Source organism: Cohnella cholangitidis, from assembly GCF_014107495.1.
Taxonomy (GTDB): domain Bacteria; phylum Bacillota; class Bacilli; order Paenibacillales; family Paenibacillaceae; genus Cohnella; species Cohnella cholangitidis.
On sequence record NZ_CP041969.1, the window covers coordinates 4413944 to 4471024 of the forward strand.

58 protein-coding genes, 2 pseudogenes and 1 other annotated feature (2 of these 61 only partly in view) are annotated in these 57081 nt (G+C 52.6%); of the genes and pseudogenes, 45 read left to right on the forward strand and 15 right to left on the reverse strand.

Features of this window, described 5'->3' with window-relative positions; all coding sequences use genetic code 11:
• Window positions 1–51, reverse strand: partial view of a non-homologous end-joining DNA ligase gene (ligD, locus tag FPL14_RS20320; RefSeq protein ID WP_182299478.1) — the beginning only. The gene continues 837 nt to the left of window position 1, outside the view; 51 of the gene's 888 nt are visible here — the first part of the coding sequence; it begins with the start codon at window positions 49–51; the stop codon falls past the left edge of the window.
• A 17-nt stretch (window positions 52–68) separates the two neighbouring features.
• On the reverse strand, window positions 69–836 hold the full coding sequence (locus FPL14_RS20325; protein WP_182299479.1) for a DODA-type extradiol aromatic ring-opening family dioxygenase: 768 nt from the start codon (window positions 834–836) through the stop codon (window positions 69–71).
• A 138-nt stretch (window positions 837–974) separates the two neighbouring features.
• Between FPL14_RS20325 and FPL14_RS20330 the strand changes: the two genes are divergently transcribed.
• Both FPL14_RS20330 and FPL14_RS20335 read left to right on the forward strand, forming a co-directional pair.
• On the forward strand, window positions 975–1313 hold the full coding sequence (locus FPL14_RS20330) for a catDE operon transcriptional regulator CatR (protein ID WP_182299480.1): 339 nt from the start codon (window positions 975–977) through the stop codon (window positions 1311–1313).
• A gap of 143 nt (window positions 1314–1456) precedes the next feature.
• On the forward strand, window positions 1457–2404 hold the full coding sequence (locus FPL14_RS20335) for an ATP-dependent DNA ligase (RefSeq protein WP_324617824.1): 948 nt from the start codon (window positions 1457–1459) through the stop codon (window positions 2402–2404).
• A gap of 31 nt (window positions 2405–2435) precedes the next feature.
• On the opposite strand, the gene ku is transcribed toward FPL14_RS20335, so the two are convergent.
• Complete coding sequence (gene ku / locus FPL14_RS20340) at window positions 2436–3314, reverse strand: non-homologous end joining protein Ku (protein WP_182299481.1); 879 nt, start codon at window positions 3312–3314, stop codon at window positions 2436–2438.
• 149 nt (window positions 3315–3463) lie between these two features.
• Between ku and FPL14_RS20345 the strand changes: the two genes are divergently transcribed.
• The 3 genes from FPL14_RS20345 (at window position 3464) to FPL14_RS20355 (ending at window position 4518) form a co-directional block, all read left to right on the forward strand.
• Window positions 3464–3640 carry a hypothetical protein gene (locus FPL14_RS20345; RefSeq protein ID WP_182304226.1) on the forward strand — a complete coding sequence of 59 codons (177 nt, stop codon included), beginning with the start codon at window positions 3464–3466 and terminating at the stop codon, window positions 3638–3640.
• Window positions 3637–3825 carry an H-type small acid-soluble spore protein gene (locus FPL14_RS20350; protein ID WP_182299482.1) on the forward strand — a complete coding sequence of 63 codons (189 nt, stop codon included), beginning with the start codon at window positions 3637–3639 and terminating at the stop codon, window positions 3823–3825. The genes FPL14_RS20345 and FPL14_RS20350 overlap by 4 nt, the downstream gene beginning before the upstream one ends.
• 129 nt (window positions 3826–3954) lie before the next feature.
• A complete protein-coding gene (locus FPL14_RS20355; protein WP_182299483.1) occupies window positions 3955–4518 on the forward strand; it encodes an FAD-dependent oxidoreductase in 564 nt (187 codons plus the stop codon).
• A gap of 197 nt (window positions 4519–4715) precedes the next feature.
• Here the strand turns inward: FPL14_RS20355 and FPL14_RS20360 are convergent, their stop codons facing one another.
• A complete protein-coding gene (locus FPL14_RS20360) occupies window positions 4716–5450 on the reverse strand; it encodes a CAP domain-containing protein (protein WP_182299484.1) in 735 nt (244 codons plus the stop codon).
• Between the two features lie 286 nt (window positions 5451–5736).
• Between FPL14_RS20360 and FPL14_RS20365 the strand changes: the two genes are divergently transcribed.
• From FPL14_RS20365 to FPL14_RS20400, 8 genes are all read left to right on the forward strand, one after another.
• On the forward strand, window positions 5737–6999 hold the full coding sequence (locus tag FPL14_RS20365; protein ID WP_182299485.1) for a GyrI-like domain-containing protein: 1263 nt from the start codon (window positions 5737–5739) through the stop codon (window positions 6997–6999).
• A 12-nt stretch (window positions 7000–7011) separates the two neighbouring features.
• Window positions 7012–8028 (forward strand): hypothetical protein, encoded by a 1017-nt coding sequence (locus FPL14_RS20370; protein ID WP_182299486.1) that lies wholly within the window; start codon window positions 7012–7014, stop codon window positions 8026–8028.
• Window positions 7991–9055, forward strand: a complete 1065-nt coding sequence (thiL, locus tag FPL14_RS20375; protein ID WP_182299487.1) for a thiamine-phosphate kinase — start codon at window positions 7991–7993, stop codon at window positions 9053–9055. The genes FPL14_RS20370 and thiL overlap by 38 nt, the downstream gene beginning before the upstream one ends.
• A gap of 8 nt (window positions 9056–9063) precedes the next feature.
• Window positions 9064–9582 carry a tRNA (adenosine(37)-N6)-threonylcarbamoyltransferase complex ATPase subunit type 1 TsaE gene (gene tsaE / locus FPL14_RS20380; RefSeq protein WP_182299488.1) on the forward strand — a complete coding sequence of 173 codons (519 nt, stop codon included), beginning with the start codon at window positions 9064–9066 and terminating at the stop codon, window positions 9580–9582.
• Window positions 9579–10373: a tRNA (adenosine(37)-N6)-threonylcarbamoyltransferase complex dimerization subunit type 1 TsaB gene (tsaB, locus tag FPL14_RS20385; RefSeq protein WP_182299489.1), complete on the forward strand. Its 795-nt coding sequence runs from the start codon at window positions 9579–9581 to the stop codon at window positions 10371–10373. Before tsaE ends, tsaB begins: the two co-directional genes overlap by 4 nt.
• Window position 10374: 1 nt before the next feature.
• On the forward strand, window positions 10375–10872 hold the full coding sequence (rimI, locus tag FPL14_RS20390; protein ID WP_182299490.1) for a ribosomal protein S18-alanine N-acetyltransferase: 498 nt from the start codon (window positions 10375–10377) through the stop codon (window positions 10870–10872).
• Complete coding sequence (gene tsaD / locus FPL14_RS20395; RefSeq protein WP_182299491.1) at window positions 10869–11924, forward strand: tRNA (adenosine(37)-N6)-threonylcarbamoyltransferase complex transferase subunit TsaD; 1056 nt, start codon at window positions 10869–10871, stop codon at window positions 11922–11924. The genes rimI and tsaD overlap by 4 nt, the downstream gene beginning before the upstream one ends.
• Window positions 11925–12009: 85 nt before the next feature.
• Window positions 12010–12268 (forward strand) — a binding site (T-box leader).
• A 466-nt stretch (window positions 12269–12734) separates the two neighbouring features.
• Window positions 12735–14333: a 2-isopropylmalate synthase gene (locus FPL14_RS20400; protein WP_182299492.1), complete on the forward strand. Its 1599-nt coding sequence runs from the start codon at window positions 12735–12737 to the stop codon at window positions 14331–14333.
• 492 nt (window positions 14334–14825) lie between these two features.
• On the opposite strand, the gene FPL14_RS20405 is transcribed toward FPL14_RS20400, so the two are convergent.
• Window positions 14826–16742 (reverse strand): ABC-F family ATP-binding cassette domain-containing protein, encoded by a 1917-nt coding sequence (locus FPL14_RS20405; RefSeq protein WP_182299493.1) that lies wholly within the window; start codon window positions 16740–16742, stop codon window positions 14826–14828.
• Window positions 16743–16853: 111 nt separating this feature from the next.
• Between FPL14_RS20405 and FPL14_RS20410 the strand changes: the two genes are divergently transcribed.
• The 13 genes and pseudogenes from FPL14_RS20410 to FPL14_RS20470 all read left to right on the forward strand — a co-directional run bounded on the left by FPL14_RS20410 (window position 16854) and on the right by FPL14_RS20470 (window position 25768).
• Window positions 16854–17528 (forward strand): 5-formyltetrahydrofolate cyclo-ligase, encoded by a 675-nt coding sequence (locus FPL14_RS20410; protein ID WP_182299494.1) that lies wholly within the window; start codon window positions 16854–16856, stop codon window positions 17526–17528.
• Window positions 17529–17540: 12 nt separating this feature from the next.
• Entirely contained in the window at window positions 17541–18032 is a 492-nt protein-coding gene (moaC, locus tag FPL14_RS20415; protein ID WP_182299495.1) for a cyclic pyranopterin monophosphate synthase MoaC, read from the forward strand.
• A gap of 61 nt (window positions 18033–18093) precedes the next feature.
• Window positions 18094–18588, forward strand: a complete 495-nt coding sequence (locus tag FPL14_RS20420) for a MogA/MoaB family molybdenum cofactor biosynthesis protein (protein WP_182299496.1) — start codon at window positions 18094–18096, stop codon at window positions 18586–18588.
• Window positions 18585–19640 (forward strand): molybdopterin-binding protein, encoded by a 1056-nt coding sequence (locus FPL14_RS20425; protein WP_229263598.1) that lies wholly within the window; start codon window positions 18585–18587, stop codon window positions 19638–19640. Before FPL14_RS20420 ends, FPL14_RS20425 begins: the two co-directional genes overlap by 4 nt.
• A 40-nt stretch (window positions 19641–19680) precedes the next feature.
• On the forward strand, window positions 19681–19911 hold the full coding sequence (gene tatA, locus FPL14_RS20430; protein ID WP_182299497.1) for a twin-arginine translocase TatA/TatE family subunit: 231 nt from the start codon (window positions 19681–19683) through the stop codon (window positions 19909–19911).
• A gap of 113 nt (window positions 19912–20024) precedes the next feature.
• Complete coding sequence (gene tatC / locus FPL14_RS20435) at window positions 20025–20804, forward strand: twin-arginine translocase subunit TatC (protein WP_182299498.1); 780 nt, start codon at window positions 20025–20027, stop codon at window positions 20802–20804.
• A gap of 173 nt (window positions 20805–20977) precedes the next feature.
• Complete coding sequence (locus FPL14_RS20440) at window positions 20978–21211, forward strand: hypothetical protein (RefSeq protein WP_182299499.1); 234 nt, start codon at window positions 20978–20980, stop codon at window positions 21209–21211.
• A complete protein-coding gene (locus FPL14_RS20445) occupies window positions 21153–22247 on the forward strand; it encodes a methyl-accepting chemotaxis protein (RefSeq protein WP_182299500.1) in 1095 nt (364 codons plus the stop codon). The genes FPL14_RS20440 and FPL14_RS20445 overlap by 59 nt, the downstream gene beginning before the upstream one ends.
• 224 nt (window positions 22248–22471) lie before the next feature.
• Window positions 22472–22756: a co-chaperone GroES gene (groES, locus tag FPL14_RS20450; protein WP_182299501.1), complete on the forward strand. Its 285-nt coding sequence runs from the start codon at window positions 22472–22474 to the stop codon at window positions 22754–22756.
• Window positions 22757–22790: 34 nt separating this feature from the next.
• A complete protein-coding gene (groL, locus tag FPL14_RS20455) occupies window positions 22791–24419 on the forward strand; it encodes a chaperonin GroEL (protein ID WP_182299502.1) in 1629 nt (542 codons plus the stop codon).
• A gap of 474 nt (window positions 24420–24893) precedes the next feature.
• Window positions 24894–24956, forward strand: a pseudogene (locus tag FPL14_RS30825) (zinc-ribbon domain-containing protein); the annotation flags it as partial.
• Between the two features lie 6 nt (window positions 24957–24962).
• Window positions 24963–25274, forward strand: coding sequence for a hypothetical protein (locus tag FPL14_RS20465; RefSeq protein ID WP_229263599.1), 312 nt, complete (start codon window positions 24963–24965; stop codon window positions 25272–25274).
• Between the two features lie 50 nt (window positions 25275–25324).
• Window positions 25325–25768: a hypothetical protein gene (locus tag FPL14_RS20470; RefSeq protein WP_182299505.1), complete on the forward strand. Its 444-nt coding sequence runs from the start codon at window positions 25325–25327 to the stop codon at window positions 25766–25768.
• 82 nt (window positions 25769–25850) lie between these two features.
• On the opposite strand, the gene FPL14_RS20475 is transcribed toward FPL14_RS20470, so the two are convergent.
• On the reverse strand, window positions 25851–27584 hold the full coding sequence (locus FPL14_RS20475) for a methyl-accepting chemotaxis protein (protein WP_182299506.1): 1734 nt from the start codon (window positions 27582–27584) through the stop codon (window positions 25851–25853).
• A 173-nt stretch (window positions 27585–27757) separates the two neighbouring features.
• On the reverse strand, window positions 27758–29800 hold the full coding sequence (locus FPL14_RS20480; protein WP_182299507.1) for a beta-galactosidase: 2043 nt from the start codon (window positions 29798–29800) through the stop codon (window positions 27758–27760).
• A 127-nt stretch (window positions 29801–29927) separates the two neighbouring features.
• On the opposite strand from FPL14_RS20480, the gene FPL14_RS20485 reads away from it, so the two are divergent.
• Complete coding sequence (locus FPL14_RS20485) at window positions 29928–30791, forward strand: helix-turn-helix transcriptional regulator (protein ID WP_182299508.1); 864 nt, start codon at window positions 29928–29930, stop codon at window positions 30789–30791.
• 268 nt (window positions 30792–31059) lie between these two features.
• Here the strand turns inward: FPL14_RS20485 and FPL14_RS20490 are convergent, their stop codons facing one another.
• Together FPL14_RS20490 and FPL14_RS20495 are read right to left on the reverse strand one after the other, a co-directional pair.
• A complete protein-coding gene (locus FPL14_RS20490) occupies window positions 31060–34692 on the reverse strand; it encodes a glycosyl hydrolase family 18 protein (protein WP_182299509.1) in 3633 nt (1210 codons plus the stop codon).
• Window positions 34693–35078: 386 nt separating this feature from the next.
• Window positions 35079–36245, reverse strand: coding sequence for a M20 family metallopeptidase (locus FPL14_RS20495; protein WP_182299510.1), 1167 nt, complete (start codon window positions 36243–36245; stop codon window positions 35079–35081).
• A 271-nt stretch (window positions 36246–36516) separates the two neighbouring features.
• Between FPL14_RS20495 and FPL14_RS20500 the strand changes: the two genes are divergently transcribed.
• Window positions 36517–37185, forward strand: coding sequence for a M50 family metallopeptidase (locus tag FPL14_RS20500; RefSeq protein ID WP_182299511.1), 669 nt, complete (start codon window positions 36517–36519; stop codon window positions 37183–37185).
• On the opposite strand, the gene FPL14_RS20505 is transcribed toward FPL14_RS20500, so the two are convergent.
• Together FPL14_RS20505 and FPL14_RS20510 are read right to left on the reverse strand one after the other, a co-directional pair.
• On the reverse strand, window positions 37182–38948 hold the full coding sequence (locus FPL14_RS20505) for a sensor histidine kinase (protein ID WP_182299512.1): 1767 nt from the start codon (window positions 38946–38948) through the stop codon (window positions 37182–37184). The genes FPL14_RS20500 and FPL14_RS20505 overlap by 4 nt on opposite strands.
• Window positions 38938–39660: a response regulator transcription factor gene (locus tag FPL14_RS20510; RefSeq protein WP_182299513.1), complete on the reverse strand. Its 723-nt coding sequence runs from the start codon at window positions 39658–39660 to the stop codon at window positions 38938–38940. The genes FPL14_RS20505 and FPL14_RS20510 overlap by 11 nt, the downstream gene beginning before the upstream one ends.
• Before the next feature lie 194 nt (window positions 39661–39854).
• Between FPL14_RS20510 and FPL14_RS20515 the strand changes: the two genes are divergently transcribed.
• From FPL14_RS20515 to FPL14_RS20540, 7 genes are all read left to right on the forward strand, one after another.
• A complete protein-coding gene (locus FPL14_RS20515; protein WP_229263600.1) occupies window positions 39855–40544 on the forward strand; it encodes a hypothetical protein in 690 nt (229 codons plus the stop codon).
• Window positions 40541–40858 carry a M23 family metallopeptidase gene (locus FPL14_RS30055; protein WP_229263601.1) on the forward strand — a complete coding sequence of 106 codons (318 nt, stop codon included), beginning with the start codon at window positions 40541–40543 and terminating at the stop codon, window positions 40856–40858. Before FPL14_RS20515 ends, FPL14_RS30055 begins: the two co-directional genes overlap by 4 nt.
• A gap of 146 nt (window positions 40859–41004) precedes the next feature.
• Complete coding sequence (locus FPL14_RS20520; protein ID WP_182299514.1) at window positions 41005–42165, forward strand: pyridoxal phosphate-dependent aminotransferase; 1161 nt, start codon at window positions 41005–41007, stop codon at window positions 42163–42165.
• A gap of 70 nt (window positions 42166–42235) precedes the next feature.
• Window positions 42236–43069 carry a VanW family protein gene (locus FPL14_RS20525; protein ID WP_182299515.1) on the forward strand — a complete coding sequence of 278 codons (834 nt, stop codon included), beginning with the start codon at window positions 42236–42238 and terminating at the stop codon, window positions 43067–43069.
• 140 nt (window positions 43070–43209) lie between these two features.
• Window positions 43210–43662 (forward strand): MarR family winged helix-turn-helix transcriptional regulator, encoded by a 453-nt coding sequence (locus FPL14_RS20530; protein ID WP_182299516.1) that lies wholly within the window; start codon window positions 43210–43212, stop codon window positions 43660–43662.
• 13 nt (window positions 43663–43675) lie between these two features.
• Entirely contained in the window at window positions 43676–44884 is a 1209-nt protein-coding gene (locus tag FPL14_RS20535; RefSeq protein WP_182299517.1) for an MFS transporter, read from the forward strand.
• Window positions 44885–45002: 118 nt separating this feature from the next.
• Window positions 45003–45467 carry a 2-thiouracil desulfurase family protein gene (locus FPL14_RS20540; RefSeq protein WP_182299518.1) on the forward strand — a complete coding sequence of 155 codons (465 nt, stop codon included), beginning with the start codon at window positions 45003–45005 and terminating at the stop codon, window positions 45465–45467.
• Between the two features lie 55 nt (window positions 45468–45522).
• Here the strand turns inward: FPL14_RS20540 and FPL14_RS20545 are convergent, their stop codons facing one another.
• Window positions 45523–46062 carry a DUF1697 domain-containing protein gene (locus FPL14_RS20545; protein ID WP_182299519.1) on the reverse strand — a complete coding sequence of 180 codons (540 nt, stop codon included), beginning with the start codon at window positions 46060–46062 and terminating at the stop codon, window positions 45523–45525.
• Between the two features lie 209 nt (window positions 46063–46271).
• Between FPL14_RS20545 and FPL14_RS30590 the strand changes: the two genes are divergently transcribed.
• From FPL14_RS30590 to FPL14_RS20585, 9 genes and pseudogenes are all read left to right on the forward strand, one after another.
• Window positions 46272–47003 carry a LolA family protein gene (locus tag FPL14_RS30590; RefSeq protein WP_324617825.1) on the forward strand — a complete coding sequence of 244 codons (732 nt, stop codon included), beginning with the start codon at window positions 46272–46274 and terminating at the stop codon, window positions 47001–47003.
• A gap of 74 nt (window positions 47004–47077) precedes the next feature.
• Complete coding sequence (locus tag FPL14_RS30595) at window positions 47078–47410, forward strand: hypothetical protein (RefSeq protein WP_324617826.1); 333 nt, start codon at window positions 47078–47080, stop codon at window positions 47408–47410.
• A 150-nt stretch (window positions 47411–47560) separates the two neighbouring features.
• Window positions 47561–48745, forward strand: coding sequence for an alanine racemase (gene alr / locus FPL14_RS20555; RefSeq protein WP_182299520.1), 1185 nt, complete (start codon window positions 47561–47563; stop codon window positions 48743–48745).
• A gap of 187 nt (window positions 48746–48932) precedes the next feature.
• A complete protein-coding gene (locus FPL14_RS20560; RefSeq protein ID WP_182299521.1) occupies window positions 48933–49214 on the forward strand; it encodes a CopG family ribbon-helix-helix protein in 282 nt (93 codons plus the stop codon).
• Between the two features lie 3 nt (window positions 49215–49217).
• Window positions 49218–49568, forward strand: coding sequence for a type II toxin-antitoxin system PemK/MazF family toxin (locus tag FPL14_RS20565; protein ID WP_182299522.1), 351 nt, complete (start codon window positions 49218–49220; stop codon window positions 49566–49568).
• Window positions 49569–49703: 135 nt separating this feature from the next.
• Window positions 49704–50938, forward strand: a pseudogene (locus FPL14_RS20570) (aminopeptidase).
• Between the two features lie 149 nt (window positions 50939–51087).
• A complete protein-coding gene (locus FPL14_RS20575) occupies window positions 51088–53268 on the forward strand; it encodes a Tex family protein (RefSeq protein ID WP_182299523.1) in 2181 nt (726 codons plus the stop codon).
• Window positions 53269–53390: 122 nt separating this feature from the next.
• Window positions 53391–53873, forward strand: a complete 483-nt coding sequence (locus FPL14_RS20580) for an RrF2 family transcriptional regulator (RefSeq protein ID WP_182299524.1) — start codon at window positions 53391–53393, stop codon at window positions 53871–53873.
• Window positions 53874–54131: 258 nt separating this feature from the next.
• A complete protein-coding gene (locus FPL14_RS20585; RefSeq protein WP_182299525.1) occupies window positions 54132–54797 on the forward strand; it encodes a nitroreductase family protein in 666 nt (221 codons plus the stop codon).
• A gap of 66 nt (window positions 54798–54863) precedes the next feature.
• Here the strand turns inward: FPL14_RS20585 and cmpA are convergent, their stop codons facing one another.
• Both cmpA and FPL14_RS20595 read right to left on the reverse strand, forming a co-directional pair.
• On the reverse strand, window positions 54864–55013 hold the full coding sequence (cmpA, locus tag FPL14_RS20590; protein ID WP_182299526.1) for a cortex morphogenetic protein CmpA: 150 nt from the start codon (window positions 55011–55013) through the stop codon (window positions 54864–54866).
• An 89-nt stretch (window positions 55014–55102) separates the two neighbouring features.
• Entirely contained in the window at window positions 55103–55459 is a 357-nt protein-coding gene (locus FPL14_RS20595; protein ID WP_182299527.1) for a hydrolase/acyltransferase, read from the reverse strand.
• A gap of 109 nt (window positions 55460–55568) precedes the next feature.
• Here FPL14_RS20595 and FPL14_RS20600 point away from each other — a divergent pair, with 109 nt between their 5' ends.
• Window positions 55569–56051, forward strand: a complete 483-nt coding sequence (locus tag FPL14_RS20600) for a SprT family protein (RefSeq protein WP_182304086.1) — start codon at window positions 55569–55571, stop codon at window positions 56049–56051.
• 25 nt (window positions 56052–56076) lie between these two features.
• On the opposite strand, the gene FPL14_RS20605 is transcribed toward FPL14_RS20600, so the two are convergent.
• A protein-coding gene (locus FPL14_RS20605; RefSeq protein ID WP_182299528.1) for an MFS transporter crosses the window boundary here: on the reverse strand, window positions 56077–57081 show its 3' portion. 432 nt of this gene lie beyond the right edge of the window; 1005 of the gene's 1437 nt are visible here — the last part of the coding sequence; its start codon lies beyond the right edge, outside the window — the gene reads right to left on this strand; the stop codon is at window positions 56077–56079.

Genomic DNA, 57081 nt, shown 5'->3' on the forward strand with positions numbered 1-57081 from the left:
GATCGGCCATTCGAAATCTCCGAGCCTTACGATCGTACGGGATTGGGCCATTCGCTATCCCCTTGTCGTCAGAATGCAAAGCAAGTGTTGCTGAACGTGCCGAACTCGTAGCCCCGGTACAGGACTTGCGCTTCATCCAAGCTCTTCGCGCCGCCCATGGCGAGATAGAGAGGAACGAAGTGCTCCGCCCTTGGTACCGCGCGGGCAGCGTATGGGGCCAACTGCTCATAGTTGACGAGAGCCTGCACGTCTTGGCGCTGAATGCGATCGATCAGCCAATCGTCGAACTCGACCGCCCAGCTTTCCGGATGCTGTTGGCCGAACTTGATGTAATTGAAGTTGTGGACGGTAGTTCCGCTGCCGATCACGAGAATGTTGTCCTCTCCTAATCCGCGTAATGCTTCGCCGATGTTGAACTGCCGGGAAGCGGGCAAGAAAGGATTAACCGATACGGTAACGACGGGAATGTCGGCATTGGGATACATATGTCTTAAGAACACCCAAGCGCCGTGGTCCAACCCTCTTCTATTGTCTCTATTGGACGGAATCCCATGCGCGCGAAACATTTGCTCCAGCCTCTCGGCTAATTCCGGCGAACCCGAAGCGGGATACTTGATTCGGTACAACTCCTCGGGAAAGCCGTAAAAGTCGTATATCGTCTCCAAAGGGCCGTCGGCGAACGAAACGGTGGTTACCTTTTCCTCCCAATGGGCGCTATAAATAACGATCGCTTTCGGGGTATAACGGGTGCCTAGATCAGCCAAGAAACGGGTATAGTCGGATTGCTGGGTAATCATCATAGGCGAGCCATGATTAATGAATAGCGTGGGTAACATAGGTTGTTTCCCTCCATTTTTATTACTTTTTTTCATATACTTACTTTATGTAACTTAGTGTATAATCATTATTAGGTTTCGTCAAGTACACTCTTGGCGTATAATAATAAAGGACAGAAGCAGAGTGGGGTGATGATCATGGACCAACCGCAAATGTGTCCTCGGTTCGAGAAAGCGATGGAGATCTTAAGCAAACGATGGACGGCTTTGATCGTCTTTCAGTTGCTCTCCGGTCCCCAGCGTTTTGCCAGAATCGAGAGCTCGCTTCCTAACTTGAGCGGCAAAGTGCTGTCGGAGCGGCTCAAGGAGCTTGAGGCAGAAGGAATTATTCAGCGGGATGTCTATCCGGAAACGCCGGTGCGAATTGAGTATAAATTAACGGACAAGGGGTACGCGTTAGCGCCTTTGTTCGACAACATCTCGAGCTGGTCCAGCCAATGGATCCGGCTGTCGGAACAAGCGGACAACGAGGCGTGAACCGAACAGCGGCCTTTTAGCTCGTTCCTGCGCGCCATTAACCGTCTTCGGTTGCCATTGGGCAACATGGAGGCGGTTTTTTAATGGATGCGGATGGGCATAGTTAACGGTAGCCGATATGTTGCAGAGGGAGGGAAGGTCAGTTGGAGCTGAAGCCGCTAATTCCGTTTGAGCCTATTTCGGCCAAAACGATACCTTCGGGAGACGGCTGGATTGCCCAAATGAAATGGGACGGGGTTAGAATGTTGTTCTATTATGACGGGCAAACGTTGAGATTGATCAACCGCAGGCTTAACGACCGAACGCGGCAGTATCCCGAATTCGCCGTGCCTTCCGCCTATTGCACCGCTTCTTCTTTTATTTTGGACGGAGAAATGATCGCTTTCGATGCAAGCAAGCCTTCCTTCCAAGAAGTGATGAAGCGGGACAGTTTGCGCCATGAAGGAAGCATCAAGCGGGCAATCATGGGAACTCCGGTTACCTATATGGTTTTCGACGTGTTGTTCGCAAACGGCGATTGGGTAATCGATTTGCCTTTGCGGCAGAGACAGCAATTGCTAACGGAAATCATTAAGCCGCAAAATCAGGTGCAACCGGTTACGAGCCATGCGGATGCCGGTGCCCTGCTGGAAGTGATGAGAAGTCATGCGATGGAAGGAATCGTGCTTAAGCAATTGGAAAGTACTTACGCCATTAACGGAAAGGACAATAGATGGCGGAAGATCAAGCTCTTCTACGACTTGTATGCGGTCATTGCCGGCGTGATCATTAAGGATAACATCGTCCGGTCTGTCCAATTGGGCTTATACGATGAGGACGGTTCTTTACGCTATATCGGTCATGCCGGCATGGGAAAGCTGACCGTTGGGCAACAGCGCGAACTAACGGCGATGGCATTGGAAGCCGAGGGAGCCGGTATGCCGTTCTCGAACCGACCGGAAAGGAGCAAAGAAACGCAATGGATTGCTCCCTCCTTGGTCGTGAAAGTGCAATACATGGAGTGGACCTCGAACAAGACGATGCGGCATCCGACGATTCAAGCGCTCGTTAAGGATGTTCCGATTACGGAGTGCTCGGTCAAGCAAATTTAAGCAGGAGAAGATTTCAACGAACGAATCAACCTTAAGGAACGGCGCCTTCCGTCTTGCGGCCGCGGGTGCCGCGGGGCTTGGCTTTGCTTCGATCGCCGGCCGTGTCGGTCGCCGCAGGCGCGGCAACCGCGGGAGCCGGCTTGACCGCTTCCAAGCTCGCTTGCAGCGCGGCCATGAGATCGATGACGTTCGTTCTCTCGGCGGCGGGCGCGGTGACGATATCGGGGCCTTCTCCGGAAATTTTGCGCTGGATCGCTTCCTGCAAGCCGATTCGGTAATCGTCCGTATATTTGGCAGGGTCGAACGGGGTTGAGAGTTGTTCGATCAGCATCTTCGCCATCGAAAGCTCGCGTTCGTTAACCGTTGTTTGTTCGGGTAAATTGGGCACTAACTGGAGAGAGCGGATTTCGTCCGGGTAATGCATCGTTTCCATGCAGATGCAGTTGTCTACGGCGCGTATGGCCGCCAAGCTGCTCTTGCTGCGTATCGCGATTTTGGCGATGCCGATCTTGCCGGATTGCCGCATCGCTTCCAGCAATAAATTGTAAGCGCCGGAGCCGGCTTGATCCGGCGAGAGGTAATAAGCCTTCTGGTAATACAGCGGATCGATCTCCGTCAGATCGACGAAATCCAGAATTTGAATCGTCCGCGTATTCTCCGGTTTAATGGCGTCAAGCTCGTCGGAGTCGAATAACACAAAACGGCCCTTCTCGTACTCGTAACCTTTGGATATTTCCTCCCGCTGAACTTCCTTTTCGCAATGCGGACAAGTACGAACGTTGGCGATCGGAGTGCCGCATTCTTTGTGAATGAGCCTCAAGTGAACGTCTTTGTCCTCGGTTGCCGTGAACATTTTGACCGGAACATGGACTAAGCCGAAGCTGATGGCGCCTTTCCAAACGGTATGCATGGGCAGGATCTCCTTTGCGGCTTTGCTTTCTCGTAAGCAGGTAGTTTTTTTGAGTTCTCCTTTTAACGTTCCCACTCCGCATGGAAATCAACCGGGCAGGGAATATTGGAAAAGGTCGTAAAGCCAACTAGCGAAGGGAGATCACGAAATTGGATACGGAAGAGAACTTGCAAGCAAGCCCGGATTCGATCCATGAAGGAAGAGACGTCTACGACATGGACGTAGATCGCATGATCAACGAAGGTTTAGGCGGGGGTCAAGTTACGCTTCAAAACGGATTAATATCGGAAACGACAACGGGCACGATGGAGGAGGACACGCCATGAATGCGCAACGAGCTAAAGAGATTTACGATTCTTCCGAAAATATCGCGGTACAGCTGGATGACGGGCAGTCGGTGTGGATCGAGAAGGTGGACGTCGCTAACGGAGTCGCCACGGTGCAAGTTGGACAAAGTCCGACCAATACGCAGACCGTCGGCGTAGATCGGTTAAAAGAAGCTACCCACTAGCCGCTGTTTCAAGGCGCATGAAGCCGTATTCGGATAACGATCGCGGGGATGAAGCTTACTTTTTGAAAGCGGACTTGGGTCATGCTACAATGAAGTAAGTTCCATTATATCCCTTAAGGAGTGATTGTTATGTACGATATCGCTATCATCGGCGGAGGTCCCGCAGGAGCGAGCGCGGCAATCTTCACGGCGAAAGCAGGCAAGCAAACGCTTGTGATCGACAGCGACCAGAGCGTAACGAAACGCGCGTGGGTGGAAAATCATTATGGAGCGGAAGGGATTACCGGGCCTGATTTGGTTGCGATCGGCAAGAAGCAAGCGACGAAATTCGGAGCGACGTTCGTCACCGCCAAGGCAACGAAGCTAACGGCGGGAGACGGATTCATTACGATCGAAACCGATGGCGAAACGTACGAAGCCGGCCATGTCATTCTTGCGACGGGCATGCTCGTCGATCTAGCCGAAGCTAGCGGCGTTCGCACGAAGCCGGGTACGGAGCCAAGAATCAAGTCGATTATCGAATGTACGCCGGAAGGCAAATCGAGCATCGATAACATTTGGGCCGCGGGAACCGTAGCCGGGGTCAGCATGCACACGATCATTACGGCCGGGGATGGCGCCAAAGTCGCGATTAACGTCATTAGCGAGATCAACGGCGAAAGATATGTCGACCACGATGTTCTGAAGTCTTAAAAAAGGGAGCTCCTACAACCGATTCAATGGTTGCAGGAACTCCCTTTGTTGTGCTATACGGCTGTTGGATCAGTCGGATACTCGGGAAACCAACAGTATAGTGCCGCGAGGCGGTACTAAACCAACAATGCTGGACCCAAAAGCCCAATTCTACCGGATAACGGCGGGATTGGTCTTTTTATTCTGGCTATTCATAATTAGGCAATAAATTCTTGAACCCAGACGCCGTTGTAATAGGCGACGCCGATTGTCGTGAAGTTCGGGCTGAGAATGTTCGCGCGATGACCGGAGCTGTTCATCCACGCGGTCATGACTTCCTGCGGGGAACGCTGTCCTTTGGCGATATTCTCGCCTGCGTAACGAAAGCTGATTCCGTATGTCTTCATCATGTCGAACGGCGAGCCGTAAGTGGGGGAGTTATGGTCGAAGTAACCGTTATTGTACATGTCTTTGGCTTTGTCCAGCGCCATTTTCGTCAGCGTGGCATTAGACATCTTCAACGGGCTTAGACCGGCTTTCGCGCGCTCTTGGTTAACGATCGTTACGACTTGGGCAGCGTAAGCGGAAGTTGCCGTCGTACCTGTTCCCGCTGTACCCGTACCTGCGCCGGATCCCGTACCTGTGCCAGTGCCAGTACCCGTGCTAGGTTTGCTAGGCGTGGTCGAATTACCGTTTCCCGTATTGCCCGTGCCGGTAGTCGTTCCCGGTTTCGTGACGACGGGAGTTTGTCCTTGCATGATTTGTTGCAGGATCGTATTCAGATCGAAGCCGAGGCGGCTTGACAACTGCGATACATTTATGCTCGCATACGTAGTGTTTACCGTCTTGTTCGCTGCGGATGCAGCGCCTACGCCGGTAGGGATGGCCACTGCCAGAGCTAACGTGCCTAATATTAGAGTCTTCTTGAGACTATTCCGATTGTGATTATTCATGCTGATGAGTTCCTCCCTTTGATTGCCTGCGGAGTCGTGTCCGAGGTGGACTTAGGCTTGGAATATCTCAAAGTCTATCAGCACTATTAGGCGAATTCATTTCATAAATAATTCCATGCGGAAATGGAAATCGGGGCTTTTTACTGTCGTTGCGGCGGTTTCCGGCTCTCTATGAGATTTTCATAATCTAATATTTACGACAGAATTCAAGCAGGATTTTCCAGTAAAAAGGCGAATATACATTCGTATATATGCTTGGTAATTATCCGAAGTTAGGAGATGCGCGATGAGTTTCGAAGTTAGAGTGGCATGGAAAGAACCGTTTCAGGCAGTGGGCCAGAAAATTCGTTATTCACCGGACTATCGTAAGTCGGCTCCGGATAATGAGATCAGCAAGCTCTGGGTTCGTTTTAGCGCTCGCGGTGACGAGATTCGCGATTTCAACGGCAGAAGCTACGGAATAAGCCTAATCGATCAGTCCTATGTCCCCGGACAAGCTTTTGATTACATAGCCTCCGCTGGCGTTACGGAAATCGGGGACGTTCCCGAGAACATGGTCGCGCAATCAATTCCCGGGGCGTTGTATTGCGTCATAACGCGGAAAGGTCCGATCCAAGAAATCGGTCTAGCCTATGCCTATTTTGAAGAGACATGGCTTCCGGATTCCGACTACGCTCGCGACTCCGGGGCATTAATCGAATTATACGACGAGCGTTATCGGGGAAACGATAATCCGGAATCGGTCATGGAGTTGTGGTTCCCTATTCGCAGAAAACAACCATTGCCCATCGAGAATCGGGTAGCGAGCTTGTTCGTGCACGTAACCGATCTGCGCAGAGCCGCCGAGTGGTACTGCAAACTGTTGGGGCTGCCTGTTCTGGAGGAGAGGTTAAACGGAGGTCCGGTATACTGGTTCGATTTGCCGGGCACCGGCCTTGTTCTCGACTCGGATGCCGGTAATGAGAGCAATCCGAACTGGCGGCATGAGAAACCGTTGGTCATGCTGCCGGCGTCGGACATCGATCGGGCTCACGCGTATATTCGGGAGAAAACGGAAGTTTTTTCCGAGCCTCACCGGTTCGGATCGATGGCTTATTTTAATTTCAGCGATCCGGAAGGGAATGCCGTAATGGCTTGCTGGACCAAAGACAGTCCGGAATATGAGCTTCCGAAGACGGACAGTCCGGTACTCGCCAGAATAGGCGGCGCATTCGTCAACGTACGGGAGATGGGTGCCTCAGCGGCCTGGTATAATGAACTCCTTGGTTTGCCGCTGGACGAGCAAGCGGCCGAACAGTCGGTTTATTCCGTTCCGGTGACCCGCGGGGCTGCTTTGTTGTTGGATCGTAATCGTTATCTCAAGCAAGAGCCGTTCCGTATCCTATTCATGTTCGATACCGAGAATATTGCCGCGGCGCACGAGTATGCGGCCACTTGCCGGATGGAATTCCACGGCGAACTGGAGACGTACGGGCACGTATCTTTCTTCGTCCTGAAAGATCCCGATGGCAACCTTATCATGGTATGCCAGTCTTCAGGGACGGAATGAGGAGGAAACTGGATGGTTAAATCATTGGACGAACAGGCTTACTTACGGGCACGGGACTTTCTATTAACGAGAGCAAGGAAGCTGGAGGCGGCCTTGTTCCGCTATGAATTCGAGCAAGGGACATGGGATGAAGCGCTCCGTGAACTGATGAAATTTCAAAATGGAGACGGAGGCTTCGGCAATGCTTTGGAGCCGGATCTTCGGAGCAAGGAATCATCCGCGTTGGCCACGACGACCGCTTTGCAAATCTTGCTTGAGACGGGGCGACCGGACGAGGAGGTCATCCATCGAGCTCTGCAGTACTTCATAGCTTCGTATGATGAGAAGCAGCTTGGCTGGGATATTATTCCGCAAGAAGCGGAGCAGGCGCCAAGGGCGATTTGGTGGGAATACGGGGCGTTCAAGGATCACTGGGGCAATCCGAACGCGGAGATCGTCGGATACTTGAATCTTTTCCCCCCGGCGGGCGTTTCGGATCTGGCAAGCCGGCTGAATACGTATGCTTCCCGATATTTGCGGGAGATTTCCGACAGGAAAGAAATGCATGAAATGTTATGCTTCGTCCGTTGGGCGAGTACATTGCCTAAAGATTCATATGATGAAATCAGCGGCAAGCTCGATGAATTTATCGATAACTGCGTCGTCGCGGATCCGAAACAACGCAATGGTTACGGTTGTGCTCCCCTGACGATAGTGAATTCGCCCGATTCCAGATATTACGGAAAATACGAGAACGTCATTTCCGGCGATTTGGATGCTCTGATCGAAGCTCAAGGAGACGACGGGGCTTGGTCGCCGAATTGGGCATGGGGAAGATACGAGCAGGAATGGGAAACGGCGCGGGGAGACTGGCAAGGCGTATTAACGTTAAATGCGCTGCGCACGTTGCGCAATTTCGGGCGACTGGGCAATAAAGTCAAATGGACCCGTACGGCGGAAGCCGCGCGGGTCTTTGCATGTTCCGGCATACCCCGATATAATGAAGGAACAAATGACGAGAAGGGGAAACGCCGTGCTGCCATTGGATGAATTCGGGCTTATTCGGGCCTGGACGGAAGGCCGCCAGTCCATGCAGTTCCTTGCGCAAGCAGGCGTTACGGTAGGGATCGGCGACGATGCGGCCGTCGTTGCCGGCTCATCGGGCGAAGAGTGGCTTTTGGCCATGGATACGATGGTCGAGGAAGTGCATTTTCTGGATACGACCATGAGCGAGGCGGATGTCGGGTATAAGGCTCTCGCGGTCAACGTTAGCGATATCGCGGCGATGGGCGGGATTCCGAAGTTTGCCCTGATATCCGTTAGCATTCCTCCTTCATGGCAACCCGAACGGATGAAGCTTTTTTACGAAGGATTGTATGCCTGCGCTGATCGTTACGGAGTGGCCGTTATCGGGGGAGACACGACTTCTTCGCCGCAACATCTCGTCGTATCCGTAACGGTCGTCGGGACGGTCGAGGCAGGACGGGCCATCCGGCGAGACGGCGCTCAACCGGGGCAATTGGTTTTTCTGACCGGACCGACCGGTTTGTCGGCGGGGGGGCTTCACGGTTTGCTGGATAGATCCTCGAAAGACGGGTCTGGCGAGCATCTTGGCGAGAAGCCTTCCGTTCCGCCAAGGTTAGTGCAAGCCCATCAGAGGCCGATCCCCTCCGTGAAAGCCGGAAGGATTTTGTTGGCGCAGGGTTGGGGAGCATCTCTTAACGATGTTAGCGACGGCGTGGCCAGCGAGGCATGGGAGATCGCCGAAGCTTCAGGCGTGAGGCTTAGTTTAAAGGAAACGCAGTTGCCCTTATCCGGGGAGCTGGCCTCTTACGCGCGCGATCAGGGTTTGGATCCGCTGGAGTTCGTGCTGTACGGCGGGGAGGATTACGTTCTTCTCGGCACGGTCGATCGGCAGCATGAGCTAGCGATGAAGGAACATTTTCGCGCGGAGGGTATACCTTTGTTTTTCATTGGCGAAGTGGAAGAGGGGCAACCGGGCGTTGTCATGGAAACCTCGTTAGGCGCAAGCAGGCCGATAAGCAAACGGGGTTATAATCATTTTCCGAAGGGGTAGCGTATCACATGCAACGGAATGAAACGAGCGGTTCGAAGGGCAACTACGTTCTGGAAGCTGCTACCGAGATCAGCACGGTACAGTTCGCCGAAGCTCTGGCTAAGTTTGCGGGACCGGGCGACGTTATCGCGCTGGACGGAGATTTAGGCGCTGGCAAGACAAGGTTCGCGAAGGCATACGCGGCCGCGATCGGCGTCGAAGGAATCGTGAACAGCCCTACTTATACGATTATTAAAGAATACGAGGGAGCGAAGTTCCCTTTTTACCATATGGACGTTTATCGGTTATCCCTGGAGGAAGCCGACGAGCTTGGATTGGACGAGTATTTTCACGGAAGCGGAGTCACATTGGTCGAATGGGCGTCGTTGATCGAGCCTATTTTACCTCCTGAACGGTTACATCTTTTCATAGAGACGACGGGGCCGGAATCGCGAACGATCGCTTGCCGCCCGGTCGGGCGGAGATATGAACTATGGTGCCGCGAATTAGAGCTGAAACCGATTGAGAAGGAGGAGCCTACGGCATGACAGCACGGGAAAACAAGGTTGAGAACGGCTCGGCGACGATGCTGAGCTTCGACACTTCGACGGGGGCTTTCGCGGCGGCAATCGTAAGGGACGGGAAACGGATAGATTCCATTGTCTCCTTCACCGAACGAAATCATTCGGTAAGAATTTTATCTGAGATCAAGGAGCTCCTGAACCGCAACGGGATACAAGGCAAAGATTTGGATGCTATTGCCGTAGGACAGGGGCCGGGCTCCTATACGGGAGTCCGTATCGCGGTGACGGTGGCCAAAACGTTGGCTTGGACTTGGGACAAGCCGCTGATCGGCGTATCCAGCTTGGAATCATTAGCTTACGGGGCGTGGAATTCGTTGCGCAAGCCGGATGACAACCGGGCCGATGATCGAGCGATTTGGATCGTCCCCCTTATGGACGCAAGACGCGGCCAAGTCTATACTTCCCGTTACGAGGCAACGACAACCGGGGGATGGAGGGCTGTCGATACGGACGGCATTCGGTTGATCGCGGATTGGGCCAAGCGAATCGAGCAAGAAGCCACGCTTGATTCTAATGTTGCAGAAGTTTGGTTCGTGGGGGATATCTCTGCTCATCAAGCCGCGATCGAGCTCGCGGAGCAGTCCGGAGCCCGGCTTAGGACGATGAGCTTCGACATGGACGCGGAAGCAGTCGGACAGCTTGGGGAGTTGCGGTTCCGGTTAGGCGAACGGGATGATATTCATACATTCGTACCTAATTATACGCAATTGGCGGAAGCGGAGGCGAAGCTGCTTGCGGCTTCAAAGGGAGAGTAACATGTTGAACTACCGTTTGATGAATTTGCACGACATCGACGCCATCGTGGAGATCGAGCAAGAAGCTTTTACGGCTCCGTGGTCGGCCGAGGCTTTCCGCAATGAGTTGACGAATAATCTGTTCGCCAAATATATGATCATGGAGTCGGATAACGACATTATCGGTTACGGCGGAATGTGGCTTATTATCGATGAAGCGCATGTGACGAACATCGCCGTGAGGACGCAATTTCAGGGGAAGGGCTACGGACGTTCGCTGTTAACCGAAATGATGAAGACGGCTTATTTTCTCGGTGCCCGCCGCATGACGCTTGAAGTCAGGGTATCCAACGAGAGGGCGCAGTCCCTGTATCGCAAAATGGGTTTTTCGCCTTCCGGAGTCCGGCCTGCCTATTACTCGGACAATATGGAGGACGCGCTCATCATGTGGGCGGATCTCGGGACGGACGACGCGGATAACCCGGAATTCGCCGAAGCTTCGGAGGGGGAACAGGCATGAACGCAAGGAACGACGATTCAGCGGCGTCGCCGAAAGGCGATTACGTGCTGTTGGCGATAGAGACAAGCTGCGACGAAACGTCCGTCGCGGTCGTCCGGAACGGACGGGAAGTCTTGTCGAATATTATTTCGAGTCAGATCGACACGCATAAGCAATTCGGCGGAGTCGTGCCGGAGATCGCATCCCGCAAACACGTGGAGAGTATAACGATCATTCTTGAAGAAGCTCTGCGCGAGGCGGGAGTAAGCTTATCAGATATCGATGCGGTCGCGGTTACGCAAGGGCCGGGGCTGATCGGCGCGCTATTGGTCGGAGTCGTCGCGGCGAAAAGCTTGGCGCTGGCGCTTGACGTGCCTTTGATAGGAACCCATCATATCGCCGGTCATATTTATGCCAATCATCTGGTGGGCGATATTTTATATCCTTCAATCGCTCTGGTCGTGTCCGGCGGCCATACGGAAATCGTTCTTCTCGAAGAAGAAGGGAAGTTTCGCATTATCGGCAGGACAAGGGACGACGCGGTAGGGGAAGCCTACGACAAAGTAGCCAGAGCGCTGCAATTTCCTTATCCAGGCGGTCCTTACGTAGACAAGCTGGCCCAAGAAGCAATGGAGGAGGTCGTTCTTCCCCGTTCTTGGCTGGAGCCGGACAGCTACGACTTCAGCTTCAGCGGCTTAAAGTCCGCGGTACTGTCGGAGATCAACCGCTCGCGGATGAAAGGGGAGTCCCCGGACTTCTCCGCGCTGGCGCGCGGGTTTCAGCAATCGGTAATCGACGTCGTAACCGGCAAGGCGATCAAAGCGGCCAAGGAGTTCGGCGCACGGCAAATGCTGCTGTGCGGGGGAGTCGCGGCCAATCGCGGATTACGCGAGCGGCTTAACTCCCTGTGCGAGGAAGAGGGGCTGCCTCTGATTATCCCGCCTAATAAGCTATGTACGGATAACGCGGCTATGATCGCGGCCGCGGCCGACCTGAAATGGCGGCGCGGACAGTTCTCTACTCTCGATCTCAAAGCGGAACCGATTCTTTCGCTAGAGGATTGGTCGGTTTAACGAAAATTTTTTTGAAGCCATGAGTTGACAGATGAATTTTCGGTGAATATAATAAAAACCAATCCCGATGGGGAACATACTTATACGAAACGCGATGAACAGGAACAGTAGGGCTAACCCGGATTACAGAGAGCTGCGGGACGGTGCAACGCAGTAGATGGGAGTCTGAAACTCGCCTGGGAGCGGATGAGCGGAACATTCGGATTTTGTCGGATGCGTACATTCATACGGCTAACCCCCGTGATCAGGTCCGAGCGGATATTTCCGGCCGAGCATGAACGGCAATAGGAAATATCAACGAGAGTGGTACCGCGGATGGCTAAATTTAGCCCGCCGTCTCTTATATAGAGACGGTGGGCTTTTATATTTCTATACGCAATGAACGGGAGTAGTAGGAATTTCCTCGGGAACAGAGAGCTGTGGGTCGGTGCGACGCAGCCGAAGAGGAACCGAACTCGCCCGGGAGCGGAACGGTGGAGCGGAATACGGCGCAAGTTCGGCCGTCTTCAGGTACATCGGTTCGGTTGGCCCCCGATATAGGGCGCTCGTCATCTTCGATCTACCGAAAGGTCGACGATGGCGCACAAGTGGGAGGAACAAGTTCGTCCGTCGGAAGACGAACTCCTTCAAGCAGAGTGGTACCGCGGCGGCCTATGGGCCCGTCGTCTCTAGCCTTAAGAGACGACGGGCTTTTTGCGTTATCCGGCGGCCGTAAGCAGCGCACTTATCGTTGCCGGATCTAGCTGACCGTCGATCTCTTAGATGGATCCTACATCCCGAGCGGGATGAAATCTAAGGAGGTTAACCCCTATGACAAACACTAATGACAACGCAAACGTAATCGTTACGCCGACATCTGCCAAACGCCGCATTCAAATATTTGACACGACGCTCAGGGATGGAGAGCAAGCTCCGGGCGCTTCCATGAAGCCCGAACAGAAGATCGTCATCGCCCGCCAATTGGCCCGCATGGGAGTCGATATTATCGAGCCCGGTTTCTCGATCTCGAGCCCCGGCGAATTCCAAGCGATCCAGCAAATTTCACGCGAGCTGCAGAACGTGGAAATATGCGGATTCGCCCGGTGCGTCAAGGCGGATATCGATTCCGCCGTCGCCGCTACCCAAGATGCCGCGCGCCGCAGGCTACATCTGTTTATCTCCGCATCGCAGATCCATTTGGACTTCCAACTGCGCAAGACGCAGGATCAAGTCATCGAGATGCTTCGCGGAATGGTCGCCTACGGCAAACAATTCGTCGACCAGATCGAATTTTCTCCGATGGACGCCTCCCGTTCGAGCGAGGAATTCCTTTACCGTGTAGTCGAAGCGGCCATCGAAGAGGGCGCGACGATCATCAATATCCCGGATACGATGGGATACGCGCTGCCTGAAGAATTCGGTCCTTTGTTCACCCGGGTACGCCAGAACGTACGCGGCGGTGACAAAGTCATCTACAGTACCCATTGCCATAACGATCTGGGATTGGCGGTTGCCAACAGCTTGGCGGCTATCCGTCATGGCGTAACGCAAGTCGAAGTCAGCGTGAACGGGGTCGGCGAGCGCGCGGGCAACTGTTCGCTGGAGGAGTTGGTCATGGCGATCGAAACCCGGGGCGACTCGATGGGCGTAGAAACCGGAATCGCGCCCGAACACATTTACGAAACCTCCCGTCTCGTTAGCCGCACGATGCATTTCCCGATCGCGTTCAATAAGCCTATCGTTGGACGCAACGCCTTCCAGCACGAGTCCGGCATTCACCAAGACGGCTTGCTGAAAAACCGCAACACATACGAGATCATGGACCCGGAAGCGATGGGCATCCCTCGCAGCATGATTATTTTGGGCAAGCATTCCGGGCGCCACGCGATCAAGCATCGCGTATCCGAATTCGGCATCAAGCTGGGCGATTCGGAAATGGAAGATCTGTATAATCGGTTCAAAGAGACGGCGGACGAGCAGAAAATCATTACGGACGACGTTCTGATGCAGCTTGTCGGAGAATCCACGGATACGATCGTTCAGCCGTATTCCTTGGTCGATCTGCAAGTGTTGGCAGGATCGAACCGCTCGCGAATCGCGTCCGTGACGATCTTCAGTTCCGAGGACGGCGAGGAACGTACGTACACCGGCGCCGGGGAAGGGCCGCTCGAAGCGGTTATCCAGTGCATTCGCGAGGCGATGCCGGTAGATGCGGTGTTCGAGGATTTGGAGCTTCACTCCTTATCCACGGGGGAGGACGCATCCGGCGAAGCCGTAGTTACGGTCATTAGCGGAGGACAGAGAAACATCGGAACGGCCATTCACAAGGACATTATTCTGGCGGCGGCCAAAGCTTATGTAGCCGCGGTCAACGGAGTCATTATGGCCCGCAAGATGACCGAAGCTCGCCAGGAAGCATCGGGCGAATAAGAGTAGCGCGAACGCCTGGCTCATCTAAGCCGCTGCCAGCGGTCTAAATGGACGACAACCAGAAAAAGCAGGGCTCTAAGCTGCTGCCAGCGGTCTACGCGCCTGCCACCAACGACCCAAACATTTAAAGGCCATTCCTTACACCGTCGGATACGGCTATGGAATGGCTTTTTTTTTTACCAAAAAACGAAGGGATAACGTTGTGGACAAACTTATCCACAATGCATGTGCATAATGTGGACAATAGCAAAAATTCGTTGGTACAACAACGATGTAATAAAGTTGCAATTGGGATGAGTTTTTCACAAGTTACGTGTGGAAAGTGTGGATAATGTGGATAAAATCATAGAAAACGATATCCATCTGCAAAAAGCGACAAAAAAAGCTTGCGTATCAACAGGTTCAGGAGAATGTCATTCTATCCCTTACCCTTTAGTTTGTACGCAAGCTGTGTATAACTGTGTGAATAATAATATTCCAGCTCTTATGGGATTAATCTTCCATTAATGCTTCCCAAGTCTGATAAACTTCATCCAAAGCTTCACGTTTTAAGTCGGCATCGGTCTGCAACTCTCTTAGCTTCATGTAATCCGTCGTCATTTCCGGCGATGCCATTTCTTGTTCGAGCGTGGCAAGCTCGTTCTCTAACCGCGCGATTTCGGCCTCGGCTTGCTCTCGCTTTCTGGCGCGCGCGCGATCCTCTCGTTTGGCTTGCTTATCCGCTTCATAGCTGCTGACGGCGGGTTGCGAAGCGGGGGAGGAAATGTCGTTCTGTGACGACGCCCATTCCTTCATCTCCTCCTTTTTGGCTACCATATCGTCATAATTTCCCAGGAAATGCTCGGCGCCGTCCGAAGCCATTTCGACAATACGATCGGCGATCCGGTTTAGGAAGTACCGGTCATGGGAAACGAAGATAAGCGTGCCATCGTATTCTTCCAAAGCGGCTTCGAGCACTTCTCGGCTCATCAGATCCAAATGGTTCGTAGGCTCATCGAGCAGGAGGACGTTCGCTTTTCGAAGCATAAGCTTCGACAGCGCTACCCGCGCCTTTTCACCGCCGCTTAGCGCGCTTACTTTCTTCCGAACGTCATCGCCGCTGAATAGAAAGTTGCCTAAGACGGTGCGGATTTCCGCTTCCGGGTGCATGGCGAAGGCGCTCCATACTTCCTCTAACACCGTATTTGCCGGGTTAAGCTCCCTTTGCTCCTGATCATAGTAGCCGAGAGAGACGCCGGCACCCCATTCAATGACTCCCGAACGCAAGGGGAGCTTATCGATTAACGCACGGAGCAGGGTCGTTTTGCCGACTCCGTTAGGACCAAGCAGCGCCAGCCGTTCCCCTCTCTTGACTTCGAAGCTGACGTTTCGAAATAGGGGCGCCATCTCTTCCTTAGGCGCGGCGGAACAATTAATGGCTCTTAGAACTTCTTTGCCGCTGCGGCGTTCCGTCGAGAAGGAAAAGCTCGCTTGGCGCAGCGTGTTAGGTTTCTCCAAACGTTCGATTCTCTCGAGAGCGTTGCGCCTGCTCTGAGCGCGACGCGTCGTTGAGGCTCGGGCAAGATTGCGCTGCACGAAATCTTCCATGCGGGAAATTTCTTTGCGTTGTTGCTCATATAACTTGAGCTGTTGAGCGAAAGAAGCGGCTTTCAGATCCATGAACCGGCTGTAGTTGCCCGTATAACGGGTTGCCGCATGCCGCTCGATCTCGACGATGGCCGTTACGGTGGCATCGAGGAAGTAACGGTCATGGGATACGATCACCATAGCCCCGGCGTACGATCTTAGATACTGCTCCAACCAAGTGAGCGTTTCGATGTCCAGATGGTTGGTAGGCTCATCTAGCAACAGCAGTTCGGGTTGAACGAGCAACAGCCGGGCAAGCGCGAGCCTTGTACGCTGGCCTCCGCTTAAAGAGGACACTTCGGTATCCGGCGCGAAGTTTCCAAAGCCCATTCCGTGGAGAATGCTGCGGATGCGGTTTTTCATCTCGAATCCGCCGTTCTCGCGGAACTTTTCGCTTAAGTCGGCGTATTGGGCAAGTAGCGCTTCGTATTTCGCCGCGTTCTCCAGCTCTTGGGGATCCGAGACCCGCGCTTCTAGCTCCTGTAACATTTTCTCTTGTTCGAGCAGAGGCCCGAAAGCCGAATTCATTTCTTCGATAATCGTTCGATGGCCTTGCAATCCGCCGTTCTGGGCGAGATAGCCGATTTTCAGCTCTCTTGGCTTGGACACCGAGCCGGTATCGGCGGTCAATTCCCCGGCCAAGATGCGAAGGAACGTAGATTTGCCCGCGCCGTTGACGCCGACGAGGCCGATGCGGTCGCGTTCGTTAATCTGCAGCGAAACTCCGTCTAGCACGGGAGTAACGCCGTAATGTTTGGTTATGCTGGATGCTTGTAATAACAAGAGGAATCCCTCCGACGAGTTCTTTTCGACGATACCCTCCAAGTTTACCGTAAATGCGCAAGGAATGTCCAAACCGTTATTCTTTGGCGAAAAAAGCCATTCAGTGATAAAATGAAAATAGATTTTCATGGAGTCAAGAAGGTAGGCTTGCCGGTCATGGTTGAAGATCAAGGGATTGCCGAGAAGAAGGTTCAGTGGCGGCGTCGAATGACGTCCGTACGAGACGGATTATCGGCCGAGGAGAGGGACATGCGTTCCGTGAAGCTATGCGGCATAGCCGAGAACGAGGTGCTTAGCCCGATTAGGAAGCGGCTGGGACGACCGTTGGCTCTATGCGCATATGCTCCTTTCCGTTCGGAAGCTTCCCCGCTGCCCATGCTCCATGCCTGTTGGGAACAAGGGGATCAGATCTTTGCTCCTAGAATAGCGCACGGCGGAGAAGGAATGGAGTTGCGCAAGGTCGAAGCATTGACTGACTGGATTCCCGGTAAATGGGGAGTTCCGGAGCCGGATCCCGAAAGAACTTTTCTAATAGAAGGAACGCATCCTCTGGACGTCGTGCTCGTGCCGGGCATTGCTTATCACATAGAAGGCGGGAGATTAGGATACGGGGGCGGCTATTACGATCGCCTATACGCGGAAAGACGACGTACATACCGCGGGGAGACGTTATGGATCGGGTTTGCATTCGGCGAACAGGTCGTATCGGAACCTTTGCCGATCGAGCCGCATGATCTGCGATTACAGGGGCTGGCCACGGATGAACGGATGATTTGGTTTAGATAGGGGGATTAGATAATGAGTAGCAATGACGATCAATTGACGCATTTCAACGAACAAGGCCGAGCCAGGATGGTCGATGTCTCCGAGAAAGCCGTGACCGCGCGGGTAGCCGTAGCCGAAGGAAGCGTAACGATGGCTCCCGAGACGTTGCGCCGGATTCGGGACCGGTCGATTGCCAAAGGAGACGTGCTGGCCGTCGCGCAAATCGCGGGCATTCAAGCGGCGAAAAAAACTTCGGATTGGATTCCGATGTGCCATCCGCTGCCCCTGACGGGAGTCAATATTCAGTTTGCCGACAATGGCGACAATAAGCTGACGATAACGGCGGAAGTAAAGACAACCGGCAAAACGGGCGTGGAGATGGAAGCTTTGACGGCTGTTTCCGCGGCTGCTTTGACCGTTTACGATATGTGCAAGGCGCTTCAGAAGGATATGGTCATCGGTCCGATACAACTGTTGAGCAAATCCGGCGGCAAGAGCGGGGATTACGCTTTGGCGGCCGAATAAGGCGTTACAACGATTCAACGATTAAGATGAAGTCGTACTCATGGGTGCGGGGGGATGAAGAATGCGCTGGAAGGTCGCCTTATTGACGGCTAGTGATAAAGGTTCGCGCGGAGAACGCGAGGATACGAGTGCTCAAGTCATTCGGGAACTAATTGAAGAGGAATTATTCGGCGATATTATCGATTATCGGATCGTGCCGGATGATAAGGACGAATTGCGCGCGGCTCTGATCGAGATGTCGGATTATTATCAAGCGGATCTCGTGCTGACGACGGGCGGAACGGGACTGGCGTTCCGGGACGTTACCCCGGAAGCGACGCTTATGGTCGCGGAACGCATCGTCCCGGGAATTCCGGAAGCGATGCGCGCAGCCGTTACCCAGCGATCCCGGCACGGGGTTCTGTTTCGCGGAATTTGCGCGATACGCGGAAGAACTTTGATCTTGAATTTGCCCGGAGATCCGAAGGGCGTTCATGAGCATCTCATGGCCGTAATGGATTTGCTTCCGGAAGCTTTGGATCAAGTGAAAGGTTTGCGGGGAGGGCAAGAACAATGATGGCCGGGTCCGAATTACCCGCGTCTAACCGGTCGACGACTATCAGCTCCTCTACATTAAGGGAAGTGAAAGTCGAAGACGCGGTCGGAATGGTACTTGCCCACGACCTGACGCAAATCGTCCCCGGGGAATTCAAAGGCAGGCTGTTTCGCAAGGGGCATGTCGTTGTTGGCGAGGATATCCCCAAGTTAAAGGATATCGGCAAGGAACACCTTTACGTGATCGAGCTGGCGGAAGGCGATCTTCATGAAGATGACGCCGCGCTGCGGATGGCGGTAGCTTTGGGCGGGGATAACACGGTAATCGGAGAGCCGCACGAAGGCAAAGTGTCGGTTAAGTCGGAAATTACGGGGCTCGCAAATATCTCGCGGGAAGTGGTAGATGGAATCAACCGTCTCGGAGAAATCGCTCTGGCAACCGTCCTTCATCAGCGCGTCGTTCGTCCCGGGGACGGGGTGGCCGCGACGAGGGCCATTCCGCTCATCGTCTCCGAGCAGAAGGTGAAAGAAGTCGAAAGATTGGCTTCCGAATACCGGAATAAGCATGGGATCGCGCCGATCAGCGTCCGTCCGCTTCGTTCCATGAAGGCGGGGCTGCTGACGACCGGAACCGAAGTGTTTACCGGCAGAATCGCCGACAAATTCGGTCCCGCGGTCAAGGCGAAGCTCGAAAGCTTAGGCTCGGTAGTAGCCGAGCAAAGGTTCGCTCCCGATGATCGACATACAATTGTCAATGAAATTCACTATTTCCTGAAACAAGGGTATGATATGATACTCGTAACAGGTGGAATGTCGGTAGACCCCGATGATCGTACGCCGGGAGCTATCGCGGAAGCGGGCACGGATATCGTAAGCTACGGAACGCCGATGTTGCCGGGCTCGATGCTGTTGTTCGGCTATTTGCGCGGAGTGCCGATTTTCGGTTTGCCGGGCTGCGTTATGCACGACCCTTACACCTCTTTTGACGTTTTGTTGCCGAGAGTTCTGGCTGGAGATACGGTCGTGAAGGAAGACATCGTGGAAATGGGATACGGCGGGCTTCACCGCTGCTGATGGTCCCGCATTCCGCATAAACTGGAACGGAGGTTCGGATATGGGTGGAATAGGCGCTTCAGGAATCATATTGCTTGTGTTGATCGCATTGCTGTTGTTTGGTCCTAACAAGCTGCCGGAATTGGGCAAGGCATTCGGCCGCACGCTGCGCGAGTTCAAGAAAGGCGCTAACGATCTGATGGATGATTCTAAGGATCGTCAGGCTAATCGCGTAGAAGTGTCTTCGGAAGAGATTCAGCAACCGAAAACAGAACGGCGTCTCCCGGAGTAATCGGGATTCTCAATGAAGGTTAGGGGCTGTCCCTCGACGCAAAATCGATTTTGCGAAGGGGACAGCTTTGTTGTTTTACTACGCTGCGAGTATTTGTTTGAGAGGTGAAGGTAATGAAGGAAAGTCCGGCCCCGTTGCGGGACGATGAGTGGATGCCTCTGACCGAGCACTTGGGCGAGCTGCGCAAGAGGATCATCTATAGCTTGATCGTCTTCGTGCTTGGATTGGTCGTCGGGTTATTCTGTTCCCAACCCGTGTTCGATTATTTGGTGGAAGCGGCTCCGGTAGATAATCTGGACCTTCACGCCTTTTCGCCATGGGATGCCATTGGCTTATATATGAAGTTCGCGATACTGATCTCCTTTATCGTCGCGATTCCGTTCGCCATGTTCCAGCTCTGGTCCTTCGTCCGGCCGGCGCTTGGCCCGAAGGAACAACGAGCTACGCTGCAATTCGTTCCGTGGGCGTTGATCATGTTTTTGATAGGTCTGGCCTTTTCGTATTTTGTCGTCTTTCCGATGGCCTTCCTGTTCACGGAGAAAATCACGAGCAACTTAGGGTTGGAGGAAACCTACGGAGTTACTCAGTATTTTTCGTTTTTATTTAATATCCTGCTGCCTATTTCGTTGCTGTTCGAGCTTCCGTTGGTCATTTTATTTTTGAGCCGGATCGGAATTCTGACCCCCGACCTCTTGAGGAAAATGCGCAAGATCGCCTGGTTTATCCTTATTCTCATCGGCGTTATGGTTACCCCTCCGGACGTCGTTTCGGATTTGCTGGTAGCGGTGCCGTTAATCCTGCTCTACGAATTAAGCGTGTTGTTATCCCGAATCGCGTACGGTAAACGAATGAAGGCGCGTGAGCAAAAAGAATTAGAGCTTACGGAGGAATAATCGCGGTAACCAGTCTTCTCGTCCCGGGTCCCAAGTCGGTAATCCTCTTTCCAAATAAAAGCAGAAAGTGTCAAATTTCGTTGCGATTTCGATATTCCAAACGACAAAATTATGATACACTGATTTCAGGAAAGGGCTTACAACGGCCGTTAGAATCCGGGAGGGACAAAGGCATGCGCGATATGACTTTAGGTCGAAAAATTACGATTGGTTACGTGGGCATGATTGTTTTATTGGTAGTAGCGTTTGTGCTTTTGTTAACGGGTATGGATCTTGCGAACCAGAAAGCTTTGTTAATCGAGGTTATCATTATTTTCTTGATCTTGGCCGGCGCGCGGATTCGGATTAATGTGGCTAGCTCGCAATCTCACCGAATCGATCGGCGGCGTAACGTCCACGCTGCGTAATATTGCCTCTTCCGGCGGCGATTTAACGAGACGAATACATATTAGATCCACTGACGAGATGGGCGACCTTGCGAGTGCCGCCAATCAAATGCTCGACGGCTTGCAGAAAATGATGAAAGAGCTTCGCGACAGCACGGCCGAGCTTGCCGCGTCGGCGATCCTGCTTAAGCAGGGCGCGGACGAGAACGCCCGCGTCAGCAGCGAAGTATCCAAAGCGGTAGAGAAGGTTGCGGCGGGCTCCGAGACTCAAGTCGCGCAGTCGCAGGAAATATCGGCTACGATGCAAGAGACGCTCGACGGATTGAACCAAGTAGCATCTACGACGACTGGAGTATCGGATGCCGCGCAATCGACGGTTAGCCGCGCGGAGGCCGGCTCCGAATTGCTGCAATCGAATTCCGTAGAGATCGCGCAAGTCGGAAAGGCGTTCCGCTCTTTGCAGGAAGTCGTAAGAGGACTGAATCATAAATCGGAACAAGTAAGGGAAGTTATCGGTTATATTTCCGAAGTCGCGAACCAAACGAACCTGCTCGCGCTTAACGCAGCGATCGAAGCTGCTCGCGCTGGCGAGCATGGTCGCGGGTTCGCGGTCGTTGCCGGCGAAATCCGCAAGCTGGCGGACCAGACGCAGCAATCCGCGGTACAGATCGGCGACACGATCGGAACGATGTCAAGCGACATCGGACAAGTCGCCGCGATGTTCGAACAGAGCGCCGGACAAGTATTCTCGGCTGTCGAAGGCATGGAGAACGCGGAAGAAACTTTCCGCGATATCGTAGGCAAAGTCGGACAGCTGAGCGCCAACATCGTGGACGTGGCTGCTTCCGTGGAGCAGATGTCCGCAGGCAGCGCATCCGTTGTCCAATCGATCCAGGATATTGCGCGCATCACGGAAGAAACGGCTTCTTTCACGGAGCAGGTTTCGGCTATGACGGAACAGCAATTGTCCTCGACGGAAGAGATGGCGCGCACGGCCGAGAACTTAAGTTCGATGGCCACCCGTTTGAAAGGGTTGGTCGGGAATTTCAAAACGTGATTGAGCTTATCTCGAAGGGGAATGCTGGAAATAGGGTTGTTCGGTGCGAATCCGCTGCAAACGCGGATTCGCATTTTTTTGTGCAGGATTTAACGCAAAAGGACTTGAAAACCATCACCAAAAACCGTATCATAGAAAATGGTTATTAGCACTTAACACAATTGAGTGCTAACAGGGAATGGCTTCAAATTAAAAACGCACAATTTAAGAAGGAGGCTATTTACATGATTAAACCTTTGGGAGACCGCGTTCTCATAGAAGCGAACGCAAAAGAAGAAAAAACGATTAGTGGTATCGTATTGCCGGATACCGCCAAAGAAAAGCCGCAAGAAGGTACGATTATCGCGGTTGGTAGCGGAGCTTTGACTAAAGACGGTGAACGGATCGCGCTGGAAGTGAAAGCGGGCGACCGTGTGTTGTTCTCTAAATATGCAGGAACCGAAATCAAATACGAAGGCAAAGAGTATTTGATCATGAAGGAAAGCGATATCCACGCGATCGTAGGCTAATTGGATCAATAGAACCTAAGGAGGGTACTTAACGATGGCTAAAGAAATTAAATTCAGCGAAGACGCTCGTCGCGCGATGCTTCGCGGCGTAGATGCATTGGCAAACGTAGTTAAAGTAACGCTTGGACCGAAGGGCCGTAACGTAGTTCTGGAGAAAAAATTCGGTTCCCCGCTTATCACGAACGATGGCGTAACGATCGCTAAAGAAATCGAACTGGAAGACGCATTCGAGAACATGGGCGCGCAGCTCGTTAAAGAAGTCGCTACCAAAACGAATGATATCGCCGGCGACGGTACGACTACGGCAACCGTTCTTGCTCAAGCGATGATTCGCGAAGGCCTTAAGAACGTAACGGCAGGCGCTAACCCTATGGTCATCCGCAAAGGGATCGACAAAGCGGTTAGAGCTGCGGTTGAACAACTTAAAACGCACGCGAAGCCGGTCGAAGGCCGTAGCGACATCGCTCAAGTAGCGGCTATCTCCGCTGCGGACGACGAAGTAGGCCAATTGATCGCGGACGCTATGGATAAAGTCGGCAAAGACGGCGTTATCACGGTCGAAGAGTCCAAAGGCTTCAATACCGATCTTGAAGTCGTTGAAGGGATGCAATTCGACCGCGGATACATCACTCCTTACATGATCACGGATACGGATAAAATGGAAGCGAACTTGGAAAATCCATTGATTCTGATCACGGACAAAAAAATCTCGAACATTCAAGAGATCTTGCCTGTTCTCGAGAAAGTCGTACAATCCGGCAAGCAATTGCTGATCATCGCGGAAGACATCGAAGGCGAAGCATTGTCTACGCTTGTCGTTAACCGTCTGCGCGGTACGTTCACTTGCGTCGGCGTTAAAGCTCCTGGCTTTGGCGATCGTCGTAAAGCGATGCTGCAAGATATCGCGGCTCTTACCGGCGGTCAAGTGATCACGGAAGAGCTTGGCCTTGAGCTGAAATCGACTACGATCCAACAATTGGGTACTGCGCGTCAAGTGCGCGTAAACAAAGAAAACACGATCATCGTTGACGGCGCTGGAGACAAAGCCGACATCGATGCACGCGTAAACCAAATCAAAGCGCAAATCGAAGACACGACTTCCGATTTCGATCGCGAGAAATTGCAAGAGCGTCTGGCTAAATTGGCTGGCGGCGTTGCGGTTATCAAAGTCGGCGCGGCTACGGAAACGGAATTGAAAGAGCGCAAACTTCGCATCGAAGATGCTCTGAACGCGACTCGCGCGGCTGTCGAAGAAGGTATCGTATCCGGTGGCGGTACGGCCCTCGTTAACGTATACGCTGCCGTTGCTGCGGTTACTGCAGAAGGCGACGAGAAAACGGGCGTAAACATCATCCTTCGCGCTCTGGAAGAGCCGATCCGCACGATCGCGGCTAACGCCGGCCAAGAAGGATCCGTTATCGTTGAGCGTCTGAAAAAAGAAGCCGTAGGCACGGGCTACAACGCTGCTTCCGGCGAATGGGTTAACATGTTCGAAGCAGGTATTATCGACCCTGTTAAAGTAACTCGTTCCGCACTGCAGAACGCAGCGTCCGTAGCGGCTGTCTTCTTGACAACCGAAGCGGTTATCGCCGACAAGCCTGAGAAAGACAAAGGTCCTGCGGGCGGCATGCCTGACATGGGCGGCATGGGCGGCATGATGTAATCGGATAGCCCTCAATGCTGATATAGCAATGAAAACGGGACCCTCGAGGTCCCGTTTTTTCTATTGCTTAATATTTCGAACGAAAAGATAAACGACTAATCCAAGGATAGGAATCAGCAGAATATTCAGGCTTACAACAAGCGCATATCCAGTGCTTTTTCCGTTACTAATACAATCCCCGTAAGCCCATACACAAGTGGTGAGATGAACGGCGATTAACACGATCGCAAGAACGATAAGTAGAACGAACCAAAGCGGAATGAAATCCGGCATCAAGGCTAAAACCTCATCTTTGATTTGATTACTCTATCTATCGGACTTCGCGAACATTTATTTTATATAAATCCAATATTGTAAATCATTCGGGAGGGAAATCTTTCCACGTGTCGAAAATAGTAGAAGCGTCTGTTTTTGTAGTTCTAAGGTAGCGCATATCTAGGAAGCACTCATAAGAGTAGGAAGAGGAGAGGTTACATGTATTGCACGCAATGCGGAAACAAAGTAGAAGACCATATTAAGTTTTGCCCCCAATGCGGGAATTCTATGGATTCTTCTTCAGCGGCTCCCAAACCCGCGGCGTTTAGTCCTCCGCCATATGGCGAACAGCAGGTTACGCCTAAGGGGCAGCGCAATCCCAAAAGCGGAACGGTCTATGTCGCGCTAGGCTGGGTGTTTTTCGGATTGTCCTTTCTGTTTATCCCGATTTTGTTCGGGGGCGGGAGCTTTATCATGGGATTCATGGTACATAAGGTTCGCAATCAAACCCATGGCGTAATCTTAATGGTTATGGCCGTCGTAGGCGCTTTGCTGGGTTCTTTAATCGGATTTATCGTGGGTAGCATGGCATACGAATAGTAGACCCTAGGAACAGCTAGAATCAATCAGAAAAAGGGGAACGACCGACAATGAGAAAAATCATCATCCTCTGTTTAGCCTTACTCGTAGCTCTCCCGACGGTATCGAATGCGGTACCGCAAGTCGTCGGCGGAAGCAAGGAAGAGAATCAAAAGCTGGAGGAGTATTTCAAAAATCCCGGATCCTCAAGCGTTAAAGACGTCGACGATTCGGCAGCCCTAGAGAAAGCTTGGTATAAGGGCGCCAAGGCAGAAGTTAAAAAAGCCAGAGCGGCAGCGCTAGCCGCTTATAAGAAAAATATGGCGGAAGCGGATAAAGAGCTTCAAAAGATTATCAAGAAGAGCTACCAAATCCAGGTCAAAGCATACGATGCTACCGATTATGCTTTGGATAAGGTGCATAACGATATCCTAAAGAAACGCTACAAATACGACGTGCAGATCATTTCGAAGAAAATCCTTCAATATACGAAAGAGTATATGAAGAAGAAATAATAATCGGGGATACTCCTTCTCCGCAAATAAAGCCTTTCCGGATCTCTTCTCCGGAAAGGCTTTAATATTAGGCAATGGAAGGTTAAAGCTTAAAGAAGCGGACGGATTCGTTCAAGTTTTTAACGATGCCTTGCAGTTGCTCGGAAGCATGGGCGATGTTCTCCACGAGGGCAAGTTGCTCTTCCGTGGCGGCTGCGACGTTCTGCGCCTTGCCGGCGATTTCCCGAGCGGAGGAAGAGGATTGCTCCATGCTGGCGGACACTTCCTCGGAGCTGGCGGACATTTGCTCGGTGATCGCGGAAGTATCGTGAATCTGTTCCGCGACATGCTTGATCGACTCCACGATGGCTCCGAAGCCGCTGGCGACATCGTCCATGATGGCGGTTCCTTGTTCGCATTGGACGACCGTCGTTTTCATGTAATCGGATGCTTGTTCAATCTCTTGCCGAGTATCGGCGATAAGATCATTGATGCTCTGAGCGGATTCAAGAGAGCTCGCGGCGAGCTTGCGGATTTCTTGGGCGACGACGGCAAATCCCCTGCCATGCTCTCCCGCCCTCGCGGCTTCGATAGAAGCGTTAAGCGAGAGGATGCCCGTCTGATTGGCGAAGCTGGTAATATTCTCCGTAATCGCTCCGATTTTGGCCGATTTATCGTTCAGCGTATCGACGCTGCGATTGAGTTCCAGGATCGTTGCCATCATCTGTTCCATTTGCTGCTTTAATCTGTTCAGAAGCTCGCCGCCTTGGTCGGCTTGTTGATTCGTATGATGAGAGTGATCCGAGATGCTGTTCGTGCTTTCGGCGATCCTTTGTACGCCTACGGACATTTCTTCGATCGCTTTGCTGGCTTCGTCGGCGATGGTCGATTGCACTTCCACGAGAGAAGTTACCTCTTGAATGTTCTCCGCAACATGGCTCGCCGCGGAAGAGGACTCTTGCGCGCTATGGGACAGTTCCTCGGAGGCAACGGCTACCTCGTTCGTATTGGAAGCGATGCTGCAGATCAGTTCCCGCATTTTGCCGATCATTCCGTCTACCGACAGCAAAATTTGTCCCAGCTCGTCTTTATCGTATTTACGCTGAGGAGCGAATTGCAGATCGCCCAACGATACTTGCTTTGTTTTCAATTGGACCAATGAAACCGTACGGGTTAATTTTCGGATCAAGACAACGCCGAACAGGATCAAGAGAATCCATTCCACGATAAGAGTCGTATAAGTAATCGCATTCGTTTCTTTTTTGTTATCCGTAATGGCTTTCATTTCGTTCATGGCATAAGCTTCAAGGATTTCACCGAACTCGTTAATGTTCCCGCGGGCTTGTTCGAACTCGAGCTGAAGCTTCGTTTCACCCTCGATGGAGTATGACTTTTCCTTAACATGACTATGAGCCAGCTGGGCCCATTCATTAAAGAGACGATCAACTTCCTTCATGCTCTCTTCGATGGATTTGCCGCTCGTCTCATGCGTCAAGCCGGCTAGCTTCCGATCGGTAACAATCTGCAAAGCCTGATCAATCCGGTCGTTCGCTTGTTTGATGTTTTCATCTAACTCGGTGAGAGTTGTATCGATATTCTCGGGAGAGAGATAAGGTGAGGTTAATTTCTGATAGGCGCTATAAGCCTGATACATATCCCGATCCGCATTCAGGACAAGGGTAGTGGACCGGTTGCTTGTTTCATACAGCACTTCGGTCAGTTTGTCGATGTTGGAAGAGTTGAGATTTAGAAGATACACTGCGGTCATTGCAAATAAAACTAGTGGAGCGAAAAGCAAAATAAGAAGCCTGGTTCTGACGGAAACGTTGTTCAACATGACGTACTCTCCCTCTGACTGATGATTATCGCATATCTTATACTATTATCGGTTAAAGGAACGACAAATGTAGTACCGTTTGTCGGTTTTACTAAGACGTTGAGACGAAAAAAAGCGGCTGAATCAAAGGGGGATGCCCCTAGATCAGCCGCTATAGGAAAAAAAAGGTAACATTACCGTTTAATGAGGAGAACTTCGTAAGGAGCGAGCTCGACTCGGCCATTCCGTTCCTCGCCGGACAGCAGTTCCGATACGGGCTCCAAAAAATTCAGCCAGACGGGCTCGTGGCTGTAATTAAGCAGGAACACGATATTGCCGCGAATGGCGAGCTCCACTTGCTTAGGCAATTCCACCCAACCGTCCGCAGGAGAGTTAACTACGATGCGATCGAGAATGCCGTGGACGATCGCTTCGGTGAAGGCTGATCCCAAATACCACGCGGAGCCTTCTCCGTGCCGATTGCGGGTCAACGCTACGCCGCCGGAGTAGTAGGCGGAAGTATAGGTGGCCATGACGTCGACCGAAGCGGATTCCACGCTTAATACCTCGTTAAACAAAGCCGTAGGAGTCTCGTCTGTCTCTCCGTCGTTCCATTGCACGGATGCTGCCGGGTAATTCGGATTGCACAAGGTAAAGTCCTCCACCGTTACTCCGCACCAATCGGCCGCGAGCCCGGGGAACGGGATCATGCGGCATTGGCCGCGCCGGTCTTTGTAACCGGTCCGTGCTCCCATGATCAACGTGCCCCCGCCCCTGACGTAGGCATCCAGCAATGCGGCGCGTTCCTCCGTAAGAATGGCAGCATGGGCATATACGATTACCGAATACTGACGCAATTGCTCCAATGTCGTATTCTCCCGCATGTACGCGATATCAACCGGTAGGTGACGCTCCTGCAGCGCCTTATGCCAGGTTTCCCGGCTTTGCCGGCGAAGAGGTTTGACCCAGACATCGAACTCGGCATCCCAGCTATTATCGTAATCCTCTAACCATGCGATGCGTGCGATAAATTTCCGGCCCGTGATCAATGCCCCAATACGGTTTAATTCTTCTCCGATTTGCCCGACTTCCCGTACCCTTCTATTCGGACGATTATGGTAATCGTTAATGCCATGCCAGTAAATTTCCGTTCCCATCGTCGCGGTTCTCCAGCGGAAGAAGAGCACCATATCGGCGCCGTGCGCGATGGATTGGTAAGTCCATAACCGAGCTTGACCCGGTCTTGGAGCCGGCATCTCCATCCGGTTTACCCAACCTCCGGGACCGGATTGCTGCTCCATTACGCAGAACGTGGAGGAGATCGAGCGGGTCTCGCTTAGAGCAAGGCTCCATCTGCGGTCGCGCAAGGAGGTATTGTTCTCCGGATTCTCCAACGAGCTGAATTGCGGATAAGAGTCGTAGGAGAAGAAATCAAGCAACTCGTCGTTCATGGCATGATTGTCGAGATGACCGAACAGGCCGTTCGTCGTGACCCACTGGTTCGGAGCGCATTCGCGAAGAATATCGGCTTGCAGCCGAGCGAAGGCAATCGTATTGTCCGATACGAATCTCTTTTCGTCGAGCAGCTGGTGCGGGTTAGGCGAATTCGACGGCGTAGGACGAGTGAGGAAGACTTGTTCCCAATCGGTGTACGTCTGGCTCCAGAATACCGTTCCCCAAGCTTCGTTCAGCTTGTCCAACGTGCCGTATTTGTTGCGGGCCCACTGACGGAAAGCGATATGGTCGGCTTCGGAATGGTACTCGTTCGTCTCGCAGTTCAGTTCATTGTCGATCTGCCAACCGACAACGGCGGGATGTCCCGAATAATGCCGTGCCATCTTCCTTACGATTCTCTCGCAGTAGAAGCGATAGATCGGACTGCTGTAGTTATAATGGCGCCGCTGCCCGTGCCGGTAGACAATCCCGTCCTGCCTGGCGTTCAACACTTCGGGATACCGGTGAGTTAACCATGCCGGCGGCGTAGCCGTGGGAGTTCCCATAATGACTTGCAAACCGTGACGGTGGGCGGCATCCAGAGCGCGGTCGAAAAGCTCGAACGCGAAAATGCCGTCTTCCGGCTCGAAAATCGTCCAAGCGAACTCCGCGACCCTAATGATGCTTAACCCTAGCTCCTTCATGCGGCGGAAATCGTCTTCCCATAAAGACTCATCCCAATGCTCAGGATAATAACATACGCCCAGTTGCAACGAATCCGAGCTTAACCATTTGACTGGCATAACCAACGCTCCCTTGTAGTTAGTAGCACTATCATGTGATTAATATTAATTGTAGTCCTTTTCAATACGGCGTTATATAACATGATATTATTATGAATAGTAATATCCTATGAAATGTGGTGATGAAATGAAGCTGCATCATTACTTGCCTAAACCGGGATTCGAGCGGTATGTCGTCTTTCCCGAGTCGTGCGGACGTTACGTCCAAGAACCCGAGCATAAGGAGCTGCGCCCAAAAGGGATGTTCGGTTATTACAATCTCCATTTGCTGTTCGATGGCAGAGGGAGGGTTACCCATAATGGACAAACGACTGATATTCAAGTCGGACAAGGTTTTTTATTCGCTCCCGGAGAGCAGCAACAATACGAGACTAACCGCGCAGAGCCGTGGGACGTCTATTGGATTCATTTTTACGGAGCGGGCGCTGACGCTTTATTGGAAGGGCGAGGCACGGGAGAGCCGTGGCTGTTTACTTTCGGACGGCAGGAACGAATCCGTTCTTTGTTGGATACGCTGCTGGGGTTGTCGACTTCATACGAGAGCGGCGACGAGACGAAGGTAAGCGCTATGCTGTATGAACTGCTCATCGAGCTTCTTCGAAGCTCGGAAGGATTGTCGGCCGCGCCCGGGCTCGATTATCAGGACCGAATCCGCAAGACGGCCGATCTTATGTCCGCAAGTTGCGGGGAACATTGGGATTTGGAGCGGATGGCGAGAAGCGCGGGTTACAGCCAGACGTACTTTTGTCGGCTTTTCCAACGGGTCATGGGCAGATCGCCGGCCTCTTTCCTGCAGGAGACGAGAATCGCCAGAGCGAAGAAGCTGCTCGTTCTTGGAGGCTTAACGGTGAAGCAGATCGCCGAGCAGACGGGATTCAGCCAGAGCAGCTACTTTATTCGCCGTTTCCGGGATCGCGAGGGAATGACGCCGGAACAGTACCGTTTGTTCTATACGAGGGCGGTTTTGCCGAGGGAGAAAAGCAAACTGTGATAGCAAATCGGGAATAGTTCCGTGATAGCGGCACGCGGTGCCGTTATTCGATGGCAGAGCGGAGAAGGTTCTGCAATAGCGGCACGCCGTGCCGTTATTCGAGGACAGGTCGGAGAAGGTTCTACAATAGCGGCACGCCGTGCCGTTATTCGAGGACAGGTCGGAGAAGGTTCTACAATAGCGGCACGCCGTGCCGTTATGTCGGTTAGAAGGGGCAAAAGGGATGGAGAAGGGCGATCAACAACCCACGACTCCATCCCGTTTGCGTCTAGTTAGACAAATTCAAAGCCCGAAGCATCCTCATAGCCGTCACGGTAGCTTGCTCTTTGGTCACCTTCGATAACGGATCAAGCTTTGTCGGACTGACGCCGTTCATGATTTTGCTCGATACCATTATCGCCATGGATTCCTTAGCGAAAGCGGAAATTTGCGCGCCGTCGGCATAGGACGCTAAGACGCTAAGATCAGACTTGTTCGCGTATCCGGCATACGCCATCGCTTTTGCGAGCACGGCAGCCATCTCTTGGCGCGTAATGAATCCGGTCGGATCGAAAGCGTCGGCGGACTTTCCTTTAATGAATCCTAACTTCCAAGCCGCTATGATTTCATCCGCGAACTTCGTCTCGTCGTTCACGTCCTTGAACGGCGAGCTTTGCGCGACGGGGAGGATGCCCAGAGCTTTCACGATGATCGAGACGAATTCGGCGCGCGTAATATTATGCTTCGCTCCGAACTCCGCCTTGCTCGCGCCGGAGACGATGAACTTGGATGCCGCCGATTCGATATCTTGTTTGGCCCATGGCGAGTTCGCATCCGGGAAACTCGGATTCGATTCGACGATCGCGTAGATGCTGTTCCCGGTTCGTTTTAACTCCGCTTTAACCGTTCCATCGGAACCCTTCGTAAAGATCGTAGGAACAGAATAAATCGCTTTATTCCCGGGAACATAGACCACGCCGGTCGCCCGTTCCGTATGAATGGCCGTCTGGTTTATCTTAAAGATCCGGCTAACATAGGTGGAGCCGAAGCTTTCGATTACGATTGCTTTGCCGTCGGAAGCAAGGGTCGCGACGATGAATTCCAACGGATCGACTAACACCGTAATCCCGTTTGCCCGTGCTGCGGATTTGAAATCATCCGTTACTTGCCGATCCGGAGCTTGCATCGTAATCCTAACGCTTACGATGTTGTCGGCAAGCTTCAGAGCTTTTACCAGAATACGGTATTCCACTTGATTCACGATTAAGGACAGGGAGGCCTGCTCCCCTTTAGCTACAATAGCTTGGATCACCTCTTTGGCGATGAGCGTCTCCGTCTTCGCGGCATCGGTGCTTACGACGATTTGAGAGGTAGTGAAGCTGGAAGCTTGAATGGACTTAACGGCTTGCGCAATGTCGAGCGTAAAAATCGCCTTGCTCCCTTCCATGGAGATCTTCGCTTTCAACGGATTCGTGCCCGGCTCCGCCGTTCCGTTCGGATCGTGAGCGGGCGACCCTCCGCCACCTCCGCCGCCGCCCGAATAGCCGCTAATCCCGCTCGATGTCGTCAGGTTGATACTGCTTGCCGTGGAGACGCCTTTGAGCTTATCGCCGTCCCTGCGGACGGCAATGACTTGAATCTTATAAGCTGTGCTAGGAGTTAGATTAGGTACGTCATATTCCGTTTGCGTCGTATAGCCGATCCAAGTATGGCCGGCGAGCACATCGTACCCCGAAGCGTCCTTAGAAGCCTCCCATGCGACGCGAGCCGAGTTGCTGCCGATGGACTTAACGGTAAGGTTACTCGGTGCCGCGACCGCAGGCGAGTATACGGCTCCCGAAACGGACAAGTCGCGTGCCAGTTGGGAGGATAATGTTCGGTTCCGGTCTTGGCTGACGTCCCAGCTCATCACGCCGGCAAGATTCAAAGTTTTGATCAAGGAAGCTTTGTACATCATGGATTCTTCGTCATCGTAGGAGATGAAGCGTTGCTTCTCTTTGTTGTAGAGATAAGGTACTTTGGCCGCTTCGTTCCAATAGCGGACATAGCCGTTCTTATTCAAGTAATTGTCTTCAATATCGAAGAAAGCAAAAGCGTACGGTTCCCAAGTCCCGAATTGTTCGCCGGAAGGAATCGTACCGCCTTCGCAGGCCGCGTACTGTCCATTGGGCGGACAGCCTATTAATCCGAACCCGTAGAAAGGAACTCCCAGCACGAGCTTATGGTGAGGGATTCCGCCGTTCAAATGACCTAGGGCCGCAGCGGAGACATTGTTCCTCGGAGCAGATGCTTTCGGATGGTTTTTATCGTGATACAACGGCGCGTTATGATGGGCGAGGTTCTCCCAAGTACCGGCGTAATCGTAGGTCATAATGTTGATGAAATCGAGATATTCCGACGAACGGGCCAGATCGGCATTGGCCACGAAGGCGTCCGATTGAGCGGAAGCGATCGTCAGAAGATAATATTTATTGTCTACGGAACCCGCGGCATCCAGCGCTTCGCGAACGGTTTGGATTAGAAGAACAAAGTTCTTTTTATCGTCCGGCGATCTGGAGTTGCTTTCCAAGCCGCCTTCGACCGGATATTCCCAGTCGATATCCAGCCCATCCAATCGATATTCGCGCAGGTATTCGACCGCGGAGTTAGCGAAGGCGCGTCTGGTTTCTTCGGTTGCGGCCATATTGGAGAAGTTCTTCGACCATGACCAGCCTCCTACGGAAACCATCAGATTCAAGTGAGGATGTTGCGTTCTGATCGATCTTAGATTGGCCATGTTTCGAAGATCGACCTCTTGGTCCCCGACGACGATCTCTCCGTCGAATACGTAGTCCGCTTGCAACGGAATATCTTCATTCTGGCACGCTAGCCCGCCCGAACCGAAACCTCTCCAACACAGATCGGCGAAAGCGTAATTGATATGCGTAATTTGAGCGACATCCATATCCGACGGATCATAATCTCTCTCGTATACGGACCATGAAGTATAGTAGGTTACGATATTGTAGTCGCTGCCGGGGACTACCGTTTTCTCGTTGCTTGCCGGAGATTGCCACAGTTTATTTTTGGCGACGACTTTCGCTTTGTAGGCTTGGCCTTCCGTAAGTCCCGTCGCAACGTAACGGTTGGACTCGCTTGATCCGACTAACGCATCGTTCAAGAAAATATCGTAGCCCGTCGCCCCGGGCGTGAGAGCCCATCCCAGCGATGCGGTCGTTCTCGTCGCCGTTACGATTTTCAAGTCTTGAGGCGCCTGCAATTGTCCCCAAGTCAGGGTTACGGAGTTGCTTTTGGCCGATACGGCGGGCATCAATTGCGCCGCGACTTCAAAGGTGTATACGGCGCCCGTGACCGTTGCCGCGCCGACCGGGAAGGTGTAGGTATTCGAACCGTCCCATATTCCGGCTTTCCATCCGCCGTTCACGTACATGTCGTATCCGTTTGCCGAAGGGCTTCCGCCCCAACTTAAAGTGACGCTAGTATCCGTGATGTCGGTAATTTTTAGATTGTGAGGAGGGGATAGAGGGGGCTTCGGGTAGGCATTCGGATCCGCGGGATCCGTCTTCACGGTGACGATATTGCTTTTCTTATCATTTTCCCGTCCGGGAGTTACGTAATAGGAATATTCGGTTTCGGCGGACAAGCCGCCTATGACTTTCGGAGGGGCTCCGGCCCAGGCGAGCCAGTCGCCGGTAGTCGCATTCCATACGTTATAACCATCGTCCGAGCTGACTCCGTCCACTAGATCCCAAGACAACGTTACGGAATCGTGCGTGCGTTCCGTCGCGATCAGGTTTTGAGGAGCTTCGATATCGGCCGCATACCCCGTCGATGTCCATCCTACTGTTGAGAACGCCACGCTCAAGCAAAGGATCAGTAAGGCCATTTTCATGTAGGTCCGTAGGAACAACTTGTGAATCATAACATCCAAGGCTCCTCTCAGCTAACGGTATTTAATTTCGTTAATCATGTAAACGTTTTCATAAATGAGAGCGGACACCTCGCTTTCGAAGAAAAAAGTAGGGGCGGCAAGCCGGTTAGCTGCAATGTCTTATCGCGATTTCCGAGCATGGTGCACCCGCGATCACAACGATTTTAATTCATTCGGATTGCTCCAACTATGTGCGAAATTAACTTTAAATGATACATTTCAATGAACATTTTCCGGCGAATCAAGGTTTCTCCATCGTTCGATTATGCTCGCTATTATTCGCAAGCCGCGGAACGCAAAAATGCGGCTGAGCCAAGGAGAACCGTTCTCCCGCTCAACCGCAAATGCGATAGGTTATCTCCTTGCACAGCGTTCATTCATTTTGCGAATTCAGCTTTAATGCGCTCTAATAGCGCAGCGTCCTTTAGAACGTCGTATGCGGTGTAGGCTAACATCTTCGCGCCGAATACCATCGCTTCGTAAGCTGGCTGCTTCTGCGCGGCATCCCTGAACTCTACCGTGTGGAGCTGGAAAGGCTCATTGACGACTTGGATATAAGGGTGAATAACCGGACAACGAAGCGACACGTTGCCGAGATCAAGCGAACCGTTATCGTGACCGCGTTGAATGTCTTGCTCGGGTATTCCGCCGGCGATCAAATTCGCCGTGAAAACATCGGACAACGTTTCGTTCGTCCGAAGCTCGTCGTAAGAATACTCGTAATTGCTGACTGTAAGCCTGCATCCCGTGGCGATCCCGGCCGCTTCGGCGCAGGCGGTTACTTTGCGCGCCAGCTCATCGGTATAAGCGCGGGTAGCCGAACGGACATAGAACCTTGCCGCCGCATAGTCGGGAATAATATTCGGCGCTTGTCCGCCGCTGGAGATGATGCCGTGGATTCGGGCATCGTCCTTGGTTTGCTGACGCAAAGCGTTGACGGCGTTGAACAGCATAATGACCGCGTCCAGCGCGTTAATGCCGAGATCGGGATTAGCCGCGGCGTGGGCTGCTTTGCCATGGAATTCGAATTGCAAAGCATCCATGGCCAGCGAAGCGCCGGATCGTTCATAAACGTGGTACGGATGCGCCATGATCGCGATATCGCAATCGTCGAACAATCCGGCGGCGGCCATGTCGATCTTGGCGCCTTTCGTTTCTTCGGCGGGGGTTCCGTATACCCGGATAGTTCCGCCTGTTTCCTCCGCGACCGCGCGAAGGCCCGAAGCCGCTCCCAATGCCATCGTGCAGATAAGATGATGGCCGCAGGCGTGGCCGATTTCCGGAAGGGCATCGTATTCCGCGAGCAACGCGACGATCGGTCCGGGTTTGTCGGCGCGATATTCCGCGATAAACGCGGTTTCTAAACCTAACACCCCTCTATCGACCTCGTAACCGAGCTTCTCCAATTCAGAAGCGAGCAGGGCGGAAGCTTGCTTTTCTTCGTGTCCTAGCTCGGGGTGTGCTCCGATAAATGCCGCGATTTCTATTAATCGAGAGGAATAATCCCGAATCGTATCGTGAATGGTCGTTTTAAGGTCCGACATGGTGAGAACTCCTTTTAAAGTCGAGTTGCGCAACAACCTAATCGTATCCCTTCGCGGAAGCACAATCAAGCGATGCGGCTCTCAACGCGAAATGGATTATTTCACCCCTTCGATGGAGATGGGCATACCCGCTTTCGGAAAGACGTCCCGGCACCGTTATCGGAGCCGAGACGTTTTGTTATTAGGCTAGTTTTTCGAGATTTGCGGGTGGTATAATCTAACAGATCGTGTCGGATTTAAGAGAATAGCAACTTAGAAAAAGGAGATTAATATGAAATCATGGTTGAGGGTTGCAATATTCCTGACGATATCCGCCTTTCTCACCCGATTGATCCCGTTCTCAGAGTTTTTCCGGAACGTGGATACGCTCATTCATGAACTGTTCCATGCTCTCGTTACGTTGGTTCTGTCCGGCGACGTGCGTTTTATCCACCTATATTCCGACCAGAGCGGAGTAACGTATTCGGCTTACGCCGATCATTGGATGTCGATTCCGGTATCGTTAGCCGGTTATATCGGCTCCGCTCTCTTTACGGTGCTCTTGTTTTGGTTGCATTCCCGCAAGAAAGAAAAGGCAGGACTGATCCTAATCGCGCTAGTCGCGGGTTTAGGTCTTGCTTTATTCGTCCGTAACGGATACGGCATGGCATGGTGCGGCGGTTTTGCATTGCTAACGATCGTTATGATCGCGCTTAAGCGGCCAGGTTTGTCAAAAGGATATTATTTGCTTCTAGCGTTTATCTGTTTAGTAGAGTCCGTTATCAGCTCGTTAATTATATTATCTCTTGCCATACAAGATCCGGCAGCCGCAGGGGATGCAACGAATCTAAGCGAAGCCACCCATATACCCGAAATTTTCTGGGGAGCTCTGTTCGTCATCGTCTCGCTATGGTGCGCCAAAATTTCCATCGGGATTTTTTATAAACGCGGTTTCGATTAATTACGGTCGGATAGCTGCTCCGATTTCCACTTAAGGAGAATCGTAGCCCCTTTTCCCTCGGCGGCCACGACCTCGATTGCCCCCCCGAGCGCTTCGACAAGCGCTTTGGTAACGGCCATGCCGAGACCGGACCCCTCAGTCCGGCTCTCGGTATCCGTACCGCGGTAATATCTCTCGAACAACCGCGATGCCGTCTCCTCGTTCATCCCCTTGCCATCATCCGAGAATGCGAGCGTGATGCCATTAGGTCCTGCCGAACGGATGGTAACCGTTAACGTAGTGCCTTTCTCGTTATGCAGCAAGGCATTCGCGACAAGATTATCCACTATTCGTTGAAACCACGGCTTATATACTCGCATGTACGCGGGAGTGTCCGAAGGGACGAAAAGCACGCTTTCTTCCGGATACATCGGATGGTTCGCCGCCTCTTGAATCGCTTCCGCCAAATATTCGTTTAGGTTCACTCGTTCGGAGACCGGACTTCCGTCTCCGCTTCTCAGCCGGTAAGTCAACGTTAGATCGTTGATCAACTCGTCCAAGTAAGACGACTTATCCAATATGATTCTGGCGAACGAGCGCACCTCTTCGGTCGACCATTCATACGAATCGTTGACCAGCACATGGGCATATCCTTTGATAGAGGACAGGGGTGTTTTCAGATCATGGGATACTCCGGCAATCCACTCGTCCCTCATTTTTTCGGTTTCCTCTCGAAGCCTTTCGTTGGCGTGCAGCGATCTCGATAAAGTATCCATAGATTCGATTACGTCTTGATAGACGCGATACTTGCGTTTTCTTCGGCCTCGTCGGTTAAGGCTGCGGGGGATTCCTTTCGCGTCGGCAGGCTCCTCGTAGCGGCCTTCTCCAAGCTGCCCTAGCCATTTCAGGACATGCGCGATCGGAGCGCCGAACCGTTGACCGAACCAATAGGAAACAAAGACGAACACTAGCATCGCCGCAAGCAGCAACATCCCGATGCCGATCAACAGCACTCGATTCTCGGGGGATATAAACGGCTCTTCGCCAGGCTCCGTTCCGGATAGAGGGGAACTGAGCACCCAGGTGAGTCCGGTGTTCCGGTCATACTCCGAGACGACTCGTGCTCCGTAACGGTCCGGATAGCTGGATCGAAGCACCAACTCTTGCACGGAGTAATCCGCAATGGCCCGCGCCGGTTTGTTAAGCGAAGCCAACTCGGTGCCGTCTCTATTCAGCACTTGCAGCCAAGAGGCGCTTTCCCTTAAACCTTCTCGCAAATCCTCGGCTATCCTTACCTCATTGCCTGTAATGACGGCCTGTTCCTTCAATCGATGCAGTAAGCTGTTTTCCTTGTTGCTTAGACCGTATAGCAACGTATGGACAACGCCGTTTTTCTCCTGGATCCAGATGTATAGCTGGTACGGGAAAACGCTTCTGCCTTGCCAATAAGAGGTTAATTCCCCTGGGCCGTAGGAAAGAGGAACATCGTCGGGCGTGAAGAAGGAGTCCGTCACCTCTCCTTGCTCGTCGATTCTCTGAAGCCAGCCCCCGCTCTCCCGGACTTGATCCAGAAGCTCCGGATCGAAGACGAGCTTATCTCCCTTAGCTTGAACGGTTTGAATGAGCCGGTGCAGTCCAGCGCTCTCGAATTGCCTCGTCGCGTCTATTTTGGACAATTGATTCATAGTCCAAGATAGCGTAGTCCATGCCAGCGCGAACAGGACAAGGCCGACGGCCGCCAGCCACGCAATCAGGCGAAGGGCTATCCGGTTTTTAACGTTCATGCGGAAACTCCTTCTTCACCAGCTTGTATCCAAGCCCTCTTACGTTCACTAAGTATACCGGCTCAGCCGGATCGGGCTCTATGCGCTCGCGGATCCGGTGGATATGCACCATGATCGTGTTATCGTCGCTAACGCTATTCTCTCCCCATACTCTCTCGTAAAGCTCGCTTTTCGTGAATACCCGATTCGGATTTTTGCATAAGAACAGCAAAAGTTGAAAGACGAGGGAAGGGCAGGGGACGGACGTTCCCTCCACGCGCAATTCGGCGGCGGCTTCATGGACCTGGAAGCGGCCGAAATCGAAGATCGCGGTCGCGGGAACTGCCGCGACCGGAGCGGTTTTGCCTGAACGGCGCAACAACGACTTGATGCGGGCAACGATCTCCAGCGGGTTAAACGGCTTCGTTACGTAATCGTCCCCTCCGACCGCGAATCCAGTCAGTTTATCGAAATCCGTCGTCCGCGCGCTTAAGAACAGGATGGGGGCATCCGTTAGCCTGCGAATGAACGGGCAAGCTTCTATGCCGCTCATGTTTGGAAGCATGACGTCTAGCACTATCGCGTCATATCCTCTTCTTCCGCATGCGGTTAACGCCTCTTCGGCCGATTTGGCTTTGTCTATCGTATGGAATCCTTCTTTGCGAAGTACCGTCTCCAGAAGCTGGAGAATCGCTTGCTCGTCGTCGACGAGAAGAATGGCGGCATCTTTCACTATTGGTTGCTCCTCTGCTCCCGGCGTTACCTCTTATTCTAACATGCATCCTCATTATCGTAGGCAGAGACTACCTTAACGGAACCTTAATTCTTGCTTATCGGAATTAAGATCGGCTTAAGACTCCGTTTCCATTGGAATAAGCTTAGGCCTTCATAATGAGGAAAGAACGAATAGAGAAACGGGGCGGAGAAATGAAGAAGGCGTTGATCGTATTGGCGACATGCTCGTTGCTGCTGACGGGGTGCGGAGGTACCGAGAAGAGGGGTGAGAAACAGCCTGTTAACGCGAGCGCATCGGCCCCTCCTTCGGCTGCCGCATCAGAATCGAAGGGGGCAGCGACAGTGAAGTTTAAACCCGAACAAATCGGTCAAGCGTTGATCGATAGGAAATACGAAGAGATTTACGAACAAACGAGCGCGGAATTTCAAACAGAGATTACTAGAGAACAATTTTTGGACATTCTGAGCATCAACGTGGGCGTACGGTCTTGGGATCCTCTTTCCCGGTTGAGCGTCAACGGAGCGAATCTTTTCAAACTGATTTCGCAAGACGGCCAAACGGGAGTCGTATTCGCGATGAATGAGGAACAAACGATTACGGGGATCCAATTCGTTCCATTGCAAAGTTTCCCGGAATCGGACAACTCCACGACCAAACTAGCTTACGGCGTACCGTTCACAGGGGAATGGTACGTGTTCTGGGGAGGACGAAACGCGCTTGCGAATTATCACTACGAGTATCCCTCCCAACGTTACGCCTACGATATCATTCAAATGAAAGAGGGCTTTTCCTATAAAGGAGATGCCGCGAAGAACGAAAGTTATTATGCGTTCGGGCAGCCTATTCTCGCCCCTCAGGGGGGACGGTCGTTCATGTCGTGAACGATATCAAAGACAACGAGCCTGTCGGCGTCATGAACGAGGAGGCTCCGGCCGGCAACATGGTCGCGATCGATCACGGGAACGGAGAATATAGCTTTCTGGCGCATCTTCAAAAAGGTTCCGTCAAGGTCGCGGTCGGGGATAAGGTGGCTAAAGGCGATCAGATCGGATTATGCGGCAATTCCGGCAATTCCAGCGAGCCTCACCTTCATTATCAGGTGTCCGATAATAAAGATTTGTTCTCCGGGAAATCGATACGCGTGTTATGGGAAGAGGGGCTTGATCCGCGCCAAGGAGAGACGATTATACGCTAATCCGTGATGCGGTCCCGGTTTGCTAACAAACCGGGGCTTTTTTTTTGCGTTCAATCCGGAATCTTTGTAACTTTTTGTAAAACCCATTCGTTAGTTTCATAGACCATTATTAAAAAAATCTCATTCTAGTCAGGGGGGGGCAACGGATGGAGTTGAGGACGGATATCGATTTCTACGAACAACGATTCCTGATGTTCGTGCTCGATCAAATCGCGCACGATCTGGAACGGGATGGCAAGGATGTCATTCGCATGACGCTCGGAAAGTCCGAGCTGCCGCTTCATCCGCGCATTTTATCGACGATGGAGGAGGCTTTGCTGGACTTCCGTTTAAGCTCGCAAGTGTTTCCTGCGGGACTGCCGGAGCTTAAAGAAAAGCTATCCGCGCACTATCGGGATCGGTATGGCGTAGAAATTCCTTCAAGACGTTTTGTTATCGGCGCCGGAACGAGCTCTATTTTCCGTAATTTGTTTCATTTGCTGCTCAATCGAGAGGATGAGGTACTGCTCCCTTCCCCCTACTATTCGTTATATCGGTTTTCCGCTTTGTTGACGGGCGCCAAGATTCGATACTACCGTATCGACCCGAATACGATGAAGGTGGACATGCAATCATTCCGGGATAACGTTACGCCGCGTACGCGCGTCGTCGTCGTCAATTCGCCGGGCAACCCGCTCGGCAACATCGTTTCCCGCGACGAGATGCTGGAGATGGACGCCGTCGTGAACGGACAAGCCGTTATCATCCATGACGAAATCTATGCGAACATGCGCTTCGATACGGAATCGTTCTCTTCCGTGCAGCTTGGCAAGACCCGGTCCGTCTTCATTACGACGAACGCGTTCTCCAAAGGGTATCGCATGTACGCTCGTCGAGTCGGATACTGTATCGTGCCCGAGAATCTGATCGAGCCGTTAACGGTCATCCAGCATCATACGATGCTGACGGTTGATCCCGTCGTGCAATACGGGGCGGCTGCCGCCCTGGATCTTCCCGAAGAAGTGGAAAAGCTAGCCGAACTGTACAGGGAACGTCGCGATTACACGGTCGAACGGTTCGAAGCGGTGCCAGACGTGACCGTTATCCCTTCTTATGGCGGTTTTTATTTGGTGTTGGATTGTTCCCCGTACATGGAACGTCGCGGGATCGTTACGAGTTTGGAACTGGCAACCCGAATTATTCAATCGACGTTGGTGGCGACGGTACCGGGATCGGACTTCGGAATGCCCGAATGCCTTAGACTTTCCTTCTCCTCGAGTAAGTACAAGGAAGGAATCGATCGGTTGGCGGCATTTTTCGCAGAATAGCCGTTACTTCTCGCCAAACCCGCATTATCGCAAAGTCTTATCCGCTCTTTCCGTTAGGAGGTTACCCTTTATGTCCGAAAATCGTGCAAAGCCTTTAATTAAATACCTCGGAGCCAGGCTGCTTCTTGACGACGCGCGCAGCGTGATGCGCGGATGGTATTTCCGTTTCTCTAAGTTGCGGAAAGCGGAAGGGCAGACGGCCCGGAACGAATGCCTATTGTCGGAAATAAACATTCAAATGAAATGGCGCGATGACTTGAAGGAAATTAACCATAGCCGATTTCATAATATGGGGCTTGGCTGCGACCTCGTTAACCAAGTCACCGTTCGATCTGGGGAAGTTTTCTCGCTAAGGAGATATTTCATGGGCACTACGGAAGAGCAAGGTTTCCGCCGGGGGCCGATGTTCGTACGGGGCCGGATCGAATACGTCGCCGGCGGCGGAGCATGCCTGATCAGCACTTTGCTTTTCAATGCGGCGCTGCAGGCTAATCTGGCGATCTTAGAAAAGCACAACCACAGTACCGATCTATGGGGGGAAGAACGTTTTATCGGGCTTGGTTTGGACGCTACTTACGCGTACGGCAGGAAGGATTTGAAATTCAAGAACACTCATGGCGCCGATATCCGAATCGAGACCGAATTTCGTGAAGATCTCATGCTAAGCTGCCGTCTTATCTCTACTAAACCGTTGACTTGCACAGTCTCGATCGCGACGGAGGTCGTACGGGAATTGCATCCTGAAGACGCCGGCTCAGATCGCGATTCAGACGGGAATCGTCGCCCCTATCGCAAAGGTTGGATCGTGAGAACGGAGCGCAAAGTTAGCGGGGAGAAGCTCGCGGATCGGCAAAACTACGTAAAAAAAGAGATGTACAAGCCCTTTTACATAGCTAATCCATAACCGATTTTTTAAGCCGTACAACCATTCCGCTACAGTTTTGCGGGGTGGTTTTCTGTTTTCACGGGTTTACAAAAATAGTTGCGATTAATATAATTGTCATAACAACTAGTTTACGAAGAGAATTAGAGAGGAGGGTCGGCATGAAGACGAATCCGTACGATTTGAATCGCTCGTTAGGATTCCTAATGGGCAATACTTACCGTAAATTGTCGGCGCTGTTTCAAAGCGGATTAAAGGAGTTCGACATCACCCCGGAGCAATGGTCGGTTCTTTATCAAGTCGATCAAGCCGACGGCTTAATTCAGAAGGAAATCGCGGAACGCTCCGGCAAAGACAGGCCGACGACGACGAGAATACTCGATCACTTGGAGCAGAAGGAGCTTGTCTACAAGAAGATCGGCGAAAGCGACCGTCGCTCCTTCAGAGTCTACATGACGAGCAAAGGGAAGAACCTCATTCAAGAGACGATCCCGATCGAGAAGCGGGTGAACGCGGAAATTAAAAAATGCATAGCGGAAGAGGAATACGAAACGCTGCTGAAGCTAATGATGACGATCAGCATTCACGTCAACGAGATTACAGACAAAGAGTAGGAGACGATTAACCGTGCCGCAACCAGATCAACAGCCTAGACTATGGACGAAATCCTTTCTTGCGTTAACGATAAGCTCTTTATTGCTTTTCCTGAATTTGCAAATGCTGCTGTCGTCATTCCCGGCTTACGTGAAAGACGAATTCCATGTCGGGGACATGATGGTAAGCTTGGTCACGAGCATTTTCGCGTTGACCGCGATAGCGACCCGATTCCTGACCGCTATGTTAATGAGAAAAATTCATCGCAACGTGCTCCTGTACGTCGGACTTGGAATAGCGGCCATCATAACCGGCATCTACGTGCTTGCCGATTCGATCGGTTCGCTGCTGCTGATGCGCGTCGGCTACGGCATCGGATTCGGAATGTCGAGCACGATTGTTCCGACATTGGTGTCGCAGATCATTCCGAGCAGAAGGATGGGGGAAGGTATCGGTTATTTTGGCTTGTCCACCAGCCTTGCGATGTCGATCGGACCGATGATCGGCCTTAACGTCATGAAGCAATCGGGATTCGGTACGCTGGCTCTGATAGGGACGATCACGATTCTGTTGTCGTTCCCGATTCTGATGCTGTCCCGGGCCATTCCGCCAAGCCCGCGGCCAAGTTTCGCTAGCAATGCCGGTTCGAATACAGGTTCCCCATCTAAACCGCCGTTTAATAAGAAATTGTTATTTCCGGCTTTGCTAAACGTTCTGCTCGCGGTTACCTATGGGGGATTGCTGAGCTTCATCGCTTTGTTCGGGGAGTCGGTCCACCTTGAGCAGGTAGGCCTCTTTTTCTTGTTCAACGCGATTACGATCATTATCATTCGGCCGATTTCCGGTAAAGTGTTCGACAGAAGAGGGCATGCCGCGGTTCTTATTCCTGCGGTGCTATGCGTTATTGCGAGCTTGACCCTTCTTTCCTATGCGACGGCGATGCCGATGCTTGTCCTATCCGCACTATTGTACGGACTCGGCTTCGGCGCGATTCAACCGACCCTTCAAGCATGGATGCTTCGTTCATCGACGCAAGCTCAATACGGCATGGCCAATAGCATGTTTTACAACTCTACGGACTTAGGGGTCGCCGCAGGCGCATTTATTCTGGGAGCAATCTCGGCCGTATCCGACTACGCGGTTATGTATCGCTTTGCGGCGGGTTTTATGGTGCTGTTTCTCGTGGTATTCGCGTTCGTTCAAGTTCGCTTAAGAGCGATGAAGAAGACGGCAATGTCTTAATGAGGGCAATAAATGATATTAATTTATATAATTCGCATAGGAATTAAAGGGATTATGAATCACATGAAGAATACCCTTATAGAAGTCTCATCGAGATGACTATAACGGAGGAGATCTTGTGGCTCGAAAAGTATTGGTTAGCGCTTGCTTGTTAGGCCATAAAGTAAGATACGACAATGGGGATGTTCCCTGCTTGGACCCGCGTTTCCTGAAATGGTACGAAGAAGGCCGCTTCGTGCATATTTGCCCCGAGGTGGTCGGAGGTTTGCCGACTCCGCGCCCGGACGCACAGAGACAAGGAAACCGCGTAGTGACCGGTGCGGGCGCCGACGTCACGGAACCGTTCGAGAGGGGCGCTCAAGCGACGTTGAAATTAGCGCAAGAGCATCAAGTAGAGGTAGCCATTTTGAAGCAGGACAGTCCGTCCTGCGGCAGCTTGTTCATCTACGACGGGTCTTTCGCGGACAGGAAAGTACCCGGCGAGGGGACGACGGCGGAGTTGTTGCGCTTGCATGGGATCAAGGTGTTCGGAGAGGACCAACTGGACGAGATCGAACGGGAACTGGAACGGTTGGAAGTCTGAATAAGGGATTGAACGCAAAGAGTCTGCCTGGCGGCAACACGGGCAGACTCTTTGCTTACGCCATTTTCTTAGCCAGCTCGGCTAATTTGTTCATCGTGTTCATGTTGCGGGAGGTTGCCGTAGTCCCTAGCTTAACGAGGCTCTTGGCCAGCTTGGAATCGAGAATGCTTTGCCGGAACAAGCTGTATATTTCCAGCCCGCGGACGTAGAACTCGTCGATGCCGCCCTTGCTTCCTTCCATTGCTTCAAGTGCTTTCGGAGCAGGGGGCTCGGTCAATACGGTAACTTGAATGTTCTCGCCTTCCAATAAAGGCTCTTTTCCGTAAGGGCAATCGGCGATGATCCGTTCCCATTCCCGGGCTGATCTTATCGCTACGGTCGCCTCGATGCCGAATTTGTCCACGATCGCTTGCTCCAGCTTGGGACGCAGCGCATCCGCGCTTTCCTCCGACTCGAAGAGCACGTTGCCGCTTTGGATATAGGTTTGCACGCGATTAAGGCCTAAAGCTTCGTAAGCGCTCCGCAGCTCGGCCATCGGCACTTTGTTTTTGCCTCCTACGTTAATTCCTCTGATCAACGCTATGTAGATCGTCACCTTGTGTTTCCCCCTCTAAAATATAACCGCCCAAACTAGTCTCTGATAGTTGAGTATATAACGTGATTAACCGATTTTCCATTTTACAGGGTCGTCCCTCAGCCTTTTTTCGCGGGCTCGTCATGCTTGTCATGCTAGTCTGCATAATTGGTCAAGTCCCCTCATAGACATGAACCATGGAATTATTAATGTGCAGAGGGGTGGATCGCATGCGTCGTCGGATTTCATGGATCACCGCTATTGCCCTTGTATCGGTCATCTTCTTGGCCGGTTGCGGGAGCAAAAATGCGGATTCGATCGTGAAGGACCTGGACAAAGTCGTTAGCAAGATGGAGAGTTATGAAGGCAGCGGTACGATGAGATTACATACAGGACAGCAGCCGCTTGAGTACAAGGTCGAGGTGTGGTATCAGAAGCCGGATCTGTATCGGATTTCCTTAACCAACGCCAAAAGGGACATCACGCAAATCGTCCTTCGCAATGAAGAAGGGGTGTTCGTGCTCACCCCGCAGCTTAACAAGAGCTATCGGTTCCAGAGCGATTGGCCGGACAATCAAGGCCAGGTGTACTTGTTCCAGACGCTCGCGCAGAGCATTCTTCTGGACAACTCAAGGCAGTTCACGACGGATAAGGACAACTACGTGTTCGACGTGATGGCCGGCAATTATCAGAACGGTTCATTCGCGCGGCAGAAGATCTGGCTCAACCAAAAAGATTATTCGCCTAAGCTGGTGGAAGTTTCCGATGCGAACGGGAACAAGATGGTCGAGGTCGTCTTCGATTCTTTCAACTTCGATAAGAAATTCGATAAATCCGCGTTCGATATGGATAAGAACATGGGGCCGCGCCGAACGCCAAGCCTTCCGATACGAATGAGGGAAGCGCTAGTCCCGATGCATCGGGTTCGCCGGATGCCGGATCTTCTCCGGAGGCTACCGTAACGCCGGACGATGAAACTTCCGCGCAGCCTGATCAAGAAGGCACGGAAACGTCATCCGAACCGGTTAACCTGACGGTGATCGAACCGGATGTGGATGCTTTGCCTGCCGGCGTCGAATTGCAGGATCAGAGCGACCTGCAGCTCGGAGATTCGCAGGGCGTCATGCTTCGCTACACGGGAAGCTATGACTTCACGATCGTGGAAATGGTCGCTAAGGATAGAGCAGCAACGTCCAGCAACGGGATCGCGTTGGATCTGGGCTTTACTCTCGGACACCTGACGGAAGGCGAAACGAGCACGTTGACCTGGAGTTACGACGGCGTAGAATACCGCCTGAGCACGCAGGATTTACCGCAGGAAGACATGATTCGCGTCGCGCAATCGATGGAGCAATCCTCGGGCAAATAAAGCAGGCCGGACAGGGTCGATCGCCTCCCGATCGGCCCTGTTCCGCTCCCGATAGGAAAAGGTTGCCTGCTTGAATATCGTTGACAGTACCCCTTCCTCCCGGTAACATTACTTTATTGTAGCTTTTGCAGCAGGGTAGGTGAACGGTCCGTGGACTGTTATTACCGGCCGACCGTGGCCGAGATTTCCCTAGACGCCCTTGACCGTAACATCGGGGCATTCCGCGAACGTTTAGCCGTTGGCACCAAATTGTTGGCGTCCGTCAAGGCAAATGCCTATGGGCATGGGGCGGTAGAGATTGCGAGAAGAGCGGTGGCGTCCGGCGCCGATTACTTGGGTGTCGCGTTCCTGGATGAGGCGTTGCAATTGCGGGCCTCGGGAATCGACGCTCCTATTCTGGTGTTGGGATATACGCCTCCGGAAGGTTATCTTCTCGCTAGGGAACAAGGAATTACCGTTACTTTATATCGCGATCGAATGTTAGACGAGGTGGAGAGCCTTCCATTGTCCACCGACGGTAAAAAACTGAAGGCGCATATTAAGATCGATTCCGGCATGGGCAGACTCGGTTTGCTCCCCGGACCGCAAGCCGAGCGGTTTATGGAGAGGGCTTTCTCGCTGCCGCAATTGGAAGTAGAGGGGCTGTTCACCCATTATGCCCGCGCGGATGAAGAAGATAAAGCTTATACTCATCTTCAGGTAGAGCGGTTCGCTGGCGTAGTCGACTACGTGCGGCGTTCCGGACTGCCGATTTCGATCATTCATAGCGGCAATAGCGCCGCGGGAATCGATTTGCCCGAGAACGTAGGCCATATGCTGCGGCTCGGCATCAGCATGTACGGTCTATATCCAAGCGATGAAGTGAATTTCGGCGCGGTGCGGCTTGAGCCGGTGCTGTCGTTGAAAACTTCCATCGTGCATACCAAGCGCTTGCCGGCAGGAGAGGGAATCAGTTACGGCACGAGATACTTCACGCAGGGCGAGGAAGTTATCGGTACCCTTCCGATCGGTTATGCGGACGGCTTCAGCCGGATGCTGAGCGGTAAAGCGGAAGTGCTTGTCCGCGGACAGAGGGTTCCCGTGCTAGGGACGATTTGCATGGATCAATGCATGATTCGGTTGAATGACGCCGCGTCCGGAGGAACCGCAATCGAACCCGGAGAAGAGGTCGTGATCATCGGTCGTCAAGGGGATGCCATCCTCTCGGCGGAAGAGGTCGCGGCTAAGCTGGGCACGATTAATTACGAGCTGATCTGCATGCTGGCTGCCCGCGTACCGCGCGTTTATCGCAGCGGCAACGAGATCCTCTCGGTCGTCAATCCTTTGCTAGGATAAAATTGGAAAAACCTTTCTTGCCTGCGGAAGCAGGATTGTTAGAGACGCTATCGAATTGTAACTATTACGACTAGCTCTCCGCGTTCGGCGGTGAGCGGAATGACCGCGAAATCGTATATTTCTAAGCTAACTCATGCATACTGGGAAATAGGGTGCTTGTTGGAAAATCTTTGGGGGTGTCCGTTCGGTGGCCAATTTACACAATACGAAACGCATTATGATCAGTCTTCCGGATCATTTGCTGCGCGAAGTCGATTTCGTCGTCGCCAAGGAAAATACGAATCGCAGCGAGATTATTCGCCAGGCCATGAAGCATTACCTGGTGGATCGCAAGAAGCGGTTAATTCGCGACGCGATGCAGCGCGGGTATTTGGAAATGGCTAAAATCAATCTGCATATGGCCTCTGAAGCGTTTCACGCCGAAGAGGATGCGGAAAACATACTCGGTCGCCTTGTGAGCGGGGTGTAAACTTTGATTGTCAAACGCGGGGATGTTTTCTATGCGGATTTGTCGCCGGTCGTCGGTTCGGAGCAGGGCGGAGTGCGCCCGGTTCTGATTATCCAGAACGATATCGGCAACCGATTCAGTCCGACGGTCATCGTAGCGGCCATAACGGCGCAAATCCAGAAAGCGAAGTTGCCAACCCACGTCGAAATCGAAGCGAAAACTCATGGCATGGAGCGGGATTCGGTTATCCTGCTGGAACAAATCCGGACGATCGACAAACAGCGGTTGACGGACAAAATTACGCATTTGGACGATGAAACGATGCGCAAAGTGGATGAAGCTTTGCAGATCAGCGTAGGTTTAATCGATTTTTGAACATACAAAGACAGGGGCTGCGGATGCGGTTGCCTGTCGTTTTTGTGACTTAATGAGGTTGCCAACCTTCTTGGTGCTGAAAATCTGTCTTTTTGAACTTTCACTTAGAATAAGGAGATTGGAGAGGATTAGGAAATGACGACATTAAACGAACGGCTCGAAAAATATGCGGAACTCATCGTCAGAGTAGGCGTTAACGTGCAAGAAGGCCAAGAAGTATTCGTTACGGGTTCGGTCGAAATGGCTTCTCTAGTTCGCTTAGTAGCGGGAAAAGCATACGAAGCCGGGGCAAGCAACGTGCATGTGGATTGGGTTGACGAGGCGTTGTCCCGTTTGAAGTACGAGAAAGCGGCGGACGACGTGTTTACTCGTTTCCCGGCATGGGAGACGGCCAAAAAAACGCGTTCGTTGAGAGCGGCGCGGCGTTCATCTCCATCATCTCGCCAAACCCGGATTTGTTGAAGGGGATCGATCCGCAGCGCATCGGCAATTACCAGAAGGCATCGGGCCAAGGGCTCGCGGAGTTCAGAAGAGCGATTCAGGCGGACAAAGTAAGCTGGACCGTCGTTGCCGCTTCTACGAAGGACTGGGCGCTTAAAGTATTCCCGAACAGCGATTCCGAGCAGCATGCGGTGGATCGGTTGTGGGAAGCGATCTTCAAGTCGGTTCGCCTGAACGCGGCGGATCCGGTCAAAGCTTGGGAAGAGCATAACGCGACGCTGCATCGGAAGAGCGATATCCTGAACGAGAAGCACTTCCGCACGCTGCGTTACAGTGCTCCGGGCACTGAGCTTACGGTCGATCTGCCGGAGAAGCATCTGTGGGTCGCAGCGAGCAGCACGAACGCGAACGATATTCCTTTCATGGCCAATATGCCGACGGAAGAAGTGTTTACCGTGCCGGAGAAGACGGGCGTTAACGGTTACGTATCGAGCACGAAGCCGCTTAGCCACGGAGGCAACATCATTGACGGTTTCAAGCTTACTTTCGAGAACGGCCGGATCGTCCGGGCCGAAGCGGAGAAAGGGCAGGAGTTTTTGCAACAATTGGTCGATACGGACGAGGGCTCGCACTACTTGGGCGAAGTCGCGTTAGTGCCGCACGAATCTCCGATCTCGCAATCGAACGTGCTCTTCTTCAACACGTTATTCGACGAGAATGCTTCGAACCATTTTGCCATCGGCAGCGGTTACGCCTTCAACGTTGAAGGCGGCAAACGGATGTCGCCGGAAGAACTGGCCAGCAACGGCGTTAACTCCAGCATTATGCACGTCGATTTCATGATCGGATCCGCGGACATGGACATCGACGGAGTGCAAGCCGACGGAACGGTCGTACCGATCTTCCGCAAAGGCAATTGGGCGATCTAAACGGATATAGTGAAAAGCGCCTCTCCTGCGCCTCTCCTTCGCTTTCGCGCCGGAGAGGCGTTTAATTTGTCGCCGCCGAAAAGCTTGCTTAAGCTCGACAAGAAATACATAATAATAGGATGCAAAATAGCAGTGGGAGGCACTTATCGATGAGCGTTGGCAATGAGGCTGCTGTAGCGGCCGCGCAAGAGCGTATGTTGAAGCAGATAGCGGGCGAATTATCGCTAGGCTTAGGCCAAGTTAAGACCGTTGCGGCGCTTTTGGACGACGGGAACACCATACCTTTTATCGCGAGATATCGCAAAGAGATGACCGGCGAGCTGGACGAGGTACAGCTTCGCGCCATCGATGATCGTCGCAATTACTTGAAAGGGCTGGAGGATCGCAAAGGCGAGGTTATCCGGCTGATCGAAGAGCAAGGCAAGCTGACGCCGGAACTCCAGGCAGCCATCGAGAAATCGACGAAGCTTCAAGAAGTGGAAGATCTCTACAGACCTTATCGCCAGAAGCGGAAAACCCGCGCGAGCGTTGCCAAGGAACGCGGGCTCGAACCGTTGGCGCTGTGGCTGCTCTCGCAGCCTAGGCAAGGAGATTTGCTTGGCGAGGCAGCCAAATACGTCGATGCGGACAAAGGGGTTGCTACGCCCGAGGACGCCATTCAGGGCGCATCGGATATCGTAGCCGAAGGAATCGCGGACGACGCGGATATTCGCCGCTGGGTCCGTAAATTTACATGGGACCAAGGGCTGTTGCTAAGCAAAGCCAAAGACGCGGAAGCTGAATCCGTATACGAGATGTACTACAAATACTCCGAACCCGTGAAGCGGTTACCTCCCCATCGGGTATTGGCCATAAACCGCGGCGAGCGCGAGGAAGTCTTGTCCGTGTCTATCGACGTCCCGACCGAGAGGATCGTAGAAGAACTAAACCGCAGAACGTTAAAAGGGCAGTCCGTCGCGCGCGATACGCTCGCGGCTGCGGCGGAGGATGCTTATAAACGTCTTATATCCCCATCGATCGAGCGCGAGCTTCGCGGGGAATTGACGGAACGCGCGGAGGAGCACGCGATCGGCATCTTTTCGGAAAACTTGCGCAACCTACTGCTTCAGCCGCCCGTCAAAGGGCGGGTCGTGCTCGGAGTGGACCCCGCTTATCGGACGGGCTGCAAGCTGGCCGTCGTGGACGATACGGGCAAGCTAATGGAAGTCGCCGTCACCTACCCGACTCCTCCGCACAATAAGAAAGCCGAAGCCGAAGTCGTTTTCCGCCGTTTAATCAATCAGTACGGCATTCAACTAATCGTAATCGGCAACGGTACGGGCTCGCGGGAGACCGAGCAGTTCGTCGTCGGGATTATCCACGCCATGCCCGAACGCAACCTGCAATATTTGATCGTCAACGAGGCCGGAGCGAGCGTATATTCCGCATCCATGCTGGCGGCGGAGGAATTCCCCGATCTCGACGTATCGGAGCGGAGCGCGGTATCGATCGCTCGCCGGTTGCAGGACCCGCTGGCGGAGCTCGTGAAGATCGAACCGAAAGCAATCGGCGTAGGTCAATATCAGCATGACGTCACGCAGAAGAGATTGGACGAGAGCTTATCGGGTGTCGTAGAATCCGCGGTTAACCATGTCGGAGTAGACGTGAATACGGCTTCTCCATCGCTGCTGTCTTACGTGTCCGGCATCAATGCCACGATGGCCCGGAATATCGTGAAGCTTCGCGAGGAGAAGGGCAAATTCACCGAACGTTCGCAGATTCAGAAGGTGCCGCGGCTCGGCGCCAAAACCTATGAACAATGCGCGGGATTCCTCCGCATCACCGATGGCAAGAATCCGTTGGACCGGACTCCTATCCACCCCGAATCGTACGACGTGGTAGGCAAGCTGTTCAAAGACCTCGGGTTGAAATTAACGGATATCGGAACCGAAGCGTTGAATGAAAAGTTGAACGAGATTCCTTTAGAGGAAGTATCGGCAAGGCTGGATGTCGGTATCCCGACTCTTCGCGACATCGTGGACAGCTTGCAACGTCCGGGACGGGATCCCCGCGACGAGCTTCCGCCTCCGATTTTCCACACGGACGTGTTGGATATCGAGGATTTGAAGCCGGGGATGGAGCTGAAAGGAACGGTACGGAACGTGGTCGACTTTGGCGCTTTCGTCGATATCGGCATCAAGAACGACGGACTCGTGCACATTTCCCAACTCAGCAATAAATTCGTTAAGCATCCTACCGAGGTCGTCGCCGTCGGCGATACGGTTACGGTATGGGTACTCGGTTCCGATTTGAAAAAAGGCCGAGTAAGCCTGACTATGCGACAACCTTAAATTCATGGGGCCTGAGCGGACAATGTTCCGTCTCGGGCTTCGTTTTGCCGAGGATAAGTTTATTTTCCCTCTTGTTCCGGCGCGCGGATTTCGATACAATTCAAGCAATCGGAGGCGATAAAATGAAGCCGGAAAAATGCGTCGGATTCCATCATCCCAAATGGTTCGGATTAGCGCTCCAAGCGCTTGTCATTTTATCCAGAGACGGCATTCAAACTTGCCCAAGCGCGGAGCTGGCGGTGCATTTGCAGTCCGAAGCGACTTTGCTGCGCCGTATTCTGGCAACGCTCGCGAAAGGCGGCATTCTGGAAACCCGGGAAGGACGGGACGGCGGATATTTGTTGAAAAAAGACCCCTATACGATCACGTTAGCGGAAGTATACTCCGTGCTTCAAGTAAGCGATCCCGTATCGATGGGAATCAAAGAAACGACCGGCACGCATGCATTCGGCCAAGAAATGAACGCGATATTTTGCGGGCTGACCAAAGAGATGGACCGTTCGATTCTTGATGTGCTTGGCAGGTATTCCGTCGGACAAATTGCCGAAAGAGTCCACCATTGCCAGGGAAAAAAGACGGATGAAATCGGGAATTTGAGCAGTTGACATTTGTTGGTCGCGGTTTTATACTGTGCAATATACGTAACAGTTAAACCGATTAGAGTCTCCAGTTTACTCTGCAGCTACGATAGACGAATTTTTTTGATAGTAACTGTGTTGAAACTAACACAGATCTAAATCGGGAATCTTATGACAAGAGTGACGGAGTCGGCTGGAGATACGCAATAGCGCTGAGAGGATTATTTTTTTCTTAACTGTGGTTATTTTGCCTCAGTTTTACAATTCGAAATGGAGGAATAAACAATGTCAACAACAACAACAACAACAACGCATGTGACGTCCAACGCTTCCTTTTCCGATGTCGTTAAAGGCCGTCGCTCGGTAAGGAATTACGATTCGACTTTCAAAATTTCCAAGGAAGATATGACGGAGCTGCTGACGGAAGCTCTACGCGCTCCCTCCTCTTCCAACGTTCAGCCTTGGCGGTTTCTGGTCATCGATTCCCAAGAGCTCAAGGATAAGTTGCTTCCCATCGCTTTCAATCAACAGCAGGTTGTAGAAGCTTCCGCGGTCATTGCGGTGCTAGGCGATCTGGAGAGCTACAAGCTCGTGGACAAGATTTACAACCGGGCTTACGAAGCGGGGTATATGCCCGAAGCGACTAAGGACGCATTTATCTCCAGAACGACGCAAATGTACTCCTCCTTGCCGCCGGATGTCGCGCGCAAAATTATTTATACGGACGGCGGCCTCGTATCCATGCAACTGATGCTGTCGGCCAAAGCGAGAGGCTACGATACGGTGCCTATGGGCGGCTACGACGCGGCGAAGTTCGTTGAGGCGTTCGGAATCGGCGAGCGGTATATTCCGATTATGCTGATCGCGATCGGCAAAGCGGCCAAAGAAGGCCATCCTTCGGTTAGGTTGACGGTTGACGAAGTAGTCAGATGGAATGAATTCACGCTTTAAACAGCAAAAAAGGAGCTTCTTATCCAGCCTACAACGGCGGGGGGAAAGCTCCTTTTTCTTTTAAATTTAAGGGTTGATCCCCAGAGTATCTTTGGAATCTTTGGCTTTATCGGGTTTGGCGCGGTAATAAAACCAGCAATCGTTCAATAGACGAATTTGCCGGCGATCTTTTTTCTGGAATGCCGACATTAGCTGATTGCATAGCCATTGAGGCATCGAAATCGTCCTCCTCCCCTATCACATGCTGTATGAATAGCATATGGGGTTAGGCGGATGACCGTGCAGGTCCGAGGCAGGATTGGCGCCTACAGCATATCCTCATCTTCGTACCATTGCTCTAATTGGGCTTGAAGCGCGCGGATTTCGGTTAACAACGAGATCAATGGATACGAGCCTTCCCGAATAGAGGAGAACGTCTGCTCCAGCTCGTTCACGTACGTCAAGCCGCCGATGGCCGAGCGATTCTCGTCAAGCAGATCCAACGCGCGAAACTCGGCGATCGCTTTAGGAAGCTGAGGCACGTTGTCGGCCGTTAGCTTGGACAATTCTTTATGAAGGCGTAAGTTCAATGCGCTTAATTGGTAAGCGTGCGAAGCGGGCATCTCCACGAACTGGAGCTGGCCGTCTTCCTGCTGGAATAGAACGTAGGACATTTCAGGCATATGATGCGGTCTCCTCTCAACCATTTCTACTTGACAGTGTAGCCCAATCCGAGTCTACAATTCAAGTAGGTCAAGCAGATCCGTTCGACGGGAGCAAGGAGGAATGAAATTGAACGACCATGAGCTGCAACAATGGATCGAACGCGTGTCCCTTGCCTACTTCGGCAGGCCGTTCCTGCACCGTGCCTCCTTCAATTCGCGATTGCGGGCAACGGGCGGCCGTTATTTCACGAAGAGCCATAATATAGAAATCAACCCTCATCAATTGGCCGTGCACGGAGTAGATGAGACGGAAGCGATTATTAAACACGAGCTTTGCCATTATCATTTGCATCTGCAAGGCAAAGGATTCCAGCACAGGGACGCGGACTTTAAGCAATTGCTCGCCGAAGTCGGCGCGACTCGGCATTGCCGACCGCTGCCGGGGGCATCCAGAAGGCTTCCCGTTAAGTATTTGCTCGTGTGCAATAGCTGCGGCATGAACTATCCGCGCAAACGGCGTACGGACCCGCGTAAGTACGCGTGCGGCCGTTGCAGGGGCCGGCTCAAGCTGCTGCAGGTGCAGCAGGCCGAGCCGACGGTAGGCGGTTAGGAGCAGCGGACCCGAACCGAATCGTTTAGATCTTAGTGCTTGCCGGAGCGGTTTGCTTTTGCTGTTGAGAAGCTGCAGGTTCCTTTTGGCGCGTTGTATTTCTTACGAACAAAGCGATGCCAAGGAACGCGATAGCCATCATCAGCGCGCCGACTTCAAGGCTTGGAACGATATGGTCGGCGAAGTCCTGAGGAGAGCGAATATCCGCGCCGGATTGAAAGATCAATCCGCTGATCGCGATGCCGAACACTCCGCCCAGCTCGCGGGTAGCGTTACCCATGCCGCTTGCTTCTCCTGCCGCGTCTTCCGGTGCCGAAGAGATGAGGCCGTGGGAGAGCGGAGTGAAGCTGAGCCCCATTCCGGTTCCCGCCAGCATCATCGGTCCAAGAATGTAGATGAAAGGGAAGTCGAAGCCTTGCGATCGGATGACATAAGCGAACCAAGCAAGGGCGACGGCTTGGAACAAAAGTCCGAACAGCAGTACGGTCCTGTTGCCCAATCGGCTGATGGCAAGACCGGCCAACGGCGCGGCGATCATCGTCATCGTCGTCCAAGCCATCTCCCGGACTCCGGCTCCAAGCGGCGTATTCCCTTGCGCTTGCTGCAGGAACAAGGTGAGCAGGAAGATAGCCCCGAATACGCCCGCGTTCATCCAGAAGCCTGCGAACGTGTAGAAGGTATAGGCTTTGTTGCGGAACAGTTCGAATCGCAAGAACGGAGTTTTGCGGGTTTTCTCCCACAAATAAAAGAGAACGAGCAACACGCCTCCCAGCGCCATTGAGCCGTATACGATAGGAGTACCCCAACCTTCCGAATTTCCTCTTTCCAAGCCGAAGATAATTCCGAACAATCCGGATGTGAGCAGAAGCACGCCGATCGGATCGAACGGTTTGCGAACCCCGCGCGACTCCTCAAGCCATTTTAGCCCGAGCGCGAAAGCGAGAAGCCCGACGGGAACATTTACATAGAAAATAACTTGCCACGGAGCGCCTTCCATGATCAAGCCCCCGACAAGCGGCCCTACGCTAAG

Excerpts from the sequence above, each read along its gene's own strand:
- FPL14_RS20440 (WP_182299499.1), top strand. The coding sequence starts at position 20,978 with ATGCGCGATATGACTTTAGGTCGAAAAATTACGATTGGTTACGTGGGC.
- cmpA (WP_182299526.1), bottom strand. The coding sequence starts at position 55,013 with ATGCCTCAATGGCTATGCAATCAGCTAATGTCGGCATTCCAGAAAAAA.
- FPL14_RS20445 (WP_182299500.1), top strand. The coding sequence starts at position 21,153 with ATGTGGCTAGCTCGCAATCTCACCGAATCGATCGGCGGCGTAACGTCC.
- FPL14_RS30590 (WP_324617825.1), top strand. The coding sequence starts at position 46,272 with ATGCGTCGTCGGATTTCATGGATCACCGCTATTGCCCTTGTATCGGTC.
- FPL14_RS20580 (WP_182299524.1), top strand. The coding sequence starts at position 53,391 with ATGAAGCCGGAAAAATGCGTCGGATTCCATCATCCCAAATGGTTCGGA.
- FPL14_RS20475 (WP_182299506.1), bottom strand. The coding sequence starts at position 27,584 with ATGTTGAACAACGTTTCCGTCAGAACCAGGCTTCTTATTTTGCTTTTC.
- FPL14_RS20420 (WP_182299496.1), top strand. The coding sequence starts at position 18,094 with ATGCGCTGGAAGGTCGCCTTATTGACGGCTAGTGATAAAGGTTCGCGC.
- FPL14_RS20365 (WP_182299485.1), top strand. The coding sequence starts at position 5,737 with ATGAGTTTCGAAGTTAGAGTGGCATGGAAAGAACCGTTTCAGGCAGTG.
- FPL14_RS20485 (WP_182299508.1), top strand. The coding sequence starts at position 29,928 with ATGAAGCTGCATCATTACTTGCCTAAACCGGGATTCGAGCGGTATGTC.
- FPL14_RS20500 (WP_182299511.1), top strand. The coding sequence starts at position 36,517 with ATGAAATCATGGTTGAGGGTTGCAATATTCCTGACGATATCCGCCTTT.
- FPL14_RS20370 (WP_182299486.1), top strand. The coding sequence starts at position 7,012 with ATGGTTAAATCATTGGACGAACAGGCTTACTTACGGGCACGGGACTTT.
- rimI (WP_182299490.1), top strand. The coding sequence starts at position 10,375 with ATGTTGAACTACCGTTTGATGAATTTGCACGACATCGACGCCATCGTG.
- moaC (WP_182299495.1), top strand. The coding sequence starts at position 17,541 with ATGAGTAGCAATGACGATCAATTGACGCATTTCAACGAACAAGGCCGA.
- FPL14_RS20515 (WP_229263600.1), top strand. The coding sequence starts at position 39,855 with ATGAAGAAGGCGTTGATCGTATTGGCGACATGCTCGTTGCTGCTGACG.
- FPL14_RS20505 (WP_182299512.1), bottom strand. The coding sequence starts at position 38,948 with ATGAACGTTAAAAACCGGATAGCCCTTCGCCTGATTGCGTGGCTGGCG.
- FPL14_RS20330 (WP_182299480.1), top strand. The coding sequence starts at position 975 with ATGGACCAACCGCAAATGTGTCCTCGGTTCGAGAAAGCGATGGAGATC.
- FPL14_RS20325 (WP_182299479.1), bottom strand. The coding sequence starts at position 836 with ATGTTACCCACGCTATTCATTAATCATGGCTCGCCTATGATGATTACC.
- FPL14_RS20470 (WP_182299505.1), top strand. The coding sequence starts at position 25,325 with ATGAGAAAAATCATCATCCTCTGTTTAGCCTTACTCGTAGCTCTCCCG.
- groL (WP_182299502.1), top strand. The coding sequence starts at position 22,791 with ATGGCTAAAGAAATTAAATTCAGCGAAGACGCTCGTCGCGCGATGCTT.
- FPL14_RS20465 (WP_229263599.1), top strand. The coding sequence starts at position 24,963 with ATGGATTCTTCTTCAGCGGCTCCCAAACCCGCGGCGTTTAGTCCTCCG.
- FPL14_RS20595 (WP_182299527.1), bottom strand. The coding sequence starts at position 55,459 with ATGCCTGAAATGTCCTACGTTCTATTCCAGCAGGAAGACGGCCAGCTC.
- FPL14_RS20490 (WP_182299509.1), bottom strand. The coding sequence starts at position 34,692 with ATGATTCACAAGTTGTTCCTACGGACCTACATGAAAATGGCCTTACTG.
- FPL14_RS20410 (WP_182299494.1), top strand. The coding sequence starts at position 16,854 with ATGAAAATAGATTTTCATGGAGTCAAGAAGGTAGGCTTGCCGGTCATG.
- tsaD (WP_182299491.1), top strand. The coding sequence starts at position 10,869 with ATGAACGCAAGGAACGACGATTCAGCGGCGTCGCCGAAAGGCGATTAC.
- FPL14_RS20480 (WP_182299507.1), bottom strand. The coding sequence starts at position 29,800 with ATGCCAGTCAAATGGTTAAGCTCGGATTCGTTGCAACTGGGCGTATGT.
- tsaB (WP_182299489.1), top strand. The coding sequence starts at position 9,579 with ATGACAGCACGGGAAAACAAGGTTGAGAACGGCTCGGCGACGATGCTG.
- FPL14_RS20520 (WP_182299514.1), top strand. The coding sequence starts at position 41,005 with ATGGAGTTGAGGACGGATATCGATTTCTACGAACAACGATTCCTGATG.
- FPL14_RS20425 (WP_229263598.1), top strand. The coding sequence starts at position 18,585 with ATGATGGCCGGGTCCGAATTACCCGCGTCTAACCGGTCGACGACTATC.
- FPL14_RS20360 (WP_182299484.1), bottom strand. The coding sequence starts at position 5,450 with ATGAATAATCACAATCGGAATAGTCTCAAGAAGACTCTAATATTAGGC.
- FPL14_RS20530 (WP_182299516.1), top strand. The coding sequence starts at position 43,210 with ATGAAGACGAATCCGTACGATTTGAATCGCTCGTTAGGATTCCTAATG.
- thiL (WP_182299487.1), top strand. The coding sequence starts at position 7,991 with ATGACGAGAAGGGGAAACGCCGTGCTGCCATTGGATGAATTCGGGCTT.
- FPL14_RS20350 (WP_182299482.1), top strand. The coding sequence starts at position 3,637 with ATGAATGCGCAACGAGCTAAAGAGATTTACGATTCTTCCGAAAATATC.
- ku (WP_182299481.1), bottom strand. The coding sequence starts at position 3,314 with ATGCATACCGTTTGGAAAGGCGCCATCAGCTTCGGCTTAGTCCATGTT.
- FPL14_RS20355 (WP_182299483.1), top strand. The coding sequence starts at position 3,955 with ATGTACGATATCGCTATCATCGGCGGAGGTCCCGCAGGAGCGAGCGCG.
- tatA (WP_182299497.1), top strand. The coding sequence starts at position 19,681 with ATGGGTGGAATAGGCGCTTCAGGAATCATATTGCTTGTGTTGATCGCA.
- FPL14_RS20495 (WP_182299510.1), bottom strand. The coding sequence starts at position 36,245 with ATGTCGGACCTTAAAACGACCATTCACGATACGATTCGGGATTATTCC.
- tsaE (WP_182299488.1), top strand. The coding sequence starts at position 9,064 with ATGCAACGGAATGAAACGAGCGGTTCGAAGGGCAACTACGTTCTGGAA.
- FPL14_RS20525 (WP_182299515.1), top strand. The coding sequence starts at position 42,236 with ATGTCCGAAAATCGTGCAAAGCCTTTAATTAAATACCTCGGAGCCAGG.
- FPL14_RS20400 (WP_182299492.1), top strand. The coding sequence starts at position 12,735 with ATGACAAACACTAATGACAACGCAAACGTAATCGTTACGCCGACATCT.
- groES (WP_182299501.1), top strand. The coding sequence starts at position 22,472 with ATGATTAAACCTTTGGGAGACCGCGTTCTCATAGAAGCGAACGCAAAA.
- tatC (WP_182299498.1), top strand. The coding sequence starts at position 20,025 with ATGAAGGAAAGTCCGGCCCCGTTGCGGGACGATGAGTGGATGCCTCTG.
- FPL14_RS20575 (WP_182299523.1), top strand. The coding sequence starts at position 51,088 with ATGAGCGTTGGCAATGAGGCTGCTGTAGCGGCCGCGCAAGAGCGTATG.
- FPL14_RS20585 (WP_182299525.1), top strand. The coding sequence starts at position 54,132 with ATGTCAACAACAACAACAACAACAACGCATGTGACGTCCAACGCTTCC.